The following is a 57,168-nucleotide window of genomic DNA, read 5'->3' as shown; positions in this document are numbered from 1 at the left end:
CGGGCGCGGTTGGTGATGCCCAGGATGTACTGCAGCATGGCCGGTGCGAACTCGTCGTCGAAGAACTGTCCCAGCAGGGCCAGCACGTTGGTGCGCGAGGTGGCGAGGGCGCGGGCGCCCGCGTTGGGGGTGTATCCCAGTTCCCGTACCGCGCGCTCGACGTTCTCGCGGACCGCGGGGGAGATGGTGCGTTTGCCCGACAGGGCGTACGACGCCGTACTGCGGGAGACGCCGGCGGCTCGCGCCACATCGCCGATGTTGACCATGTCGCCGTCCTTTCTGTCGCCGGGTCTCTGGTGCCCGGCGGGATGAATCGGTGGTGATACCGAGTGTCCCTGCTGGGCGTCGTGTCCGTGTGTCGAACTGGTTCGATTCGAACCGGTTCGAAAGTACAATGAGGATCGTCCGTTTGGCAAGACGCAATCCCCACGAACCGAAAGATCCTCGATGACGAGTCCGATCCCCGCCTTCCCGCTCCGACACGTCCCCTTCAGCCGCCGCGGTTCCTGGCTCAACCTGTCCCCGGTCGTCGCCACGCACCGCACGGTCGACGACGTGCACCTCGTGTCGCACCGCACCGGCATGCATCCCGTGCTCTCGCTCGTGCCGCAATCGGAAGCCGACGCCGCTTCCGGTCGCTGGAGCGTCTCTGCCGACGCGGCGAGCGTGCGCTGGTCGAACGGCTCGCTCCGCGTGCAGGCCGTGTTCGCCGCCCCGGACACCCTCCGCCTGCGCGGCGATGCGGGATCGACCCTGCGTCTGGCGGAGGCGGCGGCCGAGCTCACGCCGTTCACGGGGATCTACCTGTTCCGCGATCCGCGCGACGGCAGCGCCGTGTTCACCTCGTACGAGACCGGATGCCGGTACCGCGTCACCGTGATCCGGGGCAGTCTGCGCATCGAGGGCGCCGAGAGCTTGGGCACCGCATCGCGCGCGGTCACGGTCGCGGCGGTGGACGGCCCCGGCGGGGGCATCGCCGAGGGGTGGGAGATCGCGATCGAGGAGTTCGAGAGCTCGCGGCCGCCGTTCGTGGCATCCGGGACCTTCGACGACGGCGTCGCGGAGGTCGTCGAGGAGTTCACGGCGTTCGCCGCGCGGATCGCGCCCTGGAGTGAACGGCTCGACGTCGCCGCGCCGGCCCGCGACGCCTCGCTCCTCGCGGCATACGTGCTGTGGTCGGCCACGGTGTCGCCCGCGGGCTTCCTCCGGCGCGAGGCCGTGCTGATGTCGAAGCACTGGATGGACAAGGTATGGAGCTGGGACCACTGCTTCAACGCCGTCGCGCTGGCATCCGGGGAGCCCGCTCTCGCGCTCGATCAGTTCCTCGCGCCGTTCGACCATCAGGATGCCGTCGGCGCCCTGCCCGATTCGATCGCCCACTCCGAGCGCCTGTACAACTTCGTCAAGCCGCCCATCCACGGGTGGGCGCTGGCGCGACTGCGTGCCGAGGGGCTGGCCCTCTCCGACGGGGTGCGCGACGAGGTGTACGACAAACTCTCGCGGTGGACGCGGTTCTGGCTCGACGAGCGACGTGCCCCCGGCCGAGCACTGGCGTACTACCAGCACGGGAACGACAGCGGGTGGGACAACTCGACGGTCTTCGACCGCACGCGGCTCGTCGAGTCCCCCGACCTCGCCGCGTTCCTGGTGCTGCAGCTCGAAGAGCTCGCCCGTCTGGCCGAGGAGACCGGTCGCGACCCGGGGCCCTGGCTCGCGGAAGCGGAGCGCATGACCGCGGCCCTGGCAGACCTCTGGCGCGGGGACGGGTACGTCGCGCGCGGCGTCGCCGACGGCGGTGACGCCGAACGGACGAGCCTTCTCCCCCTGCTCGCCGTGGTCGCGGGCGACCGGCTCCCGGCCGCGGTGAGCGAGGCGCTCGCCCGGGGCGCGTCGGCGTTCCTGACCGAGTGGGGGCCGGCCACCGAGCGTCCTGACAGCGCGCGGTACGAGGATGACGGGTATTGGCGCGGTCCGATCTGGGCGCCCTCGACGATGCTCCTCGAGGACGGCCTCCGCCGCGCGGGGCACGTCGACCTCGCCGACGACGTCAGCGCCCGGTTCCGCCGCCTGTGCGAGCGTGGCGGCTTCGCCGAGAACTTCGACGCGCTCACCGGAGAGGGGCTCCGTGACCGTGCCTACACGTGGACGGCGGCGGTCTACCTGATCCTCCAGCGCGAGGCCGTGCGGCGCGGCGACGCAGCGGTCTGAGGGGGTCGGAGCAGGTCGGCGATGCCGGCGGCGGACTGAGTGTCCACATCACCCGGACGGGATGCCGCTATCGGCCGGGTGTCCTGCACGCTCGACGCGCTTCCGCGCACGCCCCGAGTCAGGCGGGGGTCGCGCTCTCGCGTTCGCGGTGCGGCCGTGCCAGCGTAGGGCGCATGCAGAGGATCATCGCGGGGCTCGACGTCCATACGTCCCATGACGACATCGCCGGACGCGACGTGCTGCTGTGGCATCACGGTTCGCCGCAGACCGGAGCGATCCTCCCGCCGGTGCAGCAAGCGGCCGACACCCGTGGCCTTGCGGTCGTCTCGGCCGCCCGCCCCGCCTACGCCGGGTCCCTGCGGAGGCCGGGCCGCACGGTCGCCGACGTCGCCGAGGGGATCGGGCCGGTGCTCGACGAGCTGGGCGTGGCATCCGTCGTCTCGGTCGGAGCGTCCGGCGGCGGACCGCACGCCCTCGCGTGCGCCGCGGCGATGCCCGACCTCGTCCGCGCGGTGATCACGTTCGCCTCGCCCGCGCCGTTCACCGGCGACGACGACTGGTTCGCCGGAATGCAGGCGCCAGGCGGGCTGCACGCCGCGGTGGAGGGCGAGGCCGCTCGTCGCCTCTTCTCCGAGACCGATCAGTTCGATCCGGCGCAGTTCGTGGATGCCGACCTCGCAGCGCTCGAGCATGAGTGGGCTTCCCTCGGAGCCGACGCCGGCGCGGCGGGGGAGATCGGACCCGACGGGCTCATCGACGACGACCTCGCCTTCACGCGGCCCTGGGGGTTCGAGCTCGCCAAGGTCACGGCATCCGTCCTCCTCGTCCAGGGCGCGCGCGACCGCGTGATCCCGCCCGTTCACGCGCGGATGCTGGCAGTGGCCCTCCCGCACGCGACGCTCGACCTGCGTCCCGACGACGGCCACGTCTCGGTCCTCCGTCACCTCGGTGCGGCACTCGCTCGCTGACGCTCCAGCACCCGCCGCTCGCCTGGCGGCAGCGGCGTGTGGACACCCGACGGGTCGAGAGCCGCGCCCCCTCCGAGGTGTCGTCGCCCGGACGGGGCCGTGGGTCAGGCGGTGGCGCCCCGTCGTCGCAGGCGCAGCAGCGCTTCGCCCGCTGCGGCGATGATCGCGGCCAGCCCCAGTGACACCGCGATGGTGGTCAGCGCGGCCGCGGGGCCGGTGGCATCCAGGGCTGCTCCCGCGATCACACCGCCGATCGGGACGCCGAGCGACATCGCCGCCGTGGGGTACGCCAGCGTCTCGGTCACCCGCCCTTCGGGCGCGCGGGCGGATGCCACGAGGATCCCCGACACCATCACCGGCGAGACCGTCAGTCCGAGCAGCAGGATCACCCCGAACAGCGGGAGGACGGCCTGCTCGGCGACGGGCAGGGCGAGAGAGACGACCGCCGCGATCGCGGCGAACAGGATGAACCGGGCCGCCGGTGACAGCCGCCACGCGCGCGCGCCGGTGACCACCGAGCCGATGGCGATCGCCACGGCCAGGGCGCTGAACGCGGGACCCGCGAGCCAGGGGCGCCCGTCGACCTCGGCCCAGCCGACCAGGCTCACGTCGAACGATCCGAACACGCCGCCCAGGGCCACGCACGCCAGGGCGATCGGCACGACGCCGAGCGGGGGGAGCACGATGCCGCGCGCCTGCGGCCGGTCGCTGCGGGCGGGTTCTGTGCCCCGCTGGGCGGCGAGCCAGACGCCGCCGATCACCCCGAGTCCGAGCGAGCCGAGCATGGCCACGGCCGGATCCAGGGCCGCCGCCACCGCGGTGATCGCGGGCGGCCCGCTGATGAACACCATCTGATCGCCGATGGTCTCCAGCGCGAGCGCCGGGGTGCGCTGGGCGGGCGGGGCGAGCACCGTCCACCGCGCGCGCACGGCGGAGGTGAGGTCGGGGGTCGCCGCCCCCGTGAAGAACGCGGCGACGAGCCATGTCCAGAACGGGGCACCCGACAGCACGAGGGCGAGCAGCACGGATGCCGTGAGCACCAGGCATCCGAGAGACACGAGGATGACGCGGCTCTGGCCGAAGCGGTCCATGCGCGACGACCACAGGGGAGCGGCGATGGCCATGCCGCCGACGAGCGGGGCCACGACGATGCCGGCCGAGGCGAAACTCCCCGTGGCGGATGACACGAGCAGGATGATGCCGAGCGAGAGGGTCGCGCGCGGGAAGCGCGCGAGGATCCCGGCGGCGACGAAGCTACGGGCCCCGGGTAGTCGCAGCACCTGTCCGTACGCGCGCACGCCCTGGCCGGTCTCGGCGGCGACACTCATGCGGTTCTCCCCCGCCGTGGGGCACAACGCAGGAGATTCGTTGCCTCCGGCACACCGCTGCGGCGACCCGGCGGCAGCCCCGGCGCGAATTTCCTGCGTTGTGTCGGGTCGGTCGCGGGTGCCATCGCGGCTGCGGCTGAACCCCGGCGGATGCGATGCGGCCGTCCGCCGAGACACAACGCAGGAGATTCGCGGGCGTGGGGGAGGTCGGCCCGCCGGTCGCCCCTCGGTTCCCGCGAGACGGGCGCAGATCTCCTGCGTTGTGTCCGACAGGCCCGCACTGCCCTCACGCGGTGTAGTCGAATCGGCTGATCTCCTCGAGCGCCTCGACGACGAACGAGACGCTCTGCTCGAACAGCTCGGCCCCGTGCGCGGCGTTCGCACCCGTCGGGTCGCCCAGCACACCGGTGGGTCCGAAGTCGTTCGACAGCCATCCGAAGGTCACGGGCTTGGAGTTGAAGCCGATGTGACGGAAATCGCCGATGTGCGCGGGCACGGTTGCCGCGAACGTCGAGGGGTCCACGAGCTCGGGCCGCAGGTGCATGATCATGCTGGTCTCGCCGTGTCCGGCGTGGATGCCGGTGCCGTGCTCGTTCGGGCCCCCGTCGGTGCCGTCGAACGAGGGGACGCGCGCGGCGGGCATGAAGAACGTCCGGAGCCCGAAGCGGCGGCGCAGCTCCCGGTTCGCGACGTTCAGCAGGGCGACGTTGCCGCCGTGTCCGTTGAGGAACACCAGGGTGCGGGCGCGGGTGGTGAGGATCGACCGGCCGATGTCGACGATCGTCTGCATCATCGTCTCGGGAGTGAGCCACAGCGTTCCCGGGGCCCAGGAGTGCTCGTCGGACTTCGTAATCGACAGCGTCGGCAGCTGCCAGACGTCGAGTCCCTGCGCGGCGGCGCGCGCGACGGCGGCGGTCGCCGAGGCCTCGGCCACGATGGCATCCGTCGCCAGGGGGAGGTGCGGACCGTGGTGCTCGATCGCTCCCGTGGGCAGGACGAGGATCGAGTCCTCGGTCAGGGCCTCGGCTGCGGCGGGGCCGCTGAGCTCGGCGAGAAGACGGGTCATGAGATGATCGCTCCCTTGCGCGCGCCGGTGTAGTCGGGGTTGAGCTTGCCGGGATTCAGCAGCCCGTTCGGATCGGTGAGCGCGGCGGTCTCGGCGGTCTGTTCGACGTTGAAGTCGACGTTCCACTGGTGCGGGTTGTGCACGCCCACCCCGATGGCGTTGAGCGCGGCGATGCCGCGGTACACGTCTTCTTCGCTGACGTAGGGTGCGGCGAGCATGCCGATCGGGAAAGCCTTCGTCGATTCGATGTGCAGGTGCGATCCGGGGAACACCGCCTCGACATCCTCGATGGCGTCGGCGAGCGGTGCGCCGGCGACCTCGAGGTGGAACACCTCGTGCGGCTGGCTCTTCTGGTACCACTCGATCGGGTGGTTGTAGCTCAGCATCGACAGGCGGATGCTGGCCTGCGGCCCCTCGCGCACGGCCTCGACGCGGCCGCCCGCGCCCTCGACGATCGCGGTGACGGTGTCGATCTGGGCGGCGTCCAGGATGACGCGCAGGCTCGACCGGTCCTGTGGAATGGCGTCGTCGGCGGGGAGGGATGCGGAGATCTCCGGGCCGTCGCCCGAGACCAGGCGCGGAGCGGGCTCGAGGTTGCCGATGGTCTGCACCACCGAGAGGGTTCCGGCGAAGTCGGGGAAGCTCGCCCACAGGCCCCGCCACTCGCGGAGCGGCTCGAGTCGCACGGTCGCGCGCACGATGACGCCCGCGGTGCCGTAGTTGTGCACGTACTTCTGGGCCTCGTCGCCCTCGACGTGGTGGATCTCGGCGCTGCCGTCGGCGTGCACGACGTCGAGGGCGGCGACGAAGCCGCGGTCGTTGGAGCCGTGCTCGATCGAGCCGGTGCCGCCGGAGCCGCCCGAGAGGAAGCCGCCGATGGTCGACTGCGCGGTCGAGGGGTACATCCACAGCGCCTGGCCCGCGGCCCACGCGGCCTGCTCGAGCAGCACCATCGGGGTACCCGCCTCGGCGGTGATGAAGCCGTCGCCGACCTCGACGATGGCCTTGGCGCGAGTGGTGTCGATGACGAGGCCGCCTCGCATCGGGATTCCCTGGCCGTAGTTGCCGGTGCCCTTGCCGCGCACGGTGATCGGAACACCGTGACGGGATGCCGCGGCCACGGCCGTGGCGATCTGCGCGGCGTCCGCAGCGAAGACGACGAGGTCGGCGAGGCCGAGGGGGAGCTGGGCGGCGATGATCGGCGACATGGGCGAGCCGTCGACGCTGGCGCGCTCGCGCACGCGCGGTTCGGTGCTGACGGCGGCCGGGCCGAGCAGGTCGAGGAGTTCGTCTTCGAGGGAGAGGACGCGGGTGGTGGTGTCGCTCATGGGGTGTCTCCGGGTGGAACGGGTGGGGATGGATGCCGAGGAGTCAGGCGTGGCGGGCGAGCCGGCGCCTTCGCAGAGCGAGGAATCCGGGTTCGGGCTCTGGTGGGGTCGTCGCCTTCGATGTGCGGGGACCGGCGGGACACGACGCAGGAGTTCTGCGGCCGATCGGGCTGATTCCCGCTGGGCGGGGTGGTGCTCGGCGGCGGAGTTCCTGCGTTGTGTCCGCTACCGCTGCGTCACCGGACGGTCGGTGCGGGGCCGACCGGACGGCCCGGCCCGCACGAAGCGGGCCGGGCCGCGGCGGTCAGAACGAGATCGAGGTGTCGACGAACTCGTTCGTGTACAGGTCGGCCGGGGTGTAGCCGGCCGCGGGCGGGGTGCCGAGGTCGGTGTAGACCTTGCTCGCCTTGTCGAAGAAGTCCGCGAAGCGGTCGTCGTCGAAGTCGCCGTAGGTGGAGTTCGTGCCGTTGCCGACGAGGCCGAGGTCGACCTGCGTCTTCACCGAGTAGTCGGCGACGCCCTGCGTGTAGGTCCAGCCGGTGGCGTACTGGTCTACGAGGTCGAGGATGAGGGCGTTGGCCGCCGACGGGTCCTCGTAGTACGCGACGCCGGCCTTCTGCAGCACGGGCACGAGCTTCGTCAGGCACGGCGACAGCTCCTCGAAGTCGGCGGCTTTCACCGACACCGACGACTGGTAGGTCTGCCATCCCGCATCGTGGATGAGGGCGAAGTCGACGGGCTTGCCCCACGCCGAGACCTCGTTCTGGTACACGTAGGGCTCGGCCGAGGCGAAGCCCTGCTGCATGTCCTTGCCCCCGGCGGCGACGAAGTTCGACGGGGTGCCGTCGTACGAGCCGTCGAGGATCGAGGCGTCGGCCAGCCCCGCACTCTTGAGGTACTCGATGTACGCCGAGCCGTCGAAGTAGCGCCAGACCCCGCCGTTGGCCGAGAGGGCGGCCTTGACGTCGTCCACCGACTTGACGTCGGGGTAGGTGGTCGGGTCCCACATGACCATCGTCGGGCTGATGTCCAGCGGGGCGAAGACGGCCTTGGTGGGGGTGGTGTCCGAGAGCTGGATCGCCTCGTCGGTGCTGATGTAGCCGAGGGTGATCGCGTCGTCCTGGTACATCTGCGCCGAGACGGTCTGGAAGCCGATGGCGGGGCCTCCGGCGCGGAGCTCGAGGTTGACGCCGGTGTACTCGCCGTCGGACATGAGGGGACCGGTGACCGCCTTGGTGTTGGCGTCGATCGTGTAGTCGTCCTTGATCATCTCGTAGAGGTGACCGTGCTCGGCTTCGGGGTTCCAGTCCGTCTGGATGACGATGGTCGAGGGGCAGTCGGCCGACAGATCGACCGAGCCGATCTCCATGTCGGACGCCGTGGGGGCGGTTTCCGCGGCGCTGCCGGCGCAGGAGGTGAGGGTGAGGGCGATCGCGACGGCGCCGGTGACGGCGGTGCCGCGGACGAGGGTGGAGCGCTGCATGCTGGTTCGCTTTCTATGACGGGTGGGGCTTCTCGGGTGCGGGTGTTTCGGGTACGCCGGATGCCGCCACGGTGCGTCGCCGCGGCATCCGGAGTGCGTCAGTGGTGCGGGTCAGAGGGTGCTGTCGTACCAGCGGCCGACGGCCACCTTCGACATCCAGCCGAAGAGGGCGAAGATCGCCACCCCGAGCAGGCAGGCCGCGAGGATGGCGGCGAACAGCTCGGCGCTCTGCAGGCGCGACTGGTAATTGGCGATGAGCGAGCCGATGCCGGGCTCACCGCGGCGGAAGAAGTAGTCGCCGACGATCGCGCCGATGACCGACAGGCCGGCCGAGGTGCGCATGCCGACGAAGATCGAGGGGAGGGCTGCGGGGAGGGTGAGCTTGGTGAGCACGGTCCACTTGTTGGCCTTCTGCAGGCGGAACAGCTCGCGCTGCGACTTGTCGACCGACTGCAGGCCGAACAGCGTGTTGGACACCATGGGGAAGAGGGCGATGAGCACGCAGACGATGACGCGGGCGAGGAACTCGTAGCCGAACCAGAAGCCGACCAACGGCACGAGCGCGAGGATCGGGATGCACTGGAGCATCACGGCGTAGGCGTAGGTGGAGCGCTCGACCCATCGGGCGAGCGACATCGCGATCGCCCAGCCGATGCCCAGCACCATGGCCACGAACAGACCCGTGAGGGCGACGCCGGTCGTGCGGAAGAGCGCGATCCAGATGTCGGCGCCCACCTGCGGGTCGAAGAACCCGAGCGTGAAGATCTCGTGCGGCATGGGCATGAGGAAGCCCTTGCCCGATGCTGCGAGCGCGATGGAGATGGCGTACCAGCCGCCCAACAGCACGACGAGCACGGCGAGAGGCGGGCCGAGCGCGAAGGCGCGGGCGCCGAACCGGCCGCGGGCGGTCGCTGTGCGAGCGCGCGGCGTGGTGGGCGGGGGAGTGGATCCCGTGGGCGCGGACGACGGGGCGACGACCGGCTCTGCAGACGTGGTGCTCATGAGTGTCCTTCCCGAAGGGCGTGGGAGACCTCGCCGACGAGCTTCGCGTACTCCGCCGTGTACCGGATCTCGGGGTCGCGGGGCATGTCGAAGGGGATCTCGAAGGTGTCGACGAGGTGACCGGGGCGCCCCGACATCACGACGACCTTGGTGGAGAGGTAGATGGCCTCGGAGACCGAGTGGGTGATGAAGAGCCCGCCGAACTTCTGCGCGACGAAGATCTTGATGAGTTCGTCGTTCAGGCGCTCGCGGGTGATCTCGTCGAGGGCGCCGAACGGCTCGTCGAAGAGGAAGAGCTCGGGGTCGAGCGTGAGCGAGCGCGCGAGCGAGGCGCGCATCTTCATGCCGCCCGACATCTGCTTGGGCAGGTGCTTCTCGAACCCGTTCAGGCCGACGAGGTCGATGGCCCATTGCGCCTTCGGCGTGCGCACGCGCTTGGGCTGCCAGTTGAGTTCGGCCAGGAGCTCGACGTTGGACTGCACGTCGCGCCAGGGCAGCAGCGTGGCGTCTTGGAAGACGTATCCGATGCGGTCGGTGTTGACGGTGGCGACGCCCTCGCTCGCGGTCTCGAGCCCCGACGCGATGCGCAGCAGGGTCGATTTTCCGCAACCGGAGGGGCCGACGACGCTGACGAACTCGCCGCGGTTGACGGTGAGGTCGACGCCGGAGAGGGCGGTGGTGCCATTGGGGAACGTCAGGGCGACGTTGCGGAAGTCCAGGATCGGCGCGGTCGGATCCGCGACGGATACCGGGGCAGGAGAGGCCAAGGTCACGGGGGCGCTCACTTTCCGTAGGGGGCGGGTTACGGCGCCGTCGCGGGTGCGGCGGAGCGGGTGGGGACGGGGAGGGCGACGGGAGCCGCGGTCTCGGTCGAGACGGTCGTGCGGCTGACGAGTCGGCCGCGGTGGATCACGACGCGGTCGGCGCTGGCGAAGGCGACGGCCTCGCCGAGCGAGTCCGCCTTGATCGCGACGAGATCGGCTCGGGCTCCGGCCGTGGGACCGGCGACCGCGAGGCCCATCACGTCGCGGGCGCCGATGGTCACGGCATCCATTGCGTCGGTGGGGGCGAGGTGTCCGGCGCTGACGAGGAGCGAGGCGGTCTCGAGGTGGTCGCAGCGTCCGACGGGGTTGAAGGGGTCGCGCACGTTGTCGGCGCCGGCGGCGACGCGGACCCCGGCGGTCTTGAGGCGGCCGATCGGTGCGATACCGCGGGGGATCGCGCGATCGACGCCCCACCCCTGCAGGTAGAGGTTCGTGATCGGCAGTGCGATGATGCCGATGTCGGCGGTGCGGATGCCGTCGGCGAGGACGTCGAGCTCGGTCTCGGCCATCATGCTCAGCCGCACGCAGTGGCCCGCGGTGCGGGGGCGGTGCCAGCCCGTGACGGCCGCGGCGTAGGCGGCGAGGGTGTCGAAGCCGGCGAGGCTCTCGTCGGTGTGCAGGTCGAGCCCGACGTCGCGACGGCGGGCCAGGGCGATCAGGCGCTCGAGGTCGGCGATCGGGTCGTCGGCGAGGTGCGGGGCGCCGCCGACGAGATCGACACCCGCGTCGAGGGCCGCTTCGAACACCTCGTCGGGCACGGTCGGGCCGCCGAGGGCGACGAGCTCGATGTCCATGAGTCCGGCGAGCTCGGCGCGCAGGCGCACGAGGGCGCGAACCCCGGTGAGGGCGTCGTCGCCGCGGAGCAGATCGACGTGCGTGCGCACCGCGGTGATCCCGGATGCCAGCATCCGCAATGCCGTGGAGCGGGCGCGACCGAGCGTGTCGTCTTCGTCGAGGGTCATGGCGTAGGCGTGCCAGCTGTCGATGGCCCGCTCGAGGTCGCCGAACGGGGGCTGGATGGCATCCCACGACTGCGACTTGTCGAGGTGCGCGTGGGGTTCTGCGCCCGCGGCGGTGACGAGGTACCCGGTGAGGTCGAGCGTCGCCCCGTCGGTCTCGGGCAGGGGGCTGCCCGCGGGCACGACCGCCAGCACCTCGTCGCCGTCGAGCGCGATGTCGACGAGGTCGCCGGAGGCGAGGCGCACACCTCGCAGGGCGGCGATCGAGACGGGTGGAACGGCGGACACGAGGGCCTCCGGTGAATCGGGATGACGGGAGTCGAGACGAGCGCCACGGCGACGGGGCGAGCCGCCCGGGGCGGCTGCGTCAGTGTTGGTGTGACCAACATCCGGCGATGATCCGATGCTAGGAACCGCGCGTTTCCGCCGTATTTCTCGCGCGTGACCCTCGTGACAAAGTTGTCGGACAAGGCCGTCTGCGGGCGACGCGGCCGCTCCCGAGCCGCACATCGCCCACGCTCACCGCGCACGCGCCGCGTGAGAACAGGGGATCGTGAGCACAGGTCGGCAGCGGCGCTGGACCGCCCTGTTCCGGTGCGATCCCCTGTCTTGATGGCCGGGGAGCGTCGGCGTCAGAGCTCCAGCGTGATCCGCTCGCACGCCGCCCGCGAGACGCACACCATCATCGTGCGGTTCGCCGCCTGCTCCTCGGGGGAGAGCACCGAGTCGCGGTGCTCGACCTCGCCGTCGACGACGGCGACCTCGCAGGTACCGCACGTGCCCACACGGCAGCTGGAGGGTACGATCGCCCCCGCCTCCTCGACGACCTCGAGCACCGAGCGCTCGGGCGGCACGGTCACCGTCACCCCCGACAGCATGAGATCGACCTCGAACGGTTCCGTCCACACCGGAGGTCCGAGCACCTTCGCCTCGAACCGCTCGACGTGCAGGCTGCCGCCGGGCCAGGCGGCCATGGCATCCTCCAGTGCTTCGAGCAGACGCGCCGGCCCGCACGAGTAGACGACCGTACGCGCGACCGGGGTGGCGAAGCGGGCCGCGAGATCGAGGCGGCGGCCCTCGTCGGCGGCGTAGATCTCGACCCGCTCGCCGTACCGTTCGACGAGGTCGTCGACGAACGCCATCGTCGCGCGCGAGCGCCCGGCGTACAGCAGCGTCCACGCTGCCCCCGCGCCCTCGGCAGCCTCGACCATCGGCAGGATCGGCGTGATTCCGATGCCGCCCGCGACGAAGACATACGACCGGCCGGCCGTCGGCGCGAAGAGGAAGTGATTGGCGGGCCCGCGCACGCGGAGCGAGGCGCCCGCGAGTGCGTTCTCGTGCAGCCAGACCGATCCCTCGCGTTCGCGCAGCACGCCGATCCGCCAGATGCCGCGCTCGGCGACCGATCCGCACAGCGAGTACTGCCGCTCGAGACCGCCGGGCAGCACGACGTCGATGTGCGCGCCGGGCGACCAGTGCGGCAGGGTGCCGCTCGTTCGCTCGAGGTCGAGCAGCACGATGTCGTCCGCGGCATCCTGGCGCGCGCGCACGACGACGTCGAACGTGACGCCGCCGCTCACGCGTCGCCCCCCGCCTTGTCGTCGGCGGCGCCGCTGTGGACGAGGTCTTTCACGATGAGCAGGCGGTAGGTCGAGCCGTCGGGCGAGTGCCACCGGTGCGGGGTACCCGACCGGCAGTAGACCGAGTCGCCGACATGCAGGGGGCGCTCGCCGTAGACCCCGAACGAGATGACGATGGATCCCTCGAGCACGGTGAGGAACTCGTCTTCGTCGTGCACGTAGTGATCGCCCGGCTCGGAGTTCGAGCCGGTGAACTCGAGAGGCTCGAAACGGCGCGCACCGGTGGCGAGCAGACGTGCCGTGCCCTCGGCGTAGGGGCCGATCACGCCCTCGTCGGCGGCGACGAACGACGGCTTCGCGTCCTGGTCGGTACGCGGGGATTCGGATGCCGCGATGAGCTCGACGCGGCTCGTACCCAGCGCCCGGGCCAGACGCTCGAGGCTCGCCATGCTGGGGCGTGCGAGGCCGCGCTCGAGCTGGCTGAGGAACGGGTGCGACAGCGTGGCCGCCTCGGCGAGCTGGGTGAGGGTCAGGCCGCGTGCCTTGCGGAGGCCCCGCAGGTGGGCGCCGAGCAGCTCGTCGCCGGTGGGGGCGTCGTCGACATCGATCGCGGGGGCCATGGTGGTCATCGTCGCACTCTCTCGAACAGCTCGGAGACGATCTCGTCTTCGTCGGCGGTGGTCAGTCGGCCGTCGTCGACGACGACACGTCCGTCGACGATGACCGTGCGGGGTCGGCGCCCGGGCGAGGCCCACAGCAGCCCGGCGACAGGATCGTCGACCCCGGCGTCGGCAACGCCCGAGACGTCCCACAGGCACAGGTCGGCGGTGGAGCCGGGGGTCAGGCGTCCGAGCTCGGGTCGGCCGAGCCCGTCGGCGGACCCGGCGGCGGCCATGCCGAGCACTTCGGATGCCGGCAGCTGCGGCCCGACGAGCGCGGAGACCTGCATCGCCAGGCGCGCGTCGGCCAGCAGGTGCCCCGCGTCGTTGCTGCCGCCCCCGCTCGTGCCGAGGCCCACAGCGAGTCCGGCGTCGAGCAGACGCCGGACGGGCGCGACACCCCACCCCATCGGCACGTCGCAGCCGGGGGCGTGGGTGGCGGTGACTCCGGATGCCGCGAGGCGGGCGATCTCGTCGTCGGTGACGGCGCACAGGTGGGCGAGGGTGACGTCGGGGGCGAGCCAGCCCCACTCGTCGAGCAGGTCGATGGGGCGGGAGCCGTAGCGCTCGAGGGCGATGTCGACGTCGACGACCTCGTTCGCCTGCGTGCGTCGACGCAGGCCGTACGTCGCGGCCACCTCGCCCAACAGCTCGAACGTCTCGCGCGGATCGCTGTGCACCCCCGCGGGCCCGACCGCGACCTGCAGCATCCCGTCGGCGGAGACGCCGCCCTGGACGTCGGGGAGCAGGGCGCGCACGATGGCATCGGCCGAGGCGGCCGCCTCTTGCGGATCGTCGCGTGCGGCGCCGCGGACGAACACCAGGCGCGCACCGAGACCTGCCGCAGCCGCGGCCGCCGCGCGCGCCATGCCGACGGTGTCCGATCCACTCGGCCAGGTGAGGTGGTGGTCGGCGACGGTCGTCACCCCGCTCAGCAGCGACTCCGCGAGCCCGGCGCGGGCGGCGAGACCGGTGAGCTCCGGGTCGACGCCGGCCGAGGTGTAGGCCGCGGCCATGGCGGGCAGCCACTCCCGCATCGGGATGCCGCGGGTTCCCGGAAGGGTGCGGAACGCCGTCTGCAGCAGGTGGTGGTGCGCGTTGACGAGCCCGGGGGTGACGACGCACCCCGTGGCGTCCACCACGGTGGCATCCGTGAGATCCGCGCCGTCGACGATCGTCCCGTCGACGCACGCGACGTCGCCCGTGCGCACGCGGCCGGTGTCTTCGACGACGGCGACGGCGCCGCGCACGACGAGAACGCTCACGCGGTCCTCACCGCGCACGAGCTGGTCGCGGCTGCCGGGCTCGCGACGTGTCCCGCCGCCCCGTGCAGTCGGGGCCCGCGAGCGTCGCGCAGGGGGCGTGCGTCGGCGTCGTTGCGGGATGCCACGATCTCGGCGATCACCGACAGGGCCGTCTCTTCGGCCGTCGCACCGCCGAGGTCGAGGCCGAGCGGCGAGTGCAGCCGCGACAGCTCGGCATCCGTCACCCCGGCCGCCCGCAGCAGGGTCGCCCGGCGCGCGACGGTCGCCCGCGCGCCCATCGCACCGACGAAGCCCACCGGCAGCCGCAGCGCCGTACGCAGCGCGGGCACGTCGAGGCGCTCGTCATGCGTCAGCACGCACACGGCGGTGCGGGCATCGGGAGCAGGAAACCGTGCGAGGAATTCGTGCGGGGAGGCGACGGCGAGCTCGACGGCCTCGGGAAACCGTTCCGGAGTGACGAGAAGCGCCCAGTCGTCGCAGACCGTCACCGCGAACCCGGCCGCGGCCCCGAGGCGGCACAGCGCTGCGGCGTGTTCGCCGGCGCCGAGGATGACCAGACGCGGAGCCGCCGGGCGGTGCAGGTCGAGTCCGGCGTCGTCGAGGTCGAGGTGGAGCGCAGCCTGCCGTCCCGCCCGCGCGGCCACGAGCGCCGGAAGGGACGCTGCCGGGTCGATGCGGTAGGCGACAACGTCGACCGCGCCGCCGCATGCGAGCCCCGCGGTGATCGGGGTCACGGTGCCGTCATCGGTGAATCCGAAGCGCGCGCGGCGCACCTCGCCGGTGCGCAGGGCGTCGAGTCCGAGCATGACGGCGTCGCTCTCGACGCACCCGCCCGAGATCGATCCGATCACCCGCGCGTCGCGCGTGACGGCGAGCGTCGCCCCCACTCCGCGCGGCGCGCTGCGCACCACGTCGGTCACCGTCACCGCCGCGACGGGCACGCCCGCCTCGAGCAGCGGCACCAGGTCGGCAGCCAGATCGAGCATGCCTCCGACCGTAGTCGGGGTGTGTTTCGCGCGCGCTACGCTGTCGTCACCATGCCGGCCACCCCCTCCGATGCCCCCTGCGGGCTCGTCCTGGCCGCGGGGGCGGGGCGTCGATTCGGTGGCCCGAAGGCGCTCGCGCGCACGCCGGCCGGCACCCCGTGGATCGCGCTCGCGGTCCGGGCGCTCCGCGACGGCGGGTGCGGTGAGATCCTCGTCACCCTCGGCTCGGCCGTCGACGAGGCGCTGCCTCTCGTGCCCGCGGGAGCGACGGTCGTCCGTGTCGCCGACTGGCAGACCGGGGTGGCGGCATCCGTTCGCGCGGGCCTCGAGTCCGCGACATCCGGATCCGCTCCGGCGGTCGTCGTCCTGCCGGTCGACACCCCCGACACCCCGCGCGCGGCCGTCGCCCGTCTGGTCCGTCGTGCCGCGCCGAACGCCCTCGCCTTCGCCGCCTACGACGGTGCGCCCGGGCATCCGGTGCTCATCGGTCGGTCCCACTGGAGCGCTGTCGCGGCATCGGTGCGCGGCGATGTCGGCGCTCGTCCCTACCTCATCGCCCAGGGGGCGGATGCCGTCGAGTGCGGCGATCTGTGGTCGGGAGCCGACCGCGACGAGCGCTGAGCGACGGCTCTCTCGGCGCGGCGGGCCCCTCCGCAGGGCTCGTCCCTGCGGCGAAGGGGTGTGCCCCTGCGACCGAGGTTCCGGAGCACGGTCGCCCCGAGCGCGGGGAGGGCCAGGTTCACCCCCGCCTTCACTCTTCGCGCGGCCGCGCCGGTCGCTCGTGCGGCGCGGCCTTTCTCAACGGGCGAGTGCGTCGCGGTACGAATCCAGAGTCCGAAGAGCCATGAAACGCCAGGAGTACATCTCGGCACGACGGCGTCCGCGCTCACGCAGACCGGCGGCGATCTCGGGGTCGGCGAGCACCTGCGACAGCGCCGCACCGATCTCCGACACCCGAGAGGGGTCGAAGTACACGGCCGCATCGCCGTAGACCTCGGGGAGACACGTCGCGTTGCTGCTGACGACGGCGCACCCGTGGCGCATGGCCTCGAGCCCGGGGAGTCCGAACCCCTCGTAGAACGAGGGGAAGGCGTAGACGGCGGCGTTCTCGTACAGCCATCGCAGCTCCGCGTCGGAGACGAACCCGGCGAAGTGCACCCCCGCCCGCGATCGCTCGTCGAGGTTCTTCGCAAGGAGCGCACCGTCGCCGTCGATCTTGCCGGCGACGACGAGACCGATGGACGCGTCGGCCGCGCGCAGGGCGGCGACCGCGCTGATCAACCGCGACAGGTTCTTGTACGGCACCTGGGTGCCGACGTACAGGACGAAGCGTTCGAAGGGCACCGGCACGGGATGAGGGGGTTCCGTGATCGAGTCGGCTGCCGGGTACGTCAGCGTGACGCTGCTCGCAGAAGCGCGGGTGTAGGCGATGAGGTCGCGTCCCGAGTACACGCTGTCGACGAGGTTCACGCGCGAACGGTGGGCGATCGCCGCGAAGGCCGCGACGCCGATCGCCCGCTTGGCCAGTGACACCGCCCAGTGCTTCTTGTGGTTGCGGATCTTCAGCAGCGTCATGTCGTGGAACGTCGTGACGCGCGGTGCTCCGACGTAGAGCGGCTGCTGCGGCATGGCGAAGTGGACGAGGTCGGGTTGAAGGTTCCGGAGCTCACGGGCGAACCCGGTCTGCTCCCGCCACGAGAAGTAAGGGGTGTCGGTCGCGACCTTCGAGAAGAGCGCGCTGCGCGGATTCCACTGGTCGTAGTGCGCGCGCGGGAGCACGATCGTGTAGCGGTGCTCCTGGTCGAGCGTCTCGAGGTGCTCGATGAGATTGCGGGTGTACCGGCCGGTGGACGTGAACATCGAACGGGCGTCGATCACGATGTGTTTCAGCGGGGCATCCACGGATTCGTCTCATCTCAGGTCGGGGCTCCGCCGATTATGGGGGCCGCGAATCCGCGTGCGACGAGCGAGCGGGTCGGCTCCGCTGCCCCGCGGTCGGGTGAGGCAGGAGGTGAAGTCCGTCGACGCCAGCCGTGCGGCGTCGCCGCCGGGTGTGCACGGCGCCTGCGCTCACAGCGGTCGGCGCCGGGGAGGCCGCGCGGACAGGGGCGGTCGGATTGGTAGCTTCCCCGGGGCGCCCGTCTCGATAGCGGGACCTCGGAGCGCGCGGTGCGAGGAGAAGACATGAGGATCGTCAGCGTGATGGCGCACGTGCCCTACACGGGCATCCCCCACGCGGGGGGCCAGTACGTGCTCGCCCACCTTCGCGCACTGCGGTCGCTCGGCCACGACATCACGGTGATCGCCCCGGATTGGCGGGGGAACGAGGAGGGTGCTCGACGACTCCGGGAGGAGTTGGACGTCGAGGTCGTCGTGTGTCGGCCGCACGCCTCCGGACGGTGGGCTGACTGGGCGGACACCCAGCAGATCCGGCTCTTCCCGGTGCGCCCGCCGCGGCGTTTCCGCCGGGCGATCCTCCGTTCCCGCCCGGCCCGCGATGCCTTCGAGCGCGCCGACCTGATCGAGGCTCACTGGACCGAGATGGGATGGGTGGCGCGTGCGGCGCGCACGAGCCGGGCAGGGGTACGGCGCGTGGTCATCGCCCAAGACGTGATCGCGCAGACGTACGAGCGCATCTTCGACGCGACGCGACGGGGCTCGGCGGCGTGGCTGCTCGGACTGTGGCGGAATGCGAGCGTGGGACGCGACGAGGGCCGGCTGTACCGCTCGATGGATGCCGTCATCGTCTTCAGCGAGAAGGATGCCCGACTCGTGCGTCGCCTGGGCGCGTCCGCCCGCGCCACCGTCGTGCTCCGGCCGCCGTTCGCCGGTGCGGGAGAGGCCGACGGATCGGCTCCCCCGGACGGGCCCGCCACCGTCGTGTTCGTCGGGGCGTTCTTCCGCGACGTCAACGCGCAGGCCGCCGAGTTCCTGCTCGACGACATCGTGCCGCGCGTGCGTGCACAACGACCCGACGTCCGGTTCGTTCTGGCCGGTGCGGGGCCCACTCCGCGCATGGTCGCGGAGGCGGAGAGCGACCCCCTGCTGGAGGTGACGGGAGAAGTGCCTTCCCTGGAACCGTCCTACGCCAAGGCGACCGCGGTCGTCGTGCCACTGCTCATGGGTGCGGGCGTGAAGTTCAAGACGGTGGAGGCGCTGATGCGCGGCATCCCGGTGGTGTCGACGGCGGTGGGGGGCGAGGGGCTGATCGGCGAGGGAGAGACCGGGGGGCTCGTCGTCGCCGATGACGCCGAGGGCATCGCCGAGGCGCTGCTGCGCGTGCTCGCCGACCCACCCGCCGCCTGGCGAGCCGCTCGTTCCACGCGGGAGTGGGCGCGGTCGGTTTTTGCGCCGGAGACCTACCCGACGCGTCTGGAGGACGCTTTGTTCGAACGAGGAGCCGGGCGATGAGCGTGGCCGTGGTCATCCCCAATTGGAATGGATGCGACGACCTCCCCGCCTGTCTGGACTCGTTGCGGAGCCAGACGGTGCCGGTCGAGATCGTGGTCGTCGAGAACGGTTCCACCGACGGATCGGCCGAGATGCTCCGAGCGTCGTACCCCGACGTGACGGTCCTCGCGCAGCCGGTGAACCTCGGCTTCGCCGGAGGGGTGAACGTGGGACTCCGCTACGCGTTGCATCGCGGACATGACCACATCGCCCTGCTGAACAACGACGCGATCGCCGAGCCCATCTGGGTGGAGCGCCTCCTGGGGGAGATGTCGCGCGACGCGCGGGTGGGGATGGTGGCCAGCAAGTTCCTGACGATCGACGGGACCCGGATCGACAGCACGGGCGAGTGCTACTCGATCTGGGGGTTGCCGTTCCCGCGCGGTCGAGGCGAGCAGCGATTGGACGCGTACGACGAAGAGGGGGAGCTGTTCGGGGCGAGCGGCGGATCGACCTTGTACCGCGCCGACATGCTTCGCGATGTCGGCCTGTTCGACGAAGACTTCTTCGCCTACTTCGAAGACATCGACCTCAGTTGGCGAGCGCACTTGCGGGGGTGGCGGGTGCGCCTCGCCCCGACGGCCGTCGCCTATCACCGCATCGGTGCGACGAGCGGACGCATACCCGGATTCACGACCTATCAGACGTTGAAGAACCTGATCTGGGTGGTGGCGAAGAACGTCCCGCGGCGATATCTGGCGACGATCGCGCCGCGGCTGGCGCTCGCGTACACCCTGACCTTCTGGCGTGCGGTGCTGCACGGTAAGGGCGTGATCGCTGTGAAGGGCGTCGTCGTGGCGGCCGTGAAGATGCCGACGAAGATCCGGGAACGGCGCGTGATCCAACGGGGCCGTCGCATCGACGACGACGCGGTCCGATCGCTTCTCGTGTGGGACCTCCCGCCGGGGTCGTCGAACCTGCGGCGCCTGCGGGCGCTGGTCCGGCGGACCTGAACGCCCCAGCGGCGTCGGTGAGGGTGGGAGCGTCGGCGTTGCCGCGGTCGCGCCCGGCGCCGGCGCCGCCGTTCTCGCGGGCCGGCGTGCCTTCACCCTGCGCGCGCCCACGTCGACGTGACACGGTCTCGGTGTCGTATCGCGGCCGTGCCAGGGCCGATATCAGGCCTTTCGCAGCTCTCGCTCACGCCGCGACCTTGCCCGCGCGCCATCGCGGCGCGCGAGCGCTTCACCCGTCGTTTCACCCGACATGCGCGCAGGGTCTGAGGTGACGACCCGGCTCTGCGTCGCGATCACGAACAAGGGCACCATCATCGAGGCGAAGAGGGTGTCGGGAGCCTCGGTGCGCCAGGCGGTCTCGGTGATCGATGCGGCCGCCAGGACACACAGGAACGCCGCGGCCGCGACGTGCTGTCGATGCGGCAGCCAGGCGGCGATGCGCGCCGCGTTCAGCATGACCACCGCGATGAGGAGCGCGAGGATCAGGCCGCCCGTGACAGCGGAGTGGACGAAGACGTTGTGACCGTGGCTGGCGGCGGTCGACAGTGCGGAACTGAGGAGGTCGTAGTGGTCGACGTACCACCTGTGTCCCACACCGAAGAGCCACTGCATCCCGTCCAGCTGCGCCAGACTGAACTGCCAGATCGCGCCGCGCTCGGTGTAGGCCTCGGGATCGGTCGTCGTGAGGGGAACGGCGGCGACGGCGACGACGAGACCTACGAGGAGCACGACCAGCACCCGCCGCAGCGACGCACGCAGCAGGAGGTTCAGCAGCATCACCACGAGCCACACGGCCGCGGCGAACAGCGCTGTGCGCGAGGACGACCACACGATGCCGCACAGGATCACGCCGGCGATCGCCCACCGCAGGTACCAGCGTGCGAAGAGATGGGCGAGCGGCAGGGCGAGGACGAGGAAGAGCCCGTTCGTATTGGGGTGGCTGAAGAACCCCGCGAGCAGCGGCAGTCCCGTCACCGACTTGTCGGCGGCGACGTCGAAGCTCTCCGGCATGTACATCAGCGCGGGGGCGGTGGCGGTCAGTGCCATCGAAACACCGGTCAGCAAGGCGGCGAGAAGCGCATACAGCTTGAGGTCGTCGACGCGGGTCTGAATGGCCCAGAAGGTGACCGCGACACCGATGGGGAGGATCATCGGCGCCGAGATCCGCCCCCCTCGGGCGAACTCGTCGAGCACGATCCAGAGCCAGGGGACGATCAGGATGAGAAGGGGTGCGACGTCATTGCGCACGAAGACGACGCGGAAGACGAGCACGAGGACGGCGATGACGGCGGGCACGTAGAACGCCACGTTCAACGCATCCACCACGGCTTGCGCGAGGGGGGTCTTCGCGCCTTCGACCGCGACGCGTCTGCTCGTCGTCAGCGTCTCGGCGACGGGACCCGCCACGCAGGCGAGCCAGAACACGAGGAGCACGCCGAAGGAGACCGCGCGAGCCCCCCGACTCCGGACGTCGGTGGCGAGACGCGGGAGGTCGCTGGTGCGCGCCCGTGCCCGCGCACCAGCTGCGGCTGAGGACGTCATCGGCACAGGCTATGCGTGCTCCACGACGGTGGCATCGCGACCTCGGAGCAGCCCCTCAGAGCCGCGCCGGGTGAAGTATCGCGCACCCACGGGCGGGGGGAGGCTGAGATGGCCGGCTCGCCGCACCGTCCGAACCTATGGTTCCGGTGGTGCGCCGTGCGGGAGGCGCGTCAGAAGGGGGTCGTCCACGTGGAGCCCGATGCATCCCCCGGCTCACGGGCGCGGGGCGCGACGCTGCTGCTGTCGACCCAGTGGCTCCGGTACCTGCTGCAGGTCGTCAACATCGTGGTGCTCGCCCGTCTGATCGGCCCCGCGGACTTCGGCATCGTGAGCCTGGGTCTGGCGATCACGGGCATCGCCTCCGTCCTCGGCGACTTCGGGCTGAGCCTCGCGGCGTTGCGCGAGAAACAGTTGAGCGAGCAGCAGAAGAGCAATCTGCTCTGGCTGAACACCGCCATCGGCGCCGTGCTCGCGGTCATCGTGGCGGCCGCGGCGGTGCCCATCGCCCAGGCCTTCGACGACGAGCGTCTCGTCATCGTGGTGCTGATCGCGGCGCCGGCCTACCTCTTCCGAGCCGCCGCCGTGCAGTTCCATGTCGAGTTGAACCGCACCGATCGTTTCCGACGCCTCGCAGCTTCCGAGTTGGGCGGCGACGCTCTCGGCGCAGCGACGGCCGTCACCCTGGCCCTCGTGGGGTCGGGCTACGTCGCCCTGGCGCTGCAGGGAACGGTGGCCGCCCTCGTGACCCTCGCCTGGGCGTGCGTGGCCGCCGGGTGGCGTCCCCGCCTTCCGCGCAGGGCCCCGATGAAGCACCTCCTCGTCTTCGGGGTCTCGACCCTCGGGACGCACGCGGCGCACTACGTCACGACGAACGTGGACACGATCGCCATGGGTGCCTGGTACTCCGCGGCGACGGTCGGCTTCTACAGCCGCGCCTACCAGCTCGTGATGCTCCCCCTGCAACAGGTCGCCGCACCGCTCACCCGCATCCTGCTTCCCCGCCTGGCAGAGGTCGCCGACGACCTCGACGCACTCAATGCCGCTCTCGTGCGCGCACAGAGCCTGGTGAGTCACGCCCTGCTCGCGATGACCGGGCTGTTGGTGGTGGGCGGTGCGCCCGTGATCGAGGTCGTGCTCGGCGCCGCCTGGCTGCCGGCGATGCAGTACCTCCCGGTGCTGGCCGCGGGCACCGTGTTCCAGACCATCGCGTACGGCTACTACTGGGGGTTCGCCGCGCGGGGTCGCTCGGGCGCCCTCTTCCTCTCGGAGATCGTCGGCCGTGTGCCGATGGTGCTCCTCGTCGTCGCCTGGGCTCCACTGGCGCCCGTCGGTGTTGCGTGGGCGGTGGTCGCCGGTCAAATGCTGATCTGGGCGTCGGGCACGTTCGTCTTCGCCCCGCGGGCGGGTCTACGGGTGGGCGCGCTGCTCATCACGGCGATCGTCCCCCTCACCGTCAGCGGTCTGGCGACGCTGGGCACGTGGGGCCTCGACGTCGCGGTGCTGGCCTCGCTGCCGCCTCTCGCGCGTCTCGTGTCGATCGTCGCCGCGTGGGTGGTGCTGGCTGTCGGCCTTCTCGCGGTGTGCGGTCGACGCGACGCGCGCCTGATGTTCGACACGCTCCAGAAGATGCTGCCTCGCCGCTTCTCGCGCGTCTGACGTTGCGTCGGTGCACGCGCTGCGCCGAGACTCAGCCGCCGATGACGACGTTCAGCGGCTCCTCGCCGGCGCGCAGACGGTCGATCTGACGGCGCAGCAGTCGCGCGATGCGCGGGCGCATGGCATCCGTCGCCCCTCCCACGTGCGGGGCGATGAGCGCACCGTCGAGGCTCCACAGCGGGTGGCCGGCGGGCAAGGGCTCGGGGTCGGTGACGTCCAACGCCGCGCGGATGCGGCCACGTCGCACGTGGTCGACGAGCGCGTCGGTGTCGATCAGGGGGCCGCGGCCCACATTGACGACGAGGGCGCCGTCGGGCAGGGCGGCGAGGGCGGCGTCGTCGATCACGTGGCGCGTCGCATCGCCCCCGGGAAGCGAGGCGATGACGATGTCGGTCTCGGCGAGGACGTCGCCGAGCTTGCCGAGCGGGAAGACCTCGACGTCGTCCTGCAGGCGACCGTGCGAGGCGACCGCGCGCACCTCGACCTCGAACGGCTTCAGGCGCGCGGCGATCGCACGGCCGACGCCGCCGAAGCCGAGCAGCGTCACGCGCTGATCGGCGAGACCGGTCGCGGTGCCGCCGATCCACTCGCCGCGGTCCTGAGCCCGCACGAAGTCGGGAAGGCGCCGCTGCGCCGCCAGGGCGAGGGCGACGGCCAGCTCGGCGGTGGCCGTCTCGTGCACGCTCGTGGCGTTGGCGTAGACGAGTCCCTCGGGTAGGCGACCCTCGACGTTGTCGTAACCGATCGATTGGCTCTGGACCAGCCCGACCGTCACCGTCGACAGGGCCTCGATGACGCCGTCCATCGACATGTACGGCGGCACCACCATGTCGAAGTGCTCGCGCGGAGCGGCATCCTCCATGTCCCACACCACCACCTCGACCCCGTCCGGCAGCGGCTGCAGGTCGTCGCGCAGCTGGGTGGTGGGCACGGACACGATCAGGGGCTCGTCGGTGGTCACCTGATTCACGCTACCCGCGCGCCCGATGTTCCGGACTCGCTGGACACGACGCAGGAGATCCGCCGCTGTCCCCGATCGCTCGGGGCCTCGAGCCGGGCGGGGCGTGCAGATCTCCTGCGTCGTGTCCTCAGCCGACGGGGACGGGCGCCGACAGGCGACGGCCGATCTGCACCCCGACCGGGACGTCGTAGGCGAGGTACTCCGACAGCAGTGCCGCAGAGTCGCGCTGGAACAGGCGCCGCGAGAGGGCCGCCGCGAGCTTGGTCGCACCGCCGACGAGGCCAGGGATCTGGTGGCTCAGCATGCCCTGGCTGAGTCGGGCCCCGTGGTTGAACATGTGGATCCGCGACAGCGCCGAGCGATCGGGGGTACTCCGGCTGACGAGGCCGAAGTCGTCGTCGAGGTAGGGGAAGGCGGCCAGTCCGGGGTTCTGCGCGGCGGCCTGGGGCGAGAGGCGGTCGCTCCAGAGCGCGGCATCCGGGGCGACCGCCGCAAGCTCCGGGCGTCGGGCGAGGTCGGCGGCGATCCCCGTGGCGGCGAGAACGACGTCGTAGCGGTGGATGCCGTGCGGCGTGGTGACGGCGATGTCGGTACCGGTCCACTCCACGTGCTGCCACGGCGACGCGGTGAGGAAGCGGAAGTCGTCGAAGGCGTGCGCGCGCCACAGGGCGTTCTGCGTGGCGGGCTGGTCGACGACCGAGAGATGCACGTTGAACGCCCACTTCTGAGCGTCGGTGAAGGAGCCGTAGTTCTCGATGAGGCCGGCGAACTCCATCCACCGGTAGGGGCTCACCTGCGGCATCGCGGAACGTCGCATGTGCACGTCGACGGAGGCCGCCCCGTGCTCGAGCGCAGTCGCCGCGTTGTCGAAGGCGCCCGTCCCCGCGCCCAGGATGCCGATGCGCAGGCCCTCGAGCGAGCCGAAGTCGATGTCGTCGTGCGTGTGGTGCACGCGCTCGGCGGGAAGGCCCGCGAGCAGCGCGGGCACGTGCCGACCTCCGGCACCTTCGATCCCGGTCGCCAGCACGACGTGGTGGGCGGGGAGGAGCCACTGTCCGTCGGGACCGTCGAGGTGCAGCTCGAGGGGGCCGTCGACGGTGGTGATCGCCAGGCGCGTCACGCGGGTTGCGGGGACCACGGTGATGTCGGAGACCTCCCGGTACCACTGCAGGAACCCCTGCCACGCCGTCGTCGGGAAGTATTCGATCCCCTCCCAGGCGTCTGCGCCGTAGACCGCCTCGAACCAGGCGCGCGGGCTCACCGCCGGGGTGCCCCAGGTCGGCCACGCGATGTCTTTCGGCGTGCGCAGCGTGTGCATGCGGGCGTAGGTGGTCCAGGGGCCGGCGGAGCCGGCGGGGGCGGAGTCGATCACGACGACGTCGTCGATCCCGCGGCGGCGCAGGCCCCGGGCCAGCACGAGGCCCGCCTGCCCCGCGCCGACGATGACGACCGGTCGCACCCCGTCGCGCGCGCTGACCCACGACCGCCCGTCGCCGGCGCTCAGGGTGGCCTGATGCGCCGCGTCGCGTTCGAGGGCGGCGAGGCGCGATGCCGCGTCGGAGAGCGGAGTGAGCACGCTCACTCCGCGTCGATCACGACGCGCACGCCGTACGCGTCGTCGAGTCGGTGGTTGTGGTGATCGGCGACGTTGGTGTCGTCGAGCTCGAGGTTGACGAAGTCCATGCTCGGGTCGGCGAAGAAGGGACCGGCGTGCCAGGTGCCCTTGCGCATCGTGATGGCGGTGCGTGGCGGGATGCGGAAGGCCCGCAGGTCGTCGAGGCCCGGCTGCTCGATGCCGGGCGCGGCGACGGCGATCGTCCACTCGACGTCTCCGACCGCCATCAGGGTCTGCGTGGTCTCGAGGTGGCGGGTCACGCGTACGAATTCGGCCGGCTTGTCGTCGAGGCGCATGAGGTAGAAGCGCGGGATGCCGTTCGATACGTCGAGCACGGCCTCCTCGGCGGTGAAGGGGGTGCCGTCCTCCATCGGGGTCAGCACCACACCGTAGGGCTCGAAGCCGGCCGGGGTGATGATCTCAGCGGTCAGGGCGTGGGGGGTGAGGGTGTCGGTCACGGCGGCTCGCTTTCTTCGGGTGAGGCGAGCGTACGCTTGTCCAACAAGTTTGATCAAGACGTGTCAGACGAGTTCACGACGCGGTTACATCGGCGAAACGCGTCAGGAGCGCACGCGGCGGATCAGCGCGTTGCGCAGCCCGGGCGGCGCCGGCAGCTGCACCTCGCGCGACCAGTACCCGATCGCGTCGTCAGCGCCGTAGCCGCAGTAGGTCATCTCGATCACGGGTGTGCCGGGCTCGGCATCCAGGATCCCGGCGCGCACCGCATCGAGCGAGGTCGCGTCGATCCACATCGTCTCCCACGCCACCCGGATGCCGTTGGCCGCCTCGGCGAGATCGAACACCGGCCGACGGGGGTCGAGGTCGGCGGGGCGCGTGAGGGGCACGAGGTCTTCGGCGAGGGCGTAGGGGGCGCCGTCGACCCGCCACATCTTGCGCGTGCGCAGCACCTCGGTGCCGTCGGGCAGGTCGTCGTAGCGGTCGCCACCGGGAACGAGAGTCACGCGCTCGGCGACGACGATGTCGAGGGTCGGCTCGTACCCCGCGGAACGGATCGACAGGGAGTGGTCGAACTGCTCGTCGATACGGCGTCCCACCCCGGGCAGGCGACGGTTGGGCGAGGTCCGCGCGCCCTGCGTACGGTGCACGTAGCCTCGCTCCTCGAGGCGGATCAGTGCCTCACGCACGGAATTGCGGCTCGCGCCCGTCAGCTCGGCCAACCGCGGCTCGGAGGGGAGGGTCTCGGCATCCGCCCGCCACAGATGCAGGATGCGGTCGATGAGCGCGTCCTGATCGGGGGCGCGCTTGTCGGTCACGGGCGGGGCGTCAGGCTGCGGCGCCCACCACGGCGGCGATCGCCGAGGTGAAGAAGCCGAGGCCGTCGACGCCGGAGCGCATCGCGGCGCGGGTTCCGGGCCCGAAGCCGGGCTCGACCGCGTGCTCGGGGTGCGGCATCAGGCCCACGACGTTGCCGCGCTCGTTGGTGAGGCCGGCGATGTCGTCGAGCGAGCCGTTGGGGTTCACGCCCACGTAGCGGAAGGCCACGAGGCCCTCGCCGTTCACGCGGGCGAGGGTCTCGGCATCCGCGATGTATCCGCCGTCGGCGTTCTTCAGCGGGATGACGATCTCGTCGCCCTCGGTGAAGTCGCTCGTCCACGCGGTCGAGGCGTTCTCGACGCGCAGGCGCTGATCGCGGCGGATGAACTGCTGATGGGCGTTGCGGATGAGTCCGCCGGGCAGGAGGTGCGCCTCGACGAGCATCTGGAAGCCGTTGCAGATGCCGAGCACGGGCAGGCCCTTGGCGGCGGCGTCTTTGACCTCGGCCATGATCGGCGCGAAAGCGGCGATGGCGCCGGCGCGGAGGTAGTCGCCGTAGCTGAAGCCGCCGGGGAGCACGAGGGCGTCGACGCCCTTCAGGTCGTGTTCGCCGTGCCAGAGGGCCACCGGCTCGCCGCCCGCGAGACGGATCGCGCGCTGGGCGTCGCGGTCGTCGAGCGAACCCGGGAAGGTGATGACGCCGATGCGGGCGGTCACTCCACGACCTCGATGTTCACCACGTCTTCGATGACGGCGTTCGAGAGCATCTCGTCGGCGAGCTCGCGGACGCGCGCGAGCGTCGCGTCGTCGACTTCTCCGTCGACGGTGAGCTCGAAACGCTTGCCGATGCGCACGCCGGAGAAGCGGTTCTCGCCGAGCCGCGACAGGGCGCCGGCTACGGCCTTCCCCTGCGGGTCGAGAAGCTCGGCCTTGGGCATGACGTCGACGACGATGGTGGGCACTGCAGCTCCAGGAGTCGGGTGGCGTTGTGGAAGCCAGTCTAGGGGAGCGGGCCTGCGGCCTCACCCGTCGCGGGCAGCGCTGCCGCCGGGCCCGCCCCTCCGCGAGAAACGCGATCCGCGGGGAGAAACGTCATGAGCAGGCGTTTCTCGCTCGCGAGAGCGTTTCTCACGACCGGATCGACGCCCCGTCCGCACCGACACCTCACATGGGAGCGCTCCCTTGACGTCGTGGGAGCGATCCCATACAGTCGATCGCGATCGGTTGGGAGCGCTCCCATATGGGCGGCGCATCTGCGTACATCACCGATCCGCACCCACCACAAAGGAGTGATCTGTGAATTCTCGTGCCCTGCGTCGGACCGCGCTCGTCGTCGCCGTCGCCTCCACCTCCGCCCTCGTGCTCGCCGGATGCTCCGGCACCGGAGGCGCCGCCTCGGGCGGTTCCGACGGCGAGGTCACGCTGACCATCGCCACCTTCAACGACTTCGGGTACACCGACGCGCTCCTGCAGGAGTACATGGACGCGCACCCGAACGTGAAGATCGTGCACAACAAGGCCGCGACCAGCAACGAGGCTCGGGAGAACTACTTCCAGAAGCTCGGCAAGACCGGCCTCGCCGACATCGAGGCGATCGAGGTCGACTGGCTCCCCGAGGTGATGGAGTACGCCGACCTGCTGGCTCCCGTACCCGACGATCTGAAGAGCCGCTGGCTCGATTACAAGGTCGAGGCCGCCACCAGCCCCGAGGGTCAGCTCGTCGGCTACGGCACCGACATCGGCCCCGAGGGCGTCTGCTACCGCTCCGACCTCTTCGCCGCGGCGGGGCTCCCCACCGACCGCGCCGACGTCGCGAAGATGCTCGAGGGCGACTGGTCGACCTACTTCGCCGCCGGCGACCAGTATGTCGCCGCCACCGGCAAGGCGTTCTTCGATTCGGCCGGCGGCACCTACCAGGGCGCGATCAACCAGGTCGAAGCCGCGTACGAGAACGCCGACGACGGCTCGATCACCGCCACGAGCAACCCCGAGGTCAAGAAGATCTACGACCAGGTGCTCGCCGCCAGCGCCACGCAGTCCGCGCACCTCGGCCAGTGGTCCGACGACTGGTTCGCGGGCCTCTCGAACGGCGCCTTCGCCACGATGCTCTGCCCCGGCTGGATGCTCGGCGTCATCGAGGGCAACGCCCCCGAGGTCACCGGGTGGGACATCGCCAACGTCTTCCCCGGCGGAGCAGGTAACTGGGGCGGTTCGTACTTGACCGTCCCCGGCAACGGTGCCAACGTCGAAGCCGCCCAGGAGCTCGCCGACTGGCTCACCGACCCCGAGACCCAGGTCAAGGCGTTCGAGAACGCCGGCACCTTCCCGAGCCAGACCGACGCCCTCAGCGCCGACGCGCTGCTGAGCAGCACGAACGCGTACTTCAACGACGCGCCCGTGGGCGAGATGCTCTCCGAGCGCGCGCAGGCCGTGAAGGTGTCGCCGTACAAGGGCACGTTCTACTTCCAGATCAACGACGCCATGCAGAAGGCGCTGACGCGTGTCGAAGACGGAACCCAGGATGCCGCCCCGGGCCCCGGCATCCGTCCCGCTCGTCTCGAGGAGGAGACACCATCGTGACCAGCACACTCGAGCGGCCCGCGCCAGCCGCGGCGTCGGGACCGACCGGCGAGCGCACGCCCCGTCGACTCGGCTTCGCCCAGCGCCGCAGCGCGTGGGACCTGAAGCTCTCCCCGTACCTCTACATCTCGCCGTTCTTCATCCTGTTCGCGATCACGGGACTCTTCCCCATCGCCTACACGGCCGTCATCTCGTTCATGGACTGGGACCTGGTCCGGAACTCCGGCGAGTTCATCGGCTTCGACCAGTACGCCTGGGTGCTCTCGCAGCCCAAGTTCTGGATCGCTCTGCGCAACACCTTCAGCATCTTCCTGCTCTCCAGCGTCCCGCAGCTGATCCTCGCGATCTTCATCGCGGCGATGCTCGATCAGAACATCCGCGCCAAGACGTTCTGGCGCATGAGCGTGCTGGTCCCCTACGTCATGGCCCCCGTGGCCGTCGCGCTCATCTTCAGCAACATGTTCGGCGACCAGTACGGCGTCGTGAACACCACGCTGCAGAGCCTCGGGCTCCCCGCCGTCCCCTGGCACTCCGATGCGTTCGCGAGCCACATCGCCATCGCCACGATGGTCAACTTCCGCTGGACCGGCTACAACACCCTCATCCTGCTCGCCGCGATGCAGGCCATCCCCCGCGAGTACTACGAAGCCGCAACCGTCGACGGCGCCGGGAAGATCCGTCAGTTCTTCTCGATCACGCTGCCGAGTCTCAAGCCCACCCTCGTGTTCGTCATCATCACGGCCACCATCGGCGGCCTGCAGATCTTCGACGAGCCGCGCATGTACGACCAGTACGGCACCGGCGGCGCCGACAATCAATGGCTGACTGTGACGCTGTGGCTCTACAACGTCGGGTGGGGCGAGTGGAACTTCGGCCGGGCCGCGGCCCTGGCGTGGATCCTCTTCCTGCTGATCCTCGCCATCGGCGCGATCAACCTGTTCATCACCCGATCGCTCGTGCGAGATGACGGGGCGCGTGGCGACGCACGCTCGCGCCGCGAGATCCGCGCGCAGGCGCGGGCGGCGAAAGCCCGGCTGAAGACGGATGCCGCGGCCTCGGCACCCGAGCCAGACATCCGCGCGCCGCGAGGCGGCGCTGCACGACAGGAGACACGTCGATGACCGCCGTCAGCCCCGCGCCCGTCCCCGTCGCCGATCGCGACCCGTCCGCCCCGGCCCGCCGACGCCCGCGCCCCGTGCGCGGGTCGCGCCCCGGCTGGATCGTCTACGCGAGCCTCGGCGCGGTGCTGCTGGCGAGCCTGTTCCCCTTCTACTGGTCGCTGCTGATCGGCTCCGGCGACTCGTCCACGATCCGCGACGCGAACCGCTCGTGGATCCCCGGCGGCAACTTCCTCGCCAATGCCGCCGCCGTGATCGGCGACCCGGCAGTCAACTTCTGGCCCGCACTGGTCAACTCCATCGTCAGCTCCGGGTTGATCGCGGCATCCGTCGTCTTCTTCTCCACCCTCGCGGGCTGGGCGTTCGCGAAGCTGCGCTTCCGCGGGGGACCGTGGCTGCTGGTGTTCGTGGTGGCGACCATGGCCGTCCCGACGCAGCTGGGCGTCGTGCCGTTGTACATCCTGTTCAGCGAACTCGGCTGGACCGGCCAGCTCGGGGCGATCATCGTCCCGGCACTCACCAGCGCGTTCGGGGTGTTCTGGATGACGCAGTACCTGCGCCAATCCGTGCCCGACGAGCTGATCGAGGCCGCGCGCGTGGACGGGGCGAGTTCGTTCCGTACTTTCCTCACGGTGGGAGTGCCGGCCGCGCGGCCCGCCGCGGCGATGCTCGGACTGTTCACGTTCGTGAGCGCCTGGAACAACTTCTTCTGGCCGTTCATCGTGCTCGATCGGCAGAACCCGACACTGCCGGTGGCGCTGTCGCTTCTGCAGTCCAACTACTTCGTCGACTACTCCATCGTGCTCGCGGGCGTGCTGCTGTCGACGATCCCGCTGCTGCTGCTGTTCGTCTTCGCGGGCAAGCAGCTGGTCAGTGGCATCATGCAAGGGGCGGTCAAGGGATGACCCTCGCGCCCACGGAAGGAACCCGAACCATGTCCCACACCCGAGCGTTTCCCGACGGCTTCCTCTTCGGTGCCGCCACCGCGGCCTACCAGATCGAAGGCGCGGCGTTCGAAGACGGCCGCACGGCATCCATCTGGGACGCGTTCTGCCGCGTTCCCGACGCCGTCATCAACGCCGACAACGGCGACGTCGCGTGCGATCACTACCACCGCTACGCCGACGATGTGCGGCTGATGAAAGAGCTCGGTCTCCAGACCTACCGCTTCTCGACCTCGTGGTCGCGGGTGCGCCCCGACGGTGGTGCGCTGAATCCGAAGGGCGTCGACTTCTACAAGCGTCTCGTCGACGAACTCCTGAACGCCGGCATCCTGCCCTGGCTGACGCTGTACCACTGGGACCTCCCGCAGGCGCTGCAGGACAAGGGCGGATGGACCGTCCGCGAGACGAGCGAGCGCTTCACCGAGTACGCGCTCGACATGCACGACGCCCTCGGCGACCGTGTCGACGTCTGGACGACCCTCAACGAGCCGTGGTGCTCGTCGTTCCTGAGCTACACCGCGGGCGCCCACGCGCCGGGGCACTACTCGCAGGCCGAGGGCATGCTCGCCGCGCACCACCTGCTGCTCGGGCACGGCCAGACCGTTCGCGAGCTGCGTGCGCGCGATGCCTCGCTCAACCTCGGTCTGACGCTGAACCTCACGGTGGCGGATGCCGTGAACCCGGCGAACCCCGCCGACCTCGACGCCGCGCGCCGGGTCGACGGACAGTTCAACCGCTGGTTCCTCGACCCGGTGTTCCGAGGCGCCTACCCGGCCGACATCATCAAGGACTTCCGCGACACCGACGCCGAGGCCGTGGCCCGCTGGCAGGATGCCGTGCAGCCCGGCGACCTCGACGTCATCTCGACCCCGATCGACTCGCTCGGCGTGAACTACTACCACGGCGAGTTCGTCGGCGGTACGCCGCCCGAGGTCGAGCCACCCGCCGGAGATGCGCCCACCACGCGGCCGATCGGCAAGCCGTTCCCCGCGCACGAGAACCTGTTCTGGCACGACCGGAGCCTGTCCCGCACCAACATGGGCTGGGAGGTGCAGCCCGAGGGTCTCACGCGCCTGCTCGAGCGCGTGAGCGAGGAGTACTCCGCCCCCGCCGGCACGGCGCTCTACGTGACCGAGAACGGTGCGTCGTACGACGACGAGGTCGTGGTCGAAGACGGCGAGACCCGCGTGCACGACACCGAGCGCGTCGAGTTCGTCGAGGCGCACCTGGCCGCCGTCCTCGACGCCGTCGAGAAGGGCGTCGACGTCCGTGGGTACTTCTACTGGTCGCTCATGGACAATTTCGAATGGGCCTGGGGCTACGCCAAACGCTTCGGCATCGTGGCGGTCGATTACCAGACCCAGGAGCGCACCATCAAGGACTCCGGCCGGCAGTACGCTCACATCATCGCCGAGCGCGCACTGGCCACCGAACCCGCGGTGTGACCCTCGCGCGCGGGCTCTGAGGAGGCATCGCGATGGAACTCGCACCCGTTCGAGGCGCCGCCACCATCGAAGAGGTGGCGGCGCGCGCCGGCGTCTCCCGATCGACGGTCTCCCGCGTGGTCAACGGTTCCACCGCGGTCTCGCCCGCGGCACTCGAGGCCGTGCGCCGCGCGATCGACGACCTGCAGTACGTCCCCAATCGCGCGGCGCGCTCGCTGGCCAGCCGACAGACCCGTGCCATCGCGCTCGTCATCCCCGAACAGACCGACCGCTTCTTCGGCGACCCGTTCTTCGCCTCGATCGTCGCCGGTATCGGCGAGGTGATCGGCGAGAGCGACTACATCATGAACATGCTGATCGCCAGTGACGACGTGCGTGCCAAGGCACTCGGGTATCTGCGCGGCGGCAGCGTCGACGGGGCGATTGTCGCGTCGCACCATACGAGCGACACGTTCCTCGAGCGGATCTCCGATGTGGTGCCGGTGGTCTACGGCGGACGCCCCGCGCGCGTGCGCGCCGAGGACTACTACGTCGACGTCGACAACGTCGAGGGCGGCAGGGCGGCCACCGCCTACCTGCTCGCACGCGGGCACAGGCGCATCGCGACCATCTCGGGTGCGCTCGACATGCCCGCCGGGATCGACCGCCTGCAGGGGTTCCGCGACGAGATGGCCGCGAGTGGCGTCGAACCCGCGGCCGTCGAGGACGGCGACTTCACCGAGATGGGTGGGGCGCTGGCGATGAACCGCATCCTCTCCGCGGGTGCCGAGTTCGACGCCGTCTTCGTTGCGAGCGACCTCATGGCGCGCGGGGCCTACGCCGCTCTCCGCGAGAGGGGCATCGAGCCCGGGCGCGACGTCGCGGTCATGGGGTTCGACGACTCATCGGTGTCGACCGCGATCACGCCCGCGCTCACCACCGTGCGCCAACCCTCGCTGGCGCAGGGGCGTCACATGGCATCCGTGCTCCTCGACGTGCTCGCGGGTCGCCCCGCGGCCCACGCGACGATCCTTCCCACCGAGGTCGTGGAGCGCTCGTCGGCCTGAGGGCGCGCGCCGTACGCGGCTCGCGGACGAGCCCTCACTCCCACGCTGCGGTGTCGGGGTCGATGCCGTGCGCGCGAGCGCTCGCGTCGATCGCGTCGCGCAACCACACGGCGAGCCCCGGCCGGACCGCGTCGTAGTGCGCGGCGAAGCGCTCGTCGCCGGCGTACATGCGACCGAGGTGCACCTGCATCTGCCGGGTGAGCGGAAAGTACTGCGAGAAGACGTCGCGGTGGCGTTCCACGAGCGCGTTCGCACGGGCATCCCCGGGTATCGCCCCCGCATCGACCGCCGCGCCGAGCTCGGCATCGAAGGCCGCCATCGTCGCGGTCACGGCCGCCCAGTCCTCGGGCGACCGTGCGGCCGACCGCTCGGCGTACTGCTGCCACTGCGGTGACCCGCCGTATGTCGCGCGCGCCTCGGCGGGCCAGCGGGGATCCCACCCGGGCCCGAAGGCGGCACGCTGCTCCTCGTCGGAGAGCAGGATGCCGCGTTCCTGCGCATCGATCATCCGTCCCAGGTCGGCGTCGAGCTCCCGCAACTGCGCGATGCGGCGCGAGAGCTGGGCGCGCTGCACCCGCAACTGGGCGGCGACATCGCTCCCGGGCTCGTCGAGCACCTGGCGGATCGCGTCGAGGTCGAGACCCAGCTCGCGGTACACCACGATGCGGCGGAGGCGTTCGAGATCGTCGTCGGTGTAGAGCCGGTAGCCCACGCTCGAGCGCGCGGCCGGAGAGGCGAGACCGATCTCGTCCCAGTGGTGGAGCGTGCGTACGGTGAGGCCGAGACGCGTCGCCGTCTCGCCCACCGGCATCCCGAGTTCACTCATGTGCGTCATCATCGTCGCGTCCGATCCCCACCGCGCGCAGGTTCCGGCCCTCGACCGACATCGGGTCGAAGACCTTCGCAGCCGTGAACACGACCCGGGCGTTCTCCGGCGTGATCACCTCGACGTCGCGCGTGTTCCAGGGGGTGTCCCGCGCCTCGGCGGCGACACCGAGCGCGCGCACCGACGAGACCACCTCGTCGATCTGATCGAGGATGCACGCGAAGCTCACGCTCGTCGCGGAGGGAATCGCCGGGGGTGTCGCGTCGATCGTCAACAGAACGTCCTGGAAGGCCCACCGTCGAAGGTGCACCATCTGTCCCGGAATGCCGAAGAGCTCGAAGAACCCCAGGCCGCGGGTCCAGAAGTCGACGGATGCCGCCAGATCGGATGTGGGGAGGGTGACGAACATCGGCATGCCGTAGATCCCGCGGTACAGCGGCGGCGCGACGACGTCCGGACCGGGCGGGGGGACGGGGCTGATGTCGAAGGAGGTGAAATTCTCGTCCATGACCCCAGACTCCCGCCTCACGCCGCGTGAGGGTCAAGCCGGTCGGAGTCAGCGTCCGTCCTCGGGCACCGGCTGCTGATAGACATCGGGCACGTCGTCGCCGTCGGCATCCACCTCCTCCGCGAGCGCGAGCTGCTTGTAGCGCCGGTTTCGCACGATCAGCACGCCCGAGGCGAGCACGGATGCCAGGAGGGACGCGACCATGATCGCGATCTTGGCGTCGTCGGTGTGCGGCGAGCCCTCGGGGAAACTGAGCTCGGCGATCAGCAGCGAGACGGTGAAGCCGATTCCGGCCAGAAGTCCCACGCCCGCCAGGTCGATCCACTTGAGGGCGGGGTCGAGGCGGACCTTCGTCACGAGGGTGAGCAGGCGCACCCCGAGCAGGATGCCGATCGGCTTGCCGAGGACGAGTCCCGCGACGACGCCGAACGTGACCGGGTCGGTCACGGCGCGGACCAGACCCTCGCCGCCGCCGACGGAGACGCCCGCTGCGAAGAAGGCGAACAGGGGCACGGCGATCCCGGCGGAGAGGGGGCGGAAGCGGTGTTCGAACTGTTCCGCGAGATCCATGCCGCGGATCTCGGGCTGGCGACGCGACGCCGCGACGGGGATGGTGAAGGCGAGAGCGACACCGGCGATCGTGGCGTGCACGCCCGACGCATGCAGGAACGCCCACGCGGCGAAGCCGACCGGCAGCAGCACGGCCCACGCGCCCCACGGGGTGCGTGCGAACCAGGCGCGCCCCCGGTGCGCGATGACGGCGTAGACCGCGACGAGCACGGCGAACACCGCCAGCGGCAGCAGCGAGATGTCACTGGTGTAGAAGATCGCGATGATCGCGATCGCGATCAGGTCGTCGACGACGGCGAGGGTCAGCAGGAAGATCCGCAGCGGTCCGGGCAGGTGCGAGCCGACGAGGGCGAGCACCGCCACGGCGAAGGCAATGTCGGTCGCGGTGGGGATGGCCCATCCGGCCAGCAGGCTCGGCTGGGTGTGGACGATGGCGACATAGGTGATGGCCGGCACGGCGACGCCGGCGACGGCGGCTGTCACCGGCACGATCGCGGTGTTCAGCCGTCGCAGGCTGCCGACGACGATCTCGCGTTTGAGCTCGAGCCCGACCATGAAGAAGAACACGGCCAGGAGGCCGTCGGCCGCCCACGCGCCCACGCTCAACTCGAGATGCCACGGCTCGTAGCCGAACCGGAAGTCGCGCAGCGCGAAGTAGGACTCGGACGCGGGGGAGTTCGCCCAGATGATGGCCGCGATCGCCGCGACGACCAGCAGCATGCCGCCGACGGATTCGCGGCGGAGGAGGGTGGTGACGCGGTGCACCTCGGCGTAGCCGGGCCAGCTCGGGGCGCGCACGGTCTCGTGGCTCATGAAGATTCCTCAGGGGTCGATCGACAGAATGTCGACCAGACTTCCCGACGCACCGGGACCCATTCTACAGCGAGGGAGCCGCGCGACCGGGTTCGATCGCGCGGCACCGCTCAGGCCGACTCTTCGTCTTCCTCGGCGTTGAAGTGCGAGGCGGTGTCGGAGTGACCCGCGGCGACGCCGTCGGGGTTGCTGGGGATGGTGCCGTCGGTGCCGAGGCCGCCGGGCTTGGGTTCGCCCTCGGAGTCCGAGGAGGTATCGGCGTCCGAGTCGGGAGCGCCCTCGGTGGGCGACACTTCGACGTCGGCGCCCTCGTACGCGTTCTCGTCTGCGGCGGCCTGCGAGGGGTCGGAGATTTCGGATGCCATGGGCGTGCCTCTCGTCGTCGGTGGCGGAGCGCCGGTCGGTGCCCGCCGGATCGCCGACGTTACCGATGCGCCGGGACGCGGCATCCCCTCTTGCGGGGTGGTGCGGGGTGTGCTGACCTCGCCCGGGGTCGGCTCCCGGTCGGTCGGCTCGTTCGCGGTGTCGACCTCGCCCACGGCGCAGGACACCCCCTCGAACCCCCCTGGATCCGACGGGGTGAGACACAGCGCCGCACACGCCGAGCGCGCACGCCCCCCAACGGGCGTGCGCGCTCGAGCATCGGGTGTCAGACCGAAAGGGCCGGCTGCTTCACGACGAGGCGGTCGCCGTCCCAGCCCACGGGCATGGGGTCGGTGATGCCGCCGACGAAACCGCCGTCGGGTCCGACGTTGCGGAACGCCAGCAGCTGCCAGGCGCCCGCCCGGTCTCGGATGAGACGTCCGACGTAGAGGTCGTCGTCGGTGATCGGCGTCGCGGCGCCGATGTCGAACGGGCCGAGAACGCTGTCGGCGGGCACCGCCCACACCGCACCTCGCGGGTGGCGCTCGCGCACGGCATCCATCGCCTGGGCGGGCATGCACGAGAACAGCAGCACGGCCCGGCCCTCGACCTCTTCGACCTGGGTCACCTCGAGCTGTCCGAAGCCGTCGTCGCTCGGTTCGCTGACCGGGGCCTGCAGCTGCCACGTCTCGAGGTCGGGGGAGGTCGCGTGGGCGACCACGCCGCGGCCGCTGAACGGGCCGCGGGTCGCGCGGGCGGTGACGTACATGTGCCAGCCGCGGCCCGCGGGATCGGCGAAGACCCACGGGTCGCGGAAGGCCTCGTCGTGCCAGTCGCTGTTCGCGAGCCGCTCGTACATCGTGCCGTCAGCCTCGAGCACCGGGTTCGCGGGGTTCTTGTGCCAGGTGAAGAGGTCGGTGCTGGTGGCGTAGCCGATCCGCTGCACGTTGCGTCCGTCATCGTCCAGGCGCGAGCCCGTGTAGAAGAGGAACCAGGTGCCGTCGGCGCGGCGGACGGTCGAACCGGTCCACGTGGCGAGGGCGTCGAAGTCGTCGGCGCCGCCGCGCACGAGGGCATCGGCGACACGCTCCCACGACACGAGGTCGGTCGAGACGGCGTGGCCCACCGAGGCGCGGTAGTGACGGTCTTCCGGATCATGCAGCGCCCGCGAGGCGTAGAGGAAGAACAGGTGGTAGGCGTCGCCGTCGTCGGCGAACCAGAAATCCCACACATAGGAATCGGCGAGGTCGAACACGTCAGGCACTTTCTCTCGGCGCAGCGGCACGCTGCAGGTCTTCACGGGTCGGGGGGTCCATGCCCTCGCGTCCGACGGTGATCGCGGCGGCGGCGGCCGCCCGACGGAGCAGGGGGGCGAGGGTGGTCTCGTCGAGGGCGCGCACCGCGGTGCGCACGGCGGCGACGTCGCCGGAGATGTTCAGGATGCCGTCGAGCAGCGTGCCCATGAACGTGTCTCCCGCGCCGACGGTGTCGATCACGCGGGTGGGGACCGCGGGGATCTCGACGGTGGCGTGCGCGGTGACGCCGAGGGATCCGGCATCCCCGTCGGTGATGACGGCGAGGCCGGCGCCGAGGTCCACCCACCCGCGGGCGACGTCGACGGCGGTGACGCCGGGATACAGCCACTCGGCGTCTTCGGCGCTGGCCTTCACGACGTCGCTCAGGGCCACCAGGGCTTCGACACGCGCGCGGGCGTCGTTCACGCCGCCGGTGAGGGCGGGGCGGATGTTCGGGTCGTAGCTGATCAGTGACGTCGTCCGGGCGCGCTCCGCGGCAGCACGCACCTCGTCGGCGCCGGGCGCGAGGGTCGCGGCGACCGACCCGGTGTGGAAGATCCGCGCGGAGGGGATCTCGACGGGTGAGGGGAGCGTCCAGTCGATGTCGAAGTCGTAGGTGGCGTTGCCGCGCTCGTCGATCATCGCGCGGGCGGTGGCGGTGCGCTCCGGCGTCCCCGCGGTGCGGAGCTCGACCCCGGATGCCGAGAGCCACGCGTTCAGCGCACGACCGCGCTCGTCGTCGGCGACGCGGGCCACGAGGGCGGCGTCGCGACCGAGGCGCCCGAGGGCGACGGTGACGTTGGCCGGGCTTCCGCCGGGGCGCTCGGCCGCCCCGGCGGAAGTGGTGACGATGTCGATGAGTGCTTCGCCGAGCACCACGACATCGAATTCGCGGGTCATCCCTTGACCCCGGATGCCGCGATGCTGCTGACGAACGCGCGCTGGAACACCAGGAACACGATCAGCACGGGCAGCGTGATCAGCGAGGTGTAGGCCATGACCTCACCCCACGCGGTATTGAGCTGGAAGAAGTACTGCATACCGACCATGACGGGTCTCAACTCCTCTTTCTGGACGACCATGAGGGGCCAAAGGTACTGGTTCCATGCGGGCAGGAAGGTGAGGATCGCCACCGTCGCGAACGCCGGGCCCGACAGCGGCACGATGATGCGGCGGTAGATGGTGAACCAGCTCGCCCCGTCGATGCGGGCCGCCTCGTCGAGGGAGGTGGGGATGGTCGAGAAGTACTGCGCGAAGAGGAAGATCGAGAACGCGTTCGCGATGAACGGCACGATCTGCACCTCGTACGTGTTCAGCCAGCCGAAGTCGTACTTCAGCACGCCGCCCTCCATGACGAGCGTGGGCAGCTGGTTCACCCAGTAGACCATCGGCACCGCGATCGTCTCGAACGGCACGATGAGGGTCGCGATGATGAGCGCGAGCACGACGACCCGGCCCTTCCAGCGCAGGCGCGACAGGGCGAAACCGGCGAGGGAGTTCACGATCAGGCCGAGTCCGACGGTGAGCACCGTGACGAGGATCGAGTTGAACAGGAACTGCGCCACCGGCACGCGGTCGAAGACACCGAAGTAGTTGTCGAGGCTGATCTCACCGGTGGGGAGGAACGCCGCCGGCGAGTTGATGTCGCGGAGGATCTGCGCGTCGGGCTTCAGGCTCGACACGAACATGAACACCAGCGGGAAGAGGAAGAACACCGCGAGGATCGACATCGACACGTAGGTGAGGATGCGACCGTTGCGGCCCTCCGCAGAGCGGGTGCGCGTGCGGGTGGGCGAGGTTCGGCGTGCGGGGCGTGGAGCCCGCGCGGCGCCGTCGGGGCGCTCGAGGGTACTGGTCATGTCAGTTCTTCTCTCGGGTCAACCAGCGCTGGATGAGCGCGATGATCAGCACGGCCACGAAGAACAGCAGCGAGATGGAGGCGGCGTAGCCGATCTCCTGCTGCTCGTAGCCCTTGCGCACGGCGTGGAACACGACGGTCGACGTCGAGTTGAGGGGACCGCCCTGCGTCATCACGTCGACCTGCACGAACAGGCCGAGGGCGGCGATGGTGATCGTGACGAGGACGAACACCATGGTGGGGCGAAGACCCGGCCAGGTGACGTTGGTGAACTGTCGCCACCGGCTCGCACCGTCCATGCGTGCGGCTTCGTACAACTCCTCGGGGATGGTCTGCAGCCCCGCGAGCCAGATGATCATGTGGAAACCGACGGCCTGCCAGATCGACAGCACGATGATGGCGCCGAGCGCGGTGCTCGGATCGTTCAGCCAGTCGGCGCCCTTGAGCGCGCCGAACGTGAGCGTGTCGATCATCGAGTTGATGAGACCGTCGCTCTGGTACATGAAGCGCCACAGGATCGACACCACGACGATCGAGGTGACGACCGGGATGAAGAAGACGACGCGGAAGAAGGTCGTTCCGCGGAGGCGCTGGTTCACCAGCACGGCGAGCAGCAGACCCAGGCCGGCCTGGACGGGGACGACGACCAGCGCGAACAGGAAGGTGTTCAGTGCCGACTGCAGGAACACCGGGTCGGCGGTGAAGGCCCGGAAGAAGTTGTCGAGGCCGACGAAGCGCGGAGCGTTGGGCGAGATGAGGCGGGCGTTGGTGAACGACAGGGTGAAGGCCAGCAGCACCGGCACGATGAGGAAGAGCAGGAGCAGGAGGGCGGCGGGGGCCATCATCGCCAGGCCCGCCCACGTCTCGCGACCGCGTGAGGTGCGGATGCGGCGGAGGGATCGGCGCGGCTGCTTCGCCGCGGCGACCGGAGGAGACACGGTCATCAGGTTCTTCTTTCGCGGGGCGCGGTGGGGGCCCGGAGCGGACCCCCACCGCTGGACGCGGCGTCAGTTCGCGCCGTAGCCGTCGTTGGAGGAGATGTTGGTGTCGATCTCGGTGACCGCGGCATCCAGTGCCGACTGCACGTCGGCGCCGTTCATGATGTCCTTGGCCGCGGTCTCGAACGTGCTCGAGATCACCGCGTACGCGGGGGTCTCGGGACGCAGCACGGCGTACTCCTTCGAGAACTCGGCGAACGGACGCAGGGGGCCGTCGGTGGAGTTGAAGTACTTCGACGCCTCGGTGGCCGCCTCGGTGGCGGGGATCACGAGCTGCTCGTCGGCGAACTGGGTGATGTACTCGTCGTTGAAGCTGAACTCCAGGTACTCGCGCGCGCCCTCGGGGTCGCTGCACGACGCCGAGATGCCCCACTGCCACGAACCGCCGCCGATCTTGGGGCCGTTGCCGAGGTCCGGCGGCGGGAGGATCAGAAGGTCGTCGCCCACGGCATCCACCGCGGCGAGACCGTTCCACACACCGGTGTAGCTGAGCGCGACGTCACCGTCGACGAACTCCTGGTTGCCCACCGTGCCACCGCTGTTGGCGTAGCCGTTGGTGAACAGCGACTGGAACCACTGCCCCCACTTCACGGCATCCGGTCCGTTGAGGGCGCCGTCGGCCGACAGCATGGTGTCGCGGTCGATGAGGTCGCCGCCGAAGCTCTGCAGGAACGGGGAGTAGGCGTAGGGCCACCATTCACCCGTGTCCTCCGCGCCGAGGTCGATCGGGGTCTCGTAGCCGGCGGCCTTGAGCGTCGCCAGGGCGGCGTCGAACTCGGTGGCCGTCCAGGGCTGGTCCATGGTGGGGATGCGGATGCCGTTGGCGTCGAGCACGGACTTGCGCGCGAAGATGCCGAGGGCGGCATCCCAGTACCCGGCCGAGTAGATCTCGTCGTTGTACTTCCCGACCGCGGTGGGGAGCAGCTTGTCGGTGATGTCGCTCGACAGGCCGAGCGGCTGCAGGTAGTTGGCCCAGGCCCAGTTGGGCATGATGGGGCCGTCGAGGTCGAGCAGGCAGGGCAGGTCGCCCGAGGCCGCCGCCGCGACGATCGCGTCGTTGTACGCACCCTGCGGGAACGACTCGGTCTTGACCTCGTACTTCTCCTGCGATGCGTTGAAGTCGCTGATGATCTGCTCGTAGACCGCGAGCTCGGCGGGGTTGCCGGCCGAGTGCGTCCACATGGTGAGCACGGTGCGACCGTCTTCGGTCGTCGCGCCCCCCTGGCCTGCCTGGCCGCAGCCGGTCAGCGCGAGCGCTGCGACGACACCTGTCGCGGCGAGCGGGATGAAGGACTTCTTCATCGTGTTCCTTTCGAGTGGCGGCGACATCGCTGTCGCCGGAGAGGGGGCCGCGTAGCGCGGCGTCAGTCCGTGGCCCGGGGGTCCCGCGCGCTGCCGAGGTGCGCGGGAGGGCCGACGGAAGCCCGACGAACGATCGGGCAGTCCATGAGGTGGGGGGAATCGATGTCGGCCTCGCGGAGGCCGAGGGCGACCTCCATCGCCCAGCGGCCCATGGCCGCGTGGGGGAGCGAAACGGTGGTCAACGGCGGATCGAGCTCGGATGCGACCAGCTGCTGATCGTCGTAGCCGACGATCGACAGGTCTTCGGGGATCCGGATGCCGTGGCGGTGCGCCCAGGTCACGACCCCGGCCGCGATGCGGTCGTTGTAGGCGAAGATGCCGGTCGGGCGGTGCGCGGGCGCGAGCGCGAACAGGTCGGCGGCCGCCTGCTGGCCGCCCGCCGCCGAGGTCGGCGAGAAGACGTGGAGGGCGGGGTCGGGCTCGATGCCGGACTCGGCGAGCACGTCGAGGTAGCCGCGCAGTCGGAGCTCGGCGGCCACCGGGCGGTCTTCGTCGTTGTCGATGAAGGCGATGCGGCGGTGCCCCGCGTCGACGAGCTCCTGGGTGGCCACCCGGCCGCCGGCGTAATCATCGGGCACGACGGCCGGGTAGCCGCCGTCTTCGGGGCGGCAGTCGAGGAACACCGTGCCGGCGGGGAGTCCCGCGGGCGCCGGGATGACCCGGTGGTACATCGAGGCGTAGACCATGCCGTCGACGCGGTGGTTGACGAGGGTGGAGATCGCGTCGGACTCGATCTCGGGGTGGCCGTCGGTGTCGACGAGGATGACGAGCCTGCCGTTCTCACGGGCGACCTCTTGCGCGCCGGCGAGCATGCGGCCGGCGAAGGGGGTCGTGGCGATGCGGTCGGAGACGAGGCCGATGGTGCCGGTGACGCGGGTGCGAAGGCTTCGGGCGATCGGGTTGGGCGAATAGCCCACCTCGTCGGCGACGCGGCGGACCCGCTCTTTGGTCTCGTCGGAGATGCGCGACTCTGCGTCGTTGAGCACGAGCGAGACGGTCGCGGGGGAGACGCCGGCCGCTTTCGCGACGTCGGTCAAGCGCACTCGAGTCATCGCCCCACCCTCCATTGGATAATCGATTTATCTTGCTGATAAACCGATTTATCAGCGACCGAGATCAGTGTGCTGGCTCGGGTGTGGCGGTGTCAAGTAACGGAACGGCAACGGTGCTCGCGGTCGAGCGTGCGGCGCCGACGCCGACGCCGCCGGTCAGGCGGGGTCGCCGCCGAGCGGGCCGACCGCGGGGATGGGACCGCCGTCGTCGGCACCGGTCTTCCGGGCGCGGGCGATGGCGTTACCGAGGTGGTAGATCACCAGGGCGGCGACCGAGCCGAGCACGATGGCACCGAGCTGGAACTGCCCGAACTGCATGGTGAACCCCGCGATCGCCATGACCAGCGAGACCGCGCCGGTGTACTGGTTGACCGGGCGCGAGAAGTCGACGCGGTTGTCGACCCAGATCTTGATGCCGATGATGCCGATCAGGCCGTACAGAGCGGTGGTGACACCGCCGAGAACCCCCGGCGGGATGGTGTTGAACACCGCGCCGACCTTGGGCGACAGGCTCAGCACGATCGCGGTGAGACCGGCGACCCAGTACACCGCGGTCGAGTAGACCCGGGTCGCGGCCATCACGCCGATGTTCTCGCCGTAGGTGGTGGTGCCCGAGCCGCCGAAGGTTCCGGCGAGGGTCGTGGCGACGCCGTCGGCGATGAGAGCGCGACCGGTCGAGCGGTTGGCAGTGGCATCCGTCATCGCGGCGACTCCGCGCACGTGGCCGACGTTCTCGGCGACGAGCACCAGCACGACGGGCAGGAACATCGCGATGACCGACCAGGTCGCCGGCGTGGTGAAGTCGGCGAACTCGAACGTGGGAAGGCCCACCCAGGGCGCTGCCTCGACGGCGCCGAAATCGATGAGGGTCTCACCCGAGACGGCCTGGATGATCACGGTCGCGACATAGCCGACGATGACACCGAGGAAGATCGAGATGCGGCCGAGGAACCCGCGGAACAGCACGCTGAACAGGATCACCGCGACCAGGGTGATGGTGCCCGGCAGGGGCTGCAGCTGGAAGTTCGACCACGCGACGGGGGCGAGGTTGAAGCCGATGAGGGCGACGATCGCGCCGGCGACGACCGGGGGCATGACCCTGTCGACCCAGCCGAGACCGGCGAACTGCACGATGAAACCGATGGCCGTGAGCAGGATGCCGACGGCCACGATCCCCGCGAGCGCCGACCCCGTGCCGGCCATGGTGGTGGCCGCGGTGATCGGTGCGATGAACGCGAACGACGAGCCGAGGTAGCTGGGGAGGCGGTTGCGCGTGACGAGCAGGAACAGCAGCGTTCCCACGCCCGAGAACAGCAGCGTCGTCGACACCGGGAAGCCGGTGAGCACCGGCACCAGGAACGTGGCGCCGAACATGGCGATGACGTGCTGGAGCCCGATCGCGATCGTCGCGCCCCAGTTCAGGCGTTCACCCGGGGCGACCACGGCTCCGGGAGCGACGGTGCGGCCGTTGCCGTGCAGTTTCCAGCGGAACATGTGTCTCCTCAGGGGGTGGATGGATGCCGAGATCGCACGATCGGCGCGAGATCACCCGCATCCCCGGTGCCGCAGCGCGTGATCTCGACACGTTCGTGTCATCTCGGCAGCGCCGGACCGAGTGGGCAGGTCAGGATGCCGTGAGCAGGCGCAGCAGCGTCGCGTAGCGCTCGCGCGTGCGCTCGACGATCTCGGCCGGGAGTGCGGGAGGCTCGCCCTGCTTGTCCCAGTTGTCGGCGAGCCAGTTGCGCACGATCTGTTTGTCGAAGCTCGCCATGCGCTCGGCGGGAGTGGTGCCGGTGCGCCAGGCCTCGGCATCCCAGTATCGGGACGAATCCGACGTCAGCACCTCGTCGGCCAGCGTCAGCACGCCCTCCGCGTCGAAGCCGAACTCGAACTTCGTGTCGGCGAGGATCAGCCCGTGCGCCTCGGCGGTCGCGGAGGCGCGCCGGTAGATCTCCAGCGACGCGTCGCGAAGCGCCGCCGCCGTCTCGGCGCCGACGAGCTCGACCGACCTCTCGAAGGTGATGTTCTCGTCGTGCTCGCCCATCGGGGCCTTGAAGGCGGGGGTGTACAGCGGCTCCGGCAGACGGTCGCCGTCTTCGAGCCCCTCGGGGAGGGGGATGCCGCACACGGTGCCCTCCGCGCGGTATTCGGCCCAGCCCGAGCCGGTCAGGTAGCCCCGCACGACGCATTCGATCGGCTGCATGTCGAGCGAGCGGACGAGCATGGCGCGCCCCTGAACGGCATCCGGGATCAGCTCCGCCGTGCCGTCGCCCTCGAGCACGTCGTCGGAAGCGAGGTGGTTCGGGATGCCACGGCCCCCGTCGGCACCGGCGAGCTGGTCGAACCACCACAGGCTCAGCGTCGTCAGCAGCACGCCCTTGTCGGGGATGCCGGGTGAGAGCACGTGGTCGAAGGCGCTCACGCGGTCGCTCGCCACGACGAGCAGGCGTGCGGGCGCCGCCTCGTCGCGGGTGTCGGCGGGCACGTACAGGTCGCGCACCTTGCCGGAATAGGTGTGGCGCCAACCGGGGAGCTCGAGCGGGGGAGCGAAGGTCACCCGCTCATTATCGCGGGTGCGGGCCCGACGCACCGGCGCGGATTCTGTCACACGCCGTCGTCCCGTGCGTGCTCCCCGATCGGGGCGAGGGTCGTGACTACCCTTGATCGGGTGACCGAGGCATCCTCCGACTCCGCGGCATCCGTCGATCCCCACCTCGGCAGTCGCCATAAGACCATCCGTGGGTGGGTCTTCTGGCCGGCCGCCGGGATCGCACTGACCTTCATCGCCTTCACGATGCTGTTCCCGGATGCCGCCGAGGCGACGTTCGGGGCCGTGCAGACCTCGATCGTCTCGGCGTTCAACTGGTACTACGTGCTGATCGCCGCGTTCTTCGTCGTGTTCGCCCTCACCATGGGGTTCAGCCGGTTCGGCAACATCAAGCTGGGCCGGGACGACGATGAGCCGGAATTCTCGACGATGTCGTGGTTCTCGCTGCTGTTCGCCGCCGGCATGGGCATCGGTCTGGTCTTCTACGGGGTGAGCGAGCCGCTCAGTCACTTCGTGGAGCCCCGGCCGGGCGTCGAGGGCACCCCGAACCAGCTTGCGCAGCAGGCGATGTCGCAGACGTTCCTGCACTGGGGTGTGCACGCGTGGTCGATCTACGTCGTGATCGGTCTCGCCCTCGCCTATGCCTTCCATCGCCGCAAGCGTCCTCGCACGATCCGATGGGCGCTCGAACCCATCCTCGGGGCGCGCCGCGTGCAGGGGGCATGGGGCAATGCGGTCGACGTCGCGGCTCTCGTGGGCACGTTGTTCGGCGTCGCGACGTCGCTCGGTCTCGGCGTCATCCAGATCAGCGCCGGTCTGGACTATCTGGGCGTCGTGTCTCCGTCGGTGATCAGCGAGGCGATCATCGTGGGCATCATCACCGGCTTCGTGCTGTTCTCGGTGCTCTCCGGCGTCGGCAAGGGCATGAAGTGGCTGTCGAACATCAACCTCGTCCTTGCCGGTGTGCTGATGCTGTACCTGCTGTTCGCCGGCCCCACCGAGTTCCTCCTGCGCGACGTGGTGCAGTCGATCGGCAACTACATCCAGAACTTCGTCGGACTCTCCTTCACCACGAGCGCGTACTCGGGCGAAGACGGCGTCGCCTGGCAGGGGGCGTGGACGTCGTTCTATTGGGGCTGGTGGATCTCCTGGGCCCCCTTCGTCGGCATCTTCATCGCGCGCATCTCGCGGGGGCGCACGGTTCGCGAGTTCGTCACCGGAGTGATCCTGGTGCCCACGCTCGTCGGCATCCTGTGGTTCACCGTGCTCGGCGGCACGGCCATCTACGGCGAGCTGACCGGCACCGTGAGCCTCGTCGGTGAGGACGGCTCGGTGAACGTGTCGACAGCGCTCTTCCAGATGCTGCAGGGGGTGCCCGGAGCGGTGTTCCTGTCGGTCGGCTTCCTCGTGCTGATCGGGATCTTCTTCGTCACCTCCGCGGACTCCGGCGCGCTGGTCATGGGCATGATCGCCACGGGTGGCGAGGAGGAGCCGAAGCGCTGGGTGCGTGTCTTCTTCACCCTCGCGACCGCGCTCATCGCGTTCGCGCTGCTCCTGGCGGGCGGTCTCACCGCCCTGCAGGCGGCGGCGATCAGCATCGCCCTGCCGTTCAGCCTCGTCCTGCTCGCGATCTGCTGGGCCACGGTCGTCGCCTTCCGGCGCGAGCTGCGCGCGTACGACAAGGCCGAGCGGGCGCAGCTGCGCGACTCGATCGGCGAGCACTACGGTCTCGAGGTCGAAGAGCCCAACCAGCGCGGCATCTTCGGCATGTCGATCCGGTGGGGTCAGCGCCGGGCGGCCCCGGGCGTTCCCGCGGCCGAACGGTCCCAGGCGCCGTCGTCACCGCAGTCCTGACCCCCCTTTCCTCCGCCCACCCCTTCTGTTGAGTGTCCAGAACACGCCGCGTGTGCGTTCACCACGCGGCGTGTTTCGGACGCTCAACGAGTTCGCGCGGGGGTTCGCGTCACGTGCGTGATGAGCGTATAGTCCACGTGGACTAGTCGACACGGACCACAAGGGGGACGGATGCCACAGCCCCTCCGCCTCACCCCGATCGCGGTCATGATCCTCGCGACCCTGCGCGAAGCCGACATGCACACCTACGAGATGGTGCGCCTGTTGAAGGAGCGTCGCGACGACCGGCTGGTGCCCCTGCAGAAGGGGACGATCTACCACACGGTCGCGCGCCTCGAGCGTGACGGCCTGCTCGCCGAGGTGGGCACCGACCGGGACGGCAACCGCCCCGAGCGCACGACCTACACGCTGCTCCCCGCCGGCCGCCGGGCCGTGGAGGAGTGGGTGCGCACCGAGCTGCCCCAGATCGACCGCGCGAGCGACTTCCGCGTCGCTCTCTCCGAGGCGCACAACCTCGAGCGCGACGAGGTCGTCGCCCTGCTCGACCAGCGCCGCGCCCTGCTCGTCGCCTCGGTGGACGAGCACCGCACCGGACTCTCGGGGGCGGCGCAGCGCGATACCCCCGAGCAATTCCTCGTCGAGTTGCAGCGGCAGTCCGCCCTGCTCGACGCCGAACTCGCGTGGCAGGACTCCCTGCGCGCGCGCCTCTCCGACCGCTCCCTCGCCTGGGGCATCGCCGAGATCCCCGAGCACATCAAGAAGAAGCGTCACGTCTCGAAGGAGACCACCCCATGACCGACTCCCGCGCCGCCACCACGGCATCCATTCGGACTCCCGCCCGCAGCCCCTGGCCCGCCCTCTGGGCACTGGTCATCGGCTTCTTCATGATCCTGGTCGACACCACGATCGTGTCGGTGGCGAACCCCGCCATCAAGGCGGCCCTCGACCCCGACACGGGCAACCTCGACAACGTCGTGTGGGTCACCAGCGCCTACCTGCTGACCTACGCCGTTCCGCTGCTCATCACCGGGCGCCTCGGCGACCGGTTCGGCCCGAAGAACATCTACCTGACGGGGCTGGCCATCTTCACGATCGCCTCCCTCGCCTGCGGTCTCGCGCCCACGCTCGAGGTGCTCATCGCCGCCCGCGCGGTGCAGGGGCTGGGAGCGGCGATGATGACGCCGCAGACGATGGCCGTCATCACCCGCACGTTCCCTCCGCAGAACCGCGGAGCCGCCATGGGGCTGTGGGGCGCGACCGCGGGTGTCGCCACCCTCGTCGGCCCGCTCGCGGGCGGCCTGCTCGTCGACGGCCTCGGGTGGGAGTGGATCTTCTTCATCAACATCCCCGTCGGCATCATCGGTTTCATCGCCGCCGTCGTCCTCGTGCCGCAGCTGCCGCGCACCGCGCACAAGTTCGACATCGTCGGCGTCGTGTTGAGCGCCGTCGGACTGTTCCTCATCGTGTTCGGTCTGCAAGAGGGCGAGCACTACTCGTGGGCCGCGTGGATCTGGGCGATGGTCGCGGCGGGCGTCGCCGTGATGGCGCTGTTCATCTGGACGCAGGCGCGCAGCAAGGGTGAACCGCTGGTGCCGCTCGACCTGTTCCGCGATCGGAACTTCTCGATCGCGAACCTCGCCATCGCCGCCGTCGGCTTCACCGTGACGAGCATGGCGCTCCCGCAGATGTTCTACCTGCAGCTCGCCCGCGGCCTCACCCCCACCGAGTCGGCGCTGCTGCTGGTGCCGCTCGCGATCCTCTCGGGCGTGCTCGCCCCCTTCGCCGGCAAGCTGCTCGATCGCACCGATCCGCGGTTCCTGCTCGTGCCGGGGCTGCTGCTCGTCGGCGGAGCGCTGGGCATCTACGTCGCGCTCATCTTCAACGATGCGCCGATCTGGATGTTCCTCATCCCCTCCGTCTTCATGGGCATCGGAAACGCCGGCATGTGGGGTCCGCTCGCGACCACTGCGACGCGCAACCTGCCGCCGCGTCAGGCGGGCGCCGGCGCCGGTATCTACAACACCACGCGCACCGTCGGATCGGTGATCGGCTCGGCATCCATCGCCGCGTTCATGCAGGCGCGCCTCGAGGCCAACCTGCCGGGGGCGGGGGATGCCGGGGCGAGCTTCGGAACCGGAACGCTTCCGCCGGAGATCGTCGGAGGGTTCTCCGACGCGATGGGACAGTCGCTTGCGCTGCCGATCATCGTGATCGGTATGGGGCTCATCGCCGTCCTGTTCATGCGGCGCCCCTCGGTGATCCGGCCGCACGGCGCTCCGCAAGACGCCGGCCCGGCCGCGCAGGCGCAGGCCGCCCCGGCCGCCGCCGGCGAGTAACGCGCCGACCCCGAACGCCGTCGTCCCCGTCGCGGGGCGGCGGCGTTCGTCGTGTGCGGGGTGAGGCGGGCGTTCGTGCGTGCGTCGCGTGTGCGGGGCGGGCGGCGCGTCGCGGCAATGGCCGGGGGCGGAGGAGATGCGGCGAGGGGAGGGGGGATGCCGCGTCGGCGGTCCTCCGTACGCCCCATGTCCTCCGCTGCGCACGGTTCGAGCGCGCTTCGCGGGGCGGCGGCGGTGAGCCGAGGCGAGGCTACGGCGTGATCTCGTCGACGAACGCGCGGGCTTCGTCGATGAGGCTCTGCCACTGGTCGGAGCCCGCGTCGAGGGGCACTTCCGCCCATTCGCGCAGCGGCCGTCCGCGCATGATCATGGGCCCGGCGATCCCTTCGTCGACGATCTCGCCGATGCGCCGCTCGGGCAGCTTCACCACGAGCGAGCCGTTGTGCACGACGAACGCGAAGACCTTCTCGCGGATGCGGAGACCCTCGGTGCCGAACATGCGCCCCATGTCGACCCCTGTCAGCGCGCACTGTCGCTCCGCGATCGGATCGAAGATCTCGCGGCCCCGAGCCATCGCATCGCTGTCGAGCATGGCCACACGCTAGCGGCCGGGGGAGATCTCAACCAGAGCCCGTGAGGCTGTGGCGCGATGGTCTGCGGGAGGGCCCTGGTCATATTCACTTATACGGCGCTATAGTGAAAAGGAGCCGCCGTCCGATCCCGGCCACTCGCTGGAGCATCCATGACCATCTCTGCCCCGAACGCCGCCACCCGCACCGCCGCCGCGAGCGACGCAGCGACCACCGGCCCCCGCCCGCGGTGGCCTCGAACCGCCGGCCTCCTGATCGTGGCGGGTGGGGCGCTGCTCACCGCGGCGACCGCCATCGAGATCACCGCCGACGTCGCCACCGAGTCCGGCCCGGCGATCGCCTTCTACGTGCTCTTCCTCACGAGCACGCTCGCCCACGTCGCGGCGATGGTTCCGCTCGCGCTGGGCCGGGGCGACGGGCAGGGCGCCGTGGGCGCGTCCCTCGTGGGCAAGGTCGCGCTTCTCGGGTTCGGCGCTCTGTTCCTGGCGAACCAGAGCATGTACCTCGTCACGGCCTACCTGCTGCCGACCGCCGCGCTCACCGACGGTGCGATGGCGTTCCTGGTCGCGATGAGCGCCGTCCAGGGCGTCGCCCTCTTGGTCGGCGGCACCGTCATCGTCCGCGCCGGGATTCTGAGGGGCGGGGCGCGCTGGGCCGTCTTGGCGCTGGCTCTCGTCGGTTTCGCGCTCGGCGTCGTGCTCACCGTGAGCACCATCGAGGCGCTGTCGAACGCGATGTACTTCGTCTCCACCGGCGCGCAGATCATCGCGGGGCTCGTGATCTCCCGGTCGACGGTCGCGGGGGCGAAGTAGCGTTCTCCCGTGCCCCGCAGCTATCACTCTCCCCGACGGCAGGCCGACGCCGCCGAAACCCGCGCGACGATCGTCGAGGCGGCGGCCCGGTTGTTCGTCCGCGACGGGTACGTCGCCACCTCGATCAAGGCGATCGCGGCCGAGGCGGGGGTGTCGGTTCCCACGGTGCATCTGAACGGGCCCAAGCACGCCCTGCTCATCGCGGCGTTCGAGCGCACGTTCGCGGGAGACGAGGGGAGGCACTCGCTCGCCGATCGCCCCGAACTCGTCGCGATCATGAGCGAGCCCGACACCGATACGGCGATCGCCCGGTACGTGGACTTCCTCATCGACGCCAATCAGCGCTCCGCGGCGATCGTGCACGCGATGGTGGCCGCCGCCGACAGCGACGCCGAGGCACGCGCCGCCTACCTCGACCTCGAGATGCGCCGCCACCGCGACATGACGATCGCCGCGGGCTGGTTCCTGCAGCGCGACCGCATCCGCGTCGACCAGCTCGCCCTCGCCGCCGACGTCCTGGGGCTCATCACCGGCCCCGATCCGTGGACGCACCTCACCGTCGCCCGCGGGTGGGACGTCGTCGCCTACCGGACCTGGCTGACGGCCCAACTCGCCCGCCTCTCCGACAACCTCGCCTAGACCCCCGCCCCACGGCGGACCGGGTCATCCTCGAAGGATGCAGACATGACACCCTCCGCCCTGCTGTGCAGCATGCCCGCCATCGGTCATGTCGGCCCGCTCCTCGTCGTCGCGCAGGAACTGCAGCGTCGCGGGTGGCGCGTGCGCCTTCTCACCGGGTCGCGGTATCAGCGGATGGTGGAGCAGGCCGGCATCCTGTTCCTCCCCCTTCCCGCCGAGGCGGACACGCTGGACGGGATCGGCGCCGACGAACGCGACCGCGGACTCGCCACCATCAACCGCGGAGTCGAGCGCGCGTTCGTCGACCCCGCCGCGCCCGCCGCGACCGCCCTCGAGCAGATCCTCCGCGACGAGCCCGCCGACGTGGTGCTGCACGACATGACCTTCCTCGGCGTACAGACGTTGTTCGCACGACCGCGCTCTCAGCGCCCCCTCACGGTGATGTGCGGCATCGGGCCGGCGGGCTTCTCCAGCCGCGACACGGCCCCGTACGGGCTCGGAATCACGCCCCTGCGGCAGCCCACGCTCAACCGCCTGCGCAACGGCGTGCTGGGGGTGGTGGCCAAAACGGTGCTGCGTCCGGTGCACCGCTCACTCGACCTCTTCCTCGCGGGCGTCGGCGCACCGCCCCTGAACGGCGCATTCTTCATGGACGTCCTCTCGCGCAGCGACCTGCTCGCGCAGTTCACGGTGCAGGAGTTCGAGTACACCCGGCGCGACGCCCCGGACGCCCTCCGGTTCTACGGCCCCATGGCATCCGCCGCCGCCCACCCGGTGGGGACGCCGGCCTGGTTCGACGACCTCGACCCGAACCTGCCGCTCGTGCACGTCACGCAGGGAACGGTCGCGAACACCGACTACACCGAGGTGATCGAGCCGACGCTCACGGCGCTCGCCGACCTGCCCGTGCAGGTGGCCGTGACCACAGGCGGGCGCGATGTCGAGACCCTGCCCGCGCTCCCCGACAACGCGTTCGCCGCGAGCTACCTGCCGTACGACGACCTGCTCGCCCGGACGAGCGTGCTGGTCACCAACGGCGGTTACGGGGGCCTGCACCACGCCATGCGCCACGGGGTGCCGATCGTGATCGCCGGCGACTCGGAAGACAAGGTCGAGACGTCGGCACGCGTGCAGCACGCCCGGGTGGGGGTCAACCTGCGCACGGGGCGTCCCACTCCGGATGCCATCCGCGCGGCCGTCCAGCGCATCCTCGCCGACGCCGGCTACGCGGCCCGCGCCCGCCGCGTGGGCGACGCGATCGCCGTCGCACCCGGGGCCCCCGGGCTCGTCGACGACATCCAGCGACTGCTCGCGGCGCGCTGAGGCCGACTGCTCTCCGCGCGGGAGCGCCGCACCCCGGACGTCAGGCCCCGCGGCGCGTTGCGCCGAGGCCCCGGGTGTCAGGCCCCGGCGGCGCGTTGCGCCGAGACCCCGGGTGTCAGGCCCCGGCGACGCGCGCGGCGATGTCGGTACGGAACTGCCCGCCCTCGAGGCCGATGCGCTCGAGGCCGGCGTAGGCCGCCGTACGCGCCTCGGCGAACGTGGTGCCGGTGGCGACGACGCTGAGCACGCGTCCGCCCGTGGCGACGAGCTCGCCGTCGCGAAGCGCCGTGGCGGCGTGGGCGACGTGGACGCCATCGACCTCTTCGGCCTGGTCGATGCCCGTGAGCACCCGGCCGGTGAGGGGCGCCTCGGGGTAGCCCTCGCTCGCGAGGACGACGGTCACGGCCGTGGCGTCGGCGAAGGCTGGGCGGGGCTCGTCTTCGAGAGTGCCCGATGCCGCGGCCAGCAGCAGGCGCGACAGCGGGTCGACCAGGCGGGGGAGCACGACCTGCGTCTCGGGGTCGCCGAAGCGGGCGTTGAACTCGATGACCTTGACGCCCTGCTCGGTGAGGATGAGCCCGGCATAGAGCAGTCCGATGAACGGGGTGCCCTCGGCATCCATCTGCCGGATCACCGGTTCGGCGATGACCCGGGTGACGTGGTCGACGAATGCGTCTTCGCCGCCGAAGCGGTCGGTGAGCCACGGCAGCGGCGAGTAGGCGCCCATGCCGCCGGTGTTCGGACCCTCGTCGCCGTCGCGCAGGCGCTTGAAGTCCTGCGCGGGGCTGAGAGGTGCGACGTGATCGCCATCGCTGAGGAAGAACAGCGACACCTCGGGGCCCGAGAGGAACTCCTCGATCAGCACGGCGCCGGTGGGCAGGTAGGACTCGGCGTGGGCGAGCGCGGCGGCCCGGTCGGAGGTGACGATGACCCCCTTGCCCGCGGCCAGGCCGTCGGCCTTGACCACGTACGGAGCCCCGTACTCGTCGAGGGCGGCTTCCACGGATGCCGCGTCGTGCGCGCGCACCGAGCGTCCGGTGGGAACGCCCGCGGCATCCATGATGCGCTTGGCATAGGTCTTCGAGCCCTCGAGCTGGGCCGCGGCCTTGCCCGGGCCGAACACGGGGATGCCGTGGGCGCGCAGAGGATCGGCGACGCCGGCGACCAGTGGCGCTTCGGGCCCGACGATGACGAGATCGACGGCCTCGGTCTTGGCGAACTCGAGCACGGCGGTGGGGTCGAGCGGATCGAGGTCGACCAGGTGCGCCTCGCGGGCGATGCCGGCGTTGCCGGGCGCGGCGAAGATCGCGTGCGTCTCTGCTTCGGAGCGCAGGGCGAGGATGATGGCGTGCTCGCGCGCGCCCGAACCGAGGACCAGGATTCTCACGCGGCCAGCCTATCGAGCGGGGGTCCGGCCCTCGGTCGCGGACACAACGCAGGAGTTTTCGGGGAGCAGCCGGGCCGGCACCGCTCTGGGCACAAGGCGCGGGGCACATCTCCTGCGTTGTGTCGCGTCGCGGGTCCTGCGCTGTGCCGCGCGGCGCGGGTCCTGCGTTGTCGCGCGGCGCGGGTCCTGCGCTGTGTCGAGCGGCGCGTCCGGTTGCCCATTGACGCTGGCGGGTGGGCCGGCCGGCACCGCCCGCGGACACAACGCAGGAGATTCCTCCAGGCGGTGGACTGTTGCCGGGGTCCGGCGGGGCAGGGATGGGCGAAGTCCTGCGTTGTGTCCGGCGGGCCGTCGCGCCGGAGCCCGCGGGTAGCGTGGATGCCATGCCTCCCCGCCGCATCGAGACAGGAGACGGCCGCGCAGCTCTCGCCGCCGTCTCCGCCGGAGCCGCCCCGCGCCCGGCGACCGCCACAGCGGTGCGTTACCTGCTGCAGCTGCTGGTCGAGAAGGCGCCGGGCAACTCGGTCGAGATGCGGGTGCCGCCGTTCGGAGCCGTGCAGGTCATCGAGGGTCCCCGCCATACGCGCGGCACCCCGCCGAACGTCGTCGAGACCGACGCGGCCACCTGGATCGCCGTCGCCACCGGCGAAGAGCACTGGGCCGATGCCGTGACCGCGGGCCGCATCGTGGCATCCGGGGTCCGTGCCGACCTCAGCGCCCTGCTCCCGCTGCGGCCGTAGCCCCGGGCCGCCCCCCGCGGCTCGTCGCCGAGACCACACGATCCGCGCGAGATCACCGAATCGAGCCGCGCAACATCGCGTGATCCCGAGCGGAAGGTGTGACCTCGCCGACCGGGCCGCGGCCGAGGGCTCGCGCGCGCTGCGGCAGAACCGCCCGCCGGGCGTCAGCGCCGGACCGGGTCGCCGCCCCCGGCGAGGAACAGCTCGAGGTCCCGGCGGGTGGGCGCCGCCTCCCAGTCGCCGGGCACGAGGCATGCCATCGCTCCGCAGGCGTTGGCGCGCACGAGCGTGTCGGCGACGTCGAGTCCCTCGAGGTGGGCGCTGAGGTAGCCGGCGACGAACGCGTCTCCGGCGCCGACGGTGTCGAGGGGGTCGATGACGAAGCCGAGCGCCTCGGTGACGCCCGCGGAGGTGAAGACCGCCGCTCCCGCGGGGCCGCGCTTGACCACCACCTGCTCGACGCCCGCTTCGAGCAGGGAATCTGCGGCATCCGGCGTCAGCAGGGCGAACTCCTCGACACCCCCGAAGACCAGCGTCGCGCGCTCGGCGATCTCTCGAAGGAGGGGTCCTGCGATGTCGGGGGCGGCCAGTTCGGATCGGTAGTTCACGTCGAAGCTCACCGGCACGCCGGCGTCGCGGGCGCGCTCGACGGCGGTGAGCACGGTGTCGTGTGCCGTGGCCGACAGCAACGGGGTGATGCCCGTGACGTGGAGCAGGTCGGCCTCCTCGATCCATCGCGCCGGGACGTCGCCGGGGGCGAGGCGCGAGCCGGCCGAACCGCGCCGGTAGTAATGGACGGCGGTGGATGCCGCGGACGGACGCTCCTTGATCATGAGGCCCGTGGCCGCACCCGCGTCGACGAGTGCGTGCACGTCGAGGCCCTCTCCGCGCAGCTCGCGCGCGATGCGCTCGCCGAGGGGGTCGTCGCCCACGCGGCCGAGCCACCCGGTGTCGACGCCCAGGCGCCGCAACCCGACGGCGACGTTGCTCTCCGCCCCGCCGATGCCGAGCGCGAGGCCGGCGGCATGGCGCAGCGAGCCGATCTCGGTCGTG

At 70.7% G+C, this 57,168-nt stretch carries 53 protein-coding genes (2 of these 53 only partly in view); 18 read left to right on the top strand and 35 right to left on the bottom strand.

Translation table 11 applies throughout. The features are described from left to right. Positions 1-266 carry the 5' portion of a LacI family DNA-binding transcriptional regulator gene (locus tag FHS07_RS05020; RefSeq protein ID WP_183418757.1) on the bottom strand. Its footprint begins 757 nt before the window's first position, so the window shows 266 of its 1,023 coding nt (coding positions 1-266); the start codon lies at positions 264-266; the stop codon falls past the left edge of the window. Between the two features lie 181 nt (positions 267-447). Between FHS07_RS05020 and FHS07_RS05015 the strand changes: the two genes are divergently transcribed. Both FHS07_RS05015 and FHS07_RS05010 read left to right on the top strand, forming a co-directional pair. Beyond that, the gene (locus tag FHS07_RS05015; protein WP_183418756.1) at positions 448-2,208 is read left to right on the top strand and encodes an amylo-alpha-1,6-glucosidase; all 1,761 of its coding nucleotides are present in this window, start codon (positions 448-450) and stop codon (positions 2,206-2,208) included. Between the two features lie 173 nt (positions 2,209-2,381). After that, positions 2,382-3,176 (top strand): alpha/beta fold hydrolase, encoded by a 795-nt coding sequence (locus FHS07_RS05010; protein ID WP_183418755.1) that lies wholly within the window; start codon positions 2,382-2,384, stop codon positions 3,174-3,176. Between the two features lie 104 nt (positions 3,177-3,280). Here FHS07_RS05010 and FHS07_RS05005 read toward each other — a convergent pair whose 3' ends face one another. The 11 genes from FHS07_RS05005 to FHS07_RS04955 all read right to left on the bottom strand — a co-directional run bounded on the left by FHS07_RS05005 (position 3,281) and on the right by FHS07_RS04955 (position 15,656). Further along, positions 3,281-4,504 (bottom strand): MFS transporter, encoded by a 1,224-nt coding sequence (locus FHS07_RS05005; protein WP_183418754.1) that lies wholly within the window; start codon positions 4,502-4,504, stop codon positions 3,281-3,283. A 286-nt stretch (positions 4,505-4,790) separates the two neighbouring features. After that, positions 4,791-5,570 carry a creatininase family protein gene (locus FHS07_RS05000; RefSeq protein ID WP_183418753.1) on the bottom strand — a complete coding sequence of 260 codons (780 nt, stop codon included), beginning with the start codon at positions 5,568-5,570 and terminating at the stop codon, positions 4,791-4,793. Continuing rightward, positions 5,567-6,898 (bottom strand): FAD-binding oxidoreductase, encoded by a 1,332-nt coding sequence (locus FHS07_RS04995; RefSeq protein ID WP_183418752.1) that lies wholly within the window; start codon positions 6,896-6,898, stop codon positions 5,567-5,569. The genes FHS07_RS05000 and FHS07_RS04995 overlap by 4 nt, the downstream gene beginning before the upstream one ends. A 304-nt stretch (positions 6,899-7,202) precedes the next feature. Next, positions 7,203-8,381: an ABC transporter substrate-binding protein gene (locus FHS07_RS04990; RefSeq protein WP_183418751.1), complete on the bottom strand. Its 1,179-nt coding sequence runs from the start codon at positions 8,379-8,381 to the stop codon at positions 7,203-7,205. Between the two features lie 111 nt (positions 8,382-8,492). Then, the gene (locus FHS07_RS04985; protein ID WP_183418750.1) at positions 8,493-9,383 is read right to left on the bottom strand and encodes an ABC transporter permease; all 891 of its coding nucleotides are present in this window, start codon (positions 9,381-9,383) and stop codon (positions 8,493-8,495) included. Next, positions 9,380-10,156: an ABC transporter ATP-binding protein gene (locus FHS07_RS04980; protein WP_183418749.1), complete on the bottom strand. Its 777-nt coding sequence runs from the start codon at positions 10,154-10,156 to the stop codon at positions 9,380-9,382. Before FHS07_RS04980 ends, FHS07_RS04985 begins: the two co-directional genes overlap by 4 nt. Positions 10,157-10,185: 29 nt before the next feature. After that, positions 10,186-11,454 carry an amidohydrolase family protein gene (locus tag FHS07_RS04975; protein ID WP_183418748.1) on the bottom strand — a complete coding sequence of 423 codons (1,269 nt, stop codon included), beginning with the start codon at positions 11,452-11,454 and terminating at the stop codon, positions 10,186-10,188. 344 nt (positions 11,455-11,798) lie between these two features. Then, positions 11,799-12,746 (bottom strand): 2Fe-2S iron-sulfur cluster-binding protein, encoded by a 948-nt coding sequence (locus FHS07_RS04970; RefSeq protein WP_183418747.1) that lies wholly within the window; start codon positions 12,744-12,746, stop codon positions 11,799-11,801. Next, positions 12,743-13,375, bottom strand: coding sequence for a helix-turn-helix domain-containing protein (locus FHS07_RS04965; protein WP_183418746.1), 633 nt, complete (start codon positions 13,373-13,375; stop codon positions 12,743-12,745). Before FHS07_RS04965 ends, FHS07_RS04970 begins: the two co-directional genes overlap by 4 nt. Next, complete coding sequence (locus FHS07_RS04960; protein WP_183418745.1) at positions 13,372-14,670, bottom strand: amidohydrolase family protein; 1,299 nt, start codon at positions 14,668-14,670, stop codon at positions 13,372-13,374. Before FHS07_RS04960 ends, FHS07_RS04965 begins: the two co-directional genes overlap by 4 nt. Continuing rightward, the gene (locus tag FHS07_RS04955) at positions 14,667-15,656 is read right to left on the bottom strand and encodes an XdhC family protein (protein ID WP_183418744.1); all 990 of its coding nucleotides are present in this window, start codon (positions 15,654-15,656) and stop codon (positions 14,667-14,669) included. The genes FHS07_RS04960 and FHS07_RS04955 overlap by 4 nt, the downstream gene beginning before the upstream one ends. Before the next feature lie 51 nt (positions 15,657-15,707). Between FHS07_RS04955 and FHS07_RS04950 the strand changes: the two genes are divergently transcribed. Next, positions 15,708-16,277, top strand: a complete 570-nt coding sequence (locus FHS07_RS04950; RefSeq protein ID WP_183418743.1) for a nucleotidyltransferase family protein — start codon at positions 15,708-15,710, stop codon at positions 16,275-16,277. A 177-nt stretch (positions 16,278-16,454) separates the two neighbouring features. Here FHS07_RS04950 and FHS07_RS04945 read toward each other — a convergent pair whose 3' ends face one another. Further along, entirely contained in the window at positions 16,455-17,558 is a 1,104-nt protein-coding gene (locus tag FHS07_RS04945) for a glycosyltransferase (RefSeq protein ID WP_183418742.1), read from the bottom strand. 282 nt (positions 17,559-17,840) lie between these two features. Between FHS07_RS04945 and FHS07_RS04940 the strand changes: the two genes are divergently transcribed. Next, positions 17,841-19,067, top strand: coding sequence for a glycosyltransferase family 4 protein (locus FHS07_RS04940; protein WP_183418741.1), 1,227 nt, complete (start codon positions 17,841-17,843; stop codon positions 19,065-19,067). Beyond that, positions 19,064-20,059 carry a glycosyltransferase family 2 protein gene (locus FHS07_RS04935; RefSeq protein WP_183418740.1) on the top strand — a complete coding sequence of 332 codons (996 nt, stop codon included), beginning with the start codon at positions 19,064-19,066 and terminating at the stop codon, positions 20,057-20,059. Before FHS07_RS04940 ends, FHS07_RS04935 begins: the two co-directional genes overlap by 4 nt. Before the next feature lie 162 nt (positions 20,060-20,221). On the opposite strand, the gene FHS07_RS04930 is transcribed toward FHS07_RS04935, so the two are convergent. Then, positions 20,222-21,601, bottom strand: a complete 1,380-nt coding sequence (locus FHS07_RS04930; protein WP_183418739.1) for an O-antigen ligase family protein — start codon at positions 21,599-21,601, stop codon at positions 20,222-20,224. Positions 21,602-21,790: 189 nt separating this feature from the next. Here FHS07_RS04930 and FHS07_RS04925 point away from each other — a divergent pair, with 189 nt between their 5' ends. Next, a complete protein-coding gene (locus FHS07_RS04925; RefSeq protein WP_183418738.1) occupies positions 21,791-23,257 on the top strand; it encodes an oligosaccharide flippase family protein in 1,467 nt (488 codons plus the stop codon). A 31-nt stretch (positions 23,258-23,288) separates the two neighbouring features. Here FHS07_RS04925 and FHS07_RS04920 read toward each other — a convergent pair whose 3' ends face one another. The 6 genes from FHS07_RS04920 to purS form a co-directional block, all read right to left on the bottom strand. Then, positions 23,289-24,218, bottom strand: coding sequence for an NAD(P)-dependent oxidoreductase (locus FHS07_RS04920; protein ID WP_343054604.1), 930 nt, complete (start codon positions 24,216-24,218; stop codon positions 23,289-23,291). Between the two features lie 127 nt (positions 24,219-24,345). Further along, positions 24,346-25,800 carry an FAD-dependent oxidoreductase gene (locus FHS07_RS04915; RefSeq protein ID WP_183418737.1) on the bottom strand — a complete coding sequence of 485 codons (1,455 nt, stop codon included), beginning with the start codon at positions 25,798-25,800 and terminating at the stop codon, positions 24,346-24,348. Then, complete coding sequence (locus FHS07_RS04910; RefSeq protein WP_183418736.1) at positions 25,797-26,291, bottom strand: ureidoglycolate lyase; 495 nt, start codon at positions 26,289-26,291, stop codon at positions 25,797-25,799. The genes FHS07_RS04915 and FHS07_RS04910 overlap by 4 nt, the downstream gene beginning before the upstream one ends. A 102-nt stretch (positions 26,292-26,393) precedes the next feature. Next, on the bottom strand, positions 26,394-27,107 hold the full coding sequence (locus FHS07_RS16425) for a GntR family transcriptional regulator (protein ID WP_183418735.1): 714 nt from the start codon (positions 27,105-27,107) through the stop codon (positions 26,394-26,396). A gap of 10 nt (positions 27,108-27,117) precedes the next feature. Beyond that, on the bottom strand, positions 27,118-27,825 hold the full coding sequence (purQ, locus tag FHS07_RS04900) for a phosphoribosylformylglycinamidine synthase subunit PurQ (protein ID WP_183418734.1): 708 nt from the start codon (positions 27,823-27,825) through the stop codon (positions 27,118-27,120). Further along, positions 27,822-28,070, bottom strand: a complete 249-nt coding sequence (gene purS, locus FHS07_RS04895) for a phosphoribosylformylglycinamidine synthase subunit PurS (RefSeq protein ID WP_183418733.1) — start codon at positions 28,068-28,070, stop codon at positions 27,822-27,824. Before purS ends, purQ begins: the two co-directional genes overlap by 4 nt. A 334-nt stretch (positions 28,071-28,404) precedes the next feature. Here purS and FHS07_RS04890 point away from each other — a divergent pair, with 334 nt between their 5' ends. From FHS07_RS04890 to FHS07_RS04870, 5 genes are read left to right on the top strand one after another with little or no spacing between them, the layout of a single operon-like run. After that, complete coding sequence (locus FHS07_RS04890) at positions 28,405-29,688, top strand: extracellular solute-binding protein (RefSeq protein WP_183418732.1); 1,284 nt, start codon at positions 28,405-28,407, stop codon at positions 29,686-29,688. After that, positions 29,685-30,809: an ABC transporter permease subunit gene (locus FHS07_RS04885; protein ID WP_183418731.1), complete on the top strand. Its 1,125-nt coding sequence runs from the start codon at positions 29,685-29,687 to the stop codon at positions 30,807-30,809. The genes FHS07_RS04890 and FHS07_RS04885 overlap by 4 nt, the downstream gene beginning before the upstream one ends. Next, a complete protein-coding gene (locus FHS07_RS04880; RefSeq protein WP_183418730.1) occupies positions 30,806-31,711 on the top strand; it encodes a carbohydrate ABC transporter permease in 906 nt (301 codons plus the stop codon). Before FHS07_RS04885 ends, FHS07_RS04880 begins: the two co-directional genes overlap by 4 nt. Positions 31,712-31,740: 29 nt before the next feature. After that, a complete protein-coding gene (locus tag FHS07_RS04875) occupies positions 31,741-33,195 on the top strand; it encodes a glycoside hydrolase family 1 protein (RefSeq protein WP_183418729.1) in 1,455 nt (484 codons plus the stop codon). 32 nt (positions 33,196-33,227) lie between these two features. Next, positions 33,228-34,241, top strand: coding sequence for a LacI family DNA-binding transcriptional regulator (locus FHS07_RS04870; protein WP_183418728.1), 1,014 nt, complete (start codon positions 33,228-33,230; stop codon positions 34,239-34,241). A gap of 34 nt (positions 34,242-34,275) precedes the next feature. On the opposite strand, the gene FHS07_RS04865 is transcribed toward FHS07_RS04870, so the two are convergent. The 12 genes from FHS07_RS04865 to FHS07_RS04810 all read right to left on the bottom strand — a co-directional run bounded on the left by FHS07_RS04865 (position 34,276) and on the right by FHS07_RS04810 (position 46,443). Then, positions 34,276-35,067, bottom strand: a complete 792-nt coding sequence (locus FHS07_RS04865; protein WP_183418727.1) for a MerR family transcriptional regulator — start codon at positions 35,065-35,067, stop codon at positions 34,276-34,278. Further along, positions 35,060-35,575 carry a VOC family protein gene (locus FHS07_RS04860; protein ID WP_183418726.1) on the bottom strand — a complete coding sequence of 172 codons (516 nt, stop codon included), beginning with the start codon at positions 35,573-35,575 and terminating at the stop codon, positions 35,060-35,062. The genes FHS07_RS04865 and FHS07_RS04860 overlap by 8 nt, the downstream gene beginning before the upstream one ends. A gap of 48 nt (positions 35,576-35,623) precedes the next feature. Further along, on the bottom strand, positions 35,624-36,958 hold the full coding sequence (gene nhaA / locus FHS07_RS04855; RefSeq protein ID WP_183418725.1) for a Na+/H+ antiporter NhaA: 1,335 nt from the start codon (positions 36,956-36,958) through the stop codon (positions 35,624-35,626). Positions 36,959-37,068: 110 nt separating this feature from the next. Continuing rightward, positions 37,069-37,323: a hypothetical protein gene (locus FHS07_RS04850; RefSeq protein ID WP_221189118.1), complete on the bottom strand. Its 255-nt coding sequence runs from the start codon at positions 37,321-37,323 to the stop codon at positions 37,069-37,071. 284 nt (positions 37,324-37,607) lie between these two features. Beyond that, positions 37,608-38,576, bottom strand: a complete 969-nt coding sequence (locus tag FHS07_RS04845; protein WP_183418724.1) for a glycoside hydrolase family 68 protein — start codon at positions 38,574-38,576, stop codon at positions 37,608-37,610. A 1-nt stretch (position 38,577) separates the two neighbouring features. Next, positions 38,578-39,516, bottom strand: coding sequence for a carbohydrate kinase family protein (locus FHS07_RS04840; protein ID WP_183418723.1), 939 nt, complete (start codon positions 39,514-39,516; stop codon positions 38,578-38,580). Next, positions 39,513-40,475, bottom strand: a complete 963-nt coding sequence (locus tag FHS07_RS04835; RefSeq protein ID WP_183418722.1) for a carbohydrate ABC transporter permease — start codon at positions 40,473-40,475, stop codon at positions 39,513-39,515. The genes FHS07_RS04840 and FHS07_RS04835 overlap by 4 nt, the downstream gene beginning before the upstream one ends. 1 nt (position 40,476) lies before the next feature. Beyond that, positions 40,477-41,418, bottom strand: coding sequence for a carbohydrate ABC transporter permease (locus tag FHS07_RS04830; protein WP_183418721.1), 942 nt, complete (start codon positions 41,416-41,418; stop codon positions 40,477-40,479). A gap of 63 nt (positions 41,419-41,481) precedes the next feature. Then, positions 41,482-42,774 (bottom strand): sugar ABC transporter substrate-binding protein, encoded by a 1,293-nt coding sequence (locus FHS07_RS04825; protein ID WP_183418720.1) that lies wholly within the window; start codon positions 42,772-42,774, stop codon positions 41,482-41,484. Between the two features lie 62 nt (positions 42,775-42,836). Next, positions 42,837-43,886: a LacI family DNA-binding transcriptional regulator gene (locus FHS07_RS04820; RefSeq protein ID WP_183418719.1), complete on the bottom strand. Its 1,050-nt coding sequence runs from the start codon at positions 43,884-43,886 to the stop codon at positions 42,837-42,839. Positions 43,887-44,042: 156 nt separating this feature from the next. Continuing rightward, the gene (locus FHS07_RS04815; RefSeq protein WP_183418718.1) at positions 44,043-45,380 is read right to left on the bottom strand and encodes a uracil-xanthine permease family protein; all 1,338 of its coding nucleotides are present in this window, start codon (positions 45,378-45,380) and stop codon (positions 44,043-44,045) included. 130 nt (positions 45,381-45,510) lie between these two features. After that, positions 45,511-46,443, bottom strand: coding sequence for a phosphoribosylaminoimidazolesuccinocarboxamide synthase (locus FHS07_RS04810; RefSeq protein ID WP_183418717.1), 933 nt, complete (start codon positions 46,441-46,443; stop codon positions 45,511-45,513). A 237-nt stretch (positions 46,444-46,680) separates the two neighbouring features. On the opposite strand from FHS07_RS04810, the gene FHS07_RS04805 reads away from it, so the two are divergent. The 3 genes from FHS07_RS04805 to FHS07_RS04795 all read left to right on the top strand — a co-directional run bounded on the left by FHS07_RS04805 (position 46,681) and on the right by FHS07_RS04795 (position 50,624). Then, positions 46,681-48,288: a BCCT family transporter gene (locus FHS07_RS04805; RefSeq protein ID WP_246383301.1), complete on the top strand. Its 1,608-nt coding sequence runs from the start codon at positions 46,681-46,683 to the stop codon at positions 48,286-48,288. A 171-nt stretch (positions 48,289-48,459) separates the two neighbouring features. Then, positions 48,460-49,083, top strand: a complete 624-nt coding sequence (locus tag FHS07_RS04800; protein WP_183418715.1) for a PadR family transcriptional regulator — start codon at positions 48,460-48,462, stop codon at positions 49,081-49,083. Then, entirely contained in the window at positions 49,080-50,624 is a 1,545-nt protein-coding gene (locus FHS07_RS04795; RefSeq protein ID WP_183418714.1) for an MFS transporter, read from the top strand. The genes FHS07_RS04800 and FHS07_RS04795 overlap by 4 nt, the downstream gene beginning before the upstream one ends. A 250-nt stretch (positions 50,625-50,874) precedes the next feature. On the opposite strand, the gene FHS07_RS04790 is transcribed toward FHS07_RS04795, so the two are convergent. Next, positions 50,875-51,216 carry a TfoX/Sxy family protein gene (locus tag FHS07_RS04790; RefSeq protein ID WP_183418713.1) on the bottom strand — a complete coding sequence of 114 codons (342 nt, stop codon included), beginning with the start codon at positions 51,214-51,216 and terminating at the stop codon, positions 50,875-50,877. A 150-nt stretch (positions 51,217-51,366) separates the two neighbouring features. Between FHS07_RS04790 and FHS07_RS04785 the strand changes: the two genes are divergently transcribed. Genes FHS07_RS04785 through FHS07_RS04775 form a run of 3 tightly spaced genes read left to right on the top strand, consistent with a single transcriptional unit; the run spans position 51,367 to position 53,988 of the window. Further along, on the top strand, positions 51,367-52,026 hold the full coding sequence (locus FHS07_RS04785; protein WP_183418712.1) for a hypothetical protein: 660 nt from the start codon (positions 51,367-51,369) through the stop codon (positions 52,024-52,026). Positions 52,027-52,035: 9 nt separating this feature from the next. Then, complete coding sequence (locus FHS07_RS04780; protein ID WP_183418711.1) at positions 52,036-52,665, top strand: TetR family transcriptional regulator; 630 nt, start codon at positions 52,036-52,038, stop codon at positions 52,663-52,665. 45 nt (positions 52,666-52,710) lie between these two features. Continuing rightward, positions 52,711-53,988 carry a glycosyltransferase gene (locus FHS07_RS04775; protein WP_183418710.1) on the top strand — a complete coding sequence of 426 codons (1,278 nt, stop codon included), beginning with the start codon at positions 52,711-52,713 and terminating at the stop codon, positions 53,986-53,988. 115 nt (positions 53,989-54,103) lie between these two features. Here the strand turns inward: FHS07_RS04775 and purD are convergent, their stop codons facing one another. Next, positions 54,104-55,375, bottom strand: coding sequence for a phosphoribosylamine--glycine ligase (gene purD, locus FHS07_RS04770; RefSeq protein WP_183418709.1), 1,272 nt, complete (start codon positions 55,373-55,375; stop codon positions 54,104-54,106). A 383-nt stretch (positions 55,376-55,758) separates the two neighbouring features. On the opposite strand from purD, the gene FHS07_RS04765 reads away from it, so the two are divergent. Next, positions 55,759-56,115, top strand: a complete 357-nt coding sequence (locus tag FHS07_RS04765; RefSeq protein ID WP_183418708.1) for a sterol carrier family protein — start codon at positions 55,759-55,761, stop codon at positions 56,113-56,115. Between the two features lie 164 nt (positions 56,116-56,279). Here FHS07_RS04765 and FHS07_RS04760 read toward each other — a convergent pair whose 3' ends face one another. Beyond that, positions 56,280-57,168, bottom strand: partial view of a sugar kinase gene (locus FHS07_RS04760; protein ID WP_183418707.1) — the 3' portion only. The gene runs 44 nt beyond the window's last position; 889 of the gene's 933 nt are visible here — the last part of the coding sequence; its start codon lies off the right edge, out of view; it ends in the stop codon at positions 56,280-56,282.

Source organism: Microbacterium proteolyticum, from assembly GCF_014192415.1.
In the GTDB taxonomy this organism is placed as follows: Bacteria; Actinomycetota; Actinomycetes; order Actinomycetales; family Microbacteriaceae; genus Microbacterium; species Microbacterium proteolyticum.
This window is presented reverse-complemented; position numbering and strand designations above follow the sequence as displayed.

Coding starts and splice junctions, on each gene's coding strand:
- FHS07_RS04870 (WP_183418728.1), top strand. CDS start 33,228: ATGGAACTCGCACCCGTTCGAGGCGCCGCCACCATCGAAGAGGTGGCG.
- FHS07_RS04835 (WP_183418722.1), bottom strand. CDS start 40,475: ATGACCAGTACCCTCGAGCGCCCCGACGGCGCCGCGCGGGCTCCACGC.
- FHS07_RS04805 (WP_246383301.1), top strand. CDS start 46,681: ATGCTGTTCCCGGATGCCGCCGAGGCGACGTTCGGGGCCGTGCAGACC.
- FHS07_RS04820 (WP_183418719.1), bottom strand. CDS start 43,886: ATGACTCGAGTGCGCTTGACCGACGTCGCGAAAGCGGCCGGCGTCTCC.
- FHS07_RS04995 (WP_183418752.1), bottom strand. CDS start 6,898: ATGAGCGACACCACCACCCGCGTCCTCTCCCTCGAAGACGAACTCCTC.
- FHS07_RS04840 (WP_183418723.1), bottom strand. CDS start 39,516: ATGACCCGCGAATTCGATGTCGTGGTGCTCGGCGAAGCACTCATCGAC.
- FHS07_RS04935 (WP_183418740.1), top strand. CDS start 19,064: ATGAGCGTGGCCGTGGTCATCCCCAATTGGAATGGATGCGACGACCTC.
- FHS07_RS04785 (WP_183418712.1), top strand. CDS start 51,367: ATGACCATCTCTGCCCCGAACGCCGCCACCCGCACCGCCGCCGCGAGC.
- FHS07_RS04880 (WP_183418730.1), top strand. CDS start 30,806: ATGACCGCCGTCAGCCCCGCGCCCGTCCCCGTCGCCGATCGCGACCCG.
- FHS07_RS04815 (WP_183418718.1), bottom strand. CDS start 45,380: ATGTTCCGCTGGAAACTGCACGGCAACGGCCGCACCGTCGCTCCCGGA.
- FHS07_RS04940 (WP_183418741.1), top strand. CDS start 17,841: ATGAGGATCGTCAGCGTGATGGCGCACGTGCCCTACACGGGCATCCCC.
- FHS07_RS04990 (WP_183418751.1), bottom strand. CDS start 8,381: ATGCAGCGCTCCACCCTCGTCCGCGGCACCGCCGTCACCGGCGCCGTC.
- FHS07_RS04765 (WP_183418708.1), top strand. CDS start 55,759: ATGCCTCCCCGCCGCATCGAGACAGGAGACGGCCGCGCAGCTCTCGCC.
- FHS07_RS04950 (WP_183418743.1), top strand. CDS start 15,708: ATGCCGGCCACCCCCTCCGATGCCCCCTGCGGGCTCGTCCTGGCCGCG.
- FHS07_RS04930 (WP_183418739.1), bottom strand. CDS start 21,601: ATGACGTCCTCAGCCGCAGCTGGTGCGCGGGCACGGGCGCGCACCAGC.
- FHS07_RS05015 (WP_183418756.1), top strand. CDS start 448: ATGACGAGTCCGATCCCCGCCTTCCCGCTCCGACACGTCCCCTTCAGC.
- FHS07_RS04875 (WP_183418729.1), top strand. CDS start 31,741: ATGTCCCACACCCGAGCGTTTCCCGACGGCTTCCTCTTCGGTGCCGCC.
- FHS07_RS04795 (WP_183418714.1), top strand. CDS start 49,080: ATGACCGACTCCCGCGCCGCCACCACGGCATCCATTCGGACTCCCGCC.
- FHS07_RS04825 (WP_183418720.1), bottom strand. CDS start 42,774: ATGAAGAAGTCCTTCATCCCGCTCGCCGCGACAGGTGTCGTCGCAGCG.
- FHS07_RS04955 (WP_183418744.1), bottom strand. CDS start 15,656: ATGCTCGATCTGGCTGCCGACCTGGTGCCGCTGCTCGAGGCGGGCGTG.
- FHS07_RS04985 (WP_183418750.1), bottom strand. CDS start 9,383: ATGAGCACCACGTCTGCAGAGCCGGTCGTCGCCCCGTCGTCCGCGCCC.
- FHS07_RS04860 (WP_183418726.1), bottom strand. CDS start 35,575: ATGGACGAGAATTTCACCTCCTTCGACATCAGCCCCGTCCCCCCGCCC.
- FHS07_RS04790 (WP_183418713.1), bottom strand. CDS start 51,216: ATGCTCGACAGCGATGCGATGGCTCGGGGCCGCGAGATCTTCGATCCG.
- FHS07_RS04830 (WP_183418721.1), bottom strand. CDS start 41,418: ATGACCGTGTCTCCTCCGGTCGCCGCGGCGAAGCAGCCGCGCCGATCC.
- FHS07_RS04775 (WP_183418710.1), top strand. CDS start 52,711: ATGACACCCTCCGCCCTGCTGTGCAGCATGCCCGCCATCGGTCATGTC.
- nhaA (WP_183418725.1), bottom strand. CDS start 36,958: ATGAGCCACGAGACCGTGCGCGCCCCGAGCTGGCCCGGCTACGCCGAG.
- FHS07_RS05010 (WP_183418755.1), top strand. CDS start 2,382: ATGCAGAGGATCATCGCGGGGCTCGACGTCCATACGTCCCATGACGAC.
- FHS07_RS04800 (WP_183418715.1), top strand. CDS start 48,460: ATGCCACAGCCCCTCCGCCTCACCCCGATCGCGGTCATGATCCTCGCG.
- FHS07_RS04865 (WP_183418727.1), bottom strand. CDS start 35,067: ATGAGTGAACTCGGGATGCCGGTGGGCGAGACGGCGACGCGTCTCGGC.
- FHS07_RS04850 (WP_221189118.1), bottom strand. CDS start 37,323: ATGGCATCCGAAATCTCCGACCCCTCGCAGGCCGCCGCAGACGAGAAC.
- FHS07_RS05005 (WP_183418754.1), bottom strand. CDS start 4,504: ATGAGTGTCGCCGCCGAGACCGGCCAGGGCGTGCGCGCGTACGGACAG.
- FHS07_RS04965 (WP_183418746.1), bottom strand. CDS start 13,375: ATGACCACCATGGCCCCCGCGATCGATGTCGACGACGCCCCCACCGGC.
- FHS07_RS05000 (WP_183418753.1), bottom strand. CDS start 5,570: ATGACCCGTCTTCTCGCCGAGCTCAGCGGCCCCGCCGCAGCCGAGGCC.